The sequence below is a fragment of the Flavobacteriales bacterium genome, assembly GCA_019694795.1.
Classification (GTDB): domain Bacteria; phylum Bacteroidota; class Bacteroidia; order Flavobacteriales_D; family UBA2798; genus UBA2798.
Genome location: JAIBBF010000004.1, coordinates 1 through 57671 on the forward strand (window position 1 = coordinate 1; position 57671 = coordinate 57671).

At 39.6% G+C, this 57671-nt stretch carries 42 protein-coding genes (1 of these 42 running past the window's edge); 17 read left to right on the forward strand and 25 right to left on the reverse strand.

Annotated features, from left to right (window positions below; translation table 11 throughout):
• Positions 1-291: 291 nt before the first annotated feature.
• From K1X56_02640 to K1X56_02650, 3 genes are all read right to left on the reverse strand, one after another.
• A complete protein-coding gene (locus K1X56_02640; protein ID MBX7093592.1) occupies positions 292-1983 on the reverse strand; it encodes a sodium:solute symporter in 1692 nt (563 codons plus the stop codon).
• A gap of 102 nt (positions 1984-2085) precedes the next feature.
• Entirely contained in the window at positions 2086-4611 is a 2526-nt protein-coding gene (locus K1X56_02645; GenBank protein ID MBX7093593.1) for a PIG-L family deacetylase, read from the reverse strand.
• Between the two features lie 63 nt (positions 4612-4674).
• On the reverse strand, positions 4675-5643 hold the full coding sequence (locus K1X56_02650) for an SDR family oxidoreductase (GenBank protein ID MBX7093594.1): 969 nt from the start codon (positions 5641-5643) through the stop codon (positions 4675-4677).
• A 112-nt stretch (positions 5644-5755) separates the two neighbouring features.
• Here K1X56_02650 and K1X56_02655 point away from each other — a divergent pair, with 112 nt between their 5' ends.
• The 4 genes from K1X56_02655 to K1X56_02670 are packed head-to-tail and all read left to right on the forward strand — an operon-like array spanning position 5756 to position 11471.
• Positions 5756-7186, forward strand: coding sequence for an MFS transporter (locus K1X56_02655; GenBank protein MBX7093595.1), 1431 nt, complete (start codon positions 5756-5758; stop codon positions 7184-7186).
• Positions 7187-7244: 58 nt separating this feature from the next.
• A complete protein-coding gene (locus tag K1X56_02660; protein MBX7093596.1) occupies positions 7245-8204 on the forward strand; it encodes an ROK family protein in 960 nt (319 codons plus the stop codon).
• Positions 8201-10480 carry a family 20 glycosylhydrolase gene (locus K1X56_02665; protein MBX7093597.1) on the forward strand — a complete coding sequence of 760 codons (2280 nt, stop codon included), beginning with the start codon at positions 8201-8203 and terminating at the stop codon, positions 10478-10480. Before K1X56_02660 ends, K1X56_02665 begins: the two co-directional genes overlap by 4 nt.
• A gap of 7 nt (positions 10481-10487) precedes the next feature.
• On the forward strand, positions 10488-11471 hold the full coding sequence (locus K1X56_02670) for a N(4)-(beta-N-acetylglucosaminyl)-L-asparaginase (GenBank protein MBX7093598.1): 984 nt from the start codon (positions 10488-10490) through the stop codon (positions 11469-11471).
• On the opposite strand, the gene K1X56_02675 is transcribed toward K1X56_02670, so the two are convergent.
• The gene (locus K1X56_02675) at positions 11472-13961 is read right to left on the reverse strand and encodes a hypothetical protein (GenBank protein ID MBX7093599.1); all 2490 of its coding nucleotides are present in this window, start codon (positions 13959-13961) and stop codon (positions 11472-11474) included.
• Positions 13962-14041: 80 nt separating this feature from the next.
• Positions 14042-14779 (reverse strand): copper homeostasis protein CutC, encoded by a 738-nt coding sequence (locus tag K1X56_02680; protein ID MBX7093600.1) that lies wholly within the window; start codon positions 14777-14779, stop codon positions 14042-14044.
• A gap of 111 nt (positions 14780-14890) precedes the next feature.
• On the opposite strand from K1X56_02680, the gene K1X56_02685 reads away from it, so the two are divergent.
• On the forward strand, positions 14891-17803 hold the full coding sequence (locus K1X56_02685) for a GH92 family glycosyl hydrolase (protein MBX7093601.1): 2913 nt from the start codon (positions 14891-14893) through the stop codon (positions 17801-17803).
• A gap of 645 nt (positions 17804-18448) precedes the next feature.
• Here the strand turns inward: K1X56_02685 and K1X56_02690 are convergent.
• Positions 18449-19759, reverse strand: a complete 1311-nt coding sequence (locus K1X56_02690) for a UDP-glucose/GDP-mannose dehydrogenase family protein (protein MBX7093602.1) — start codon at positions 19757-19759, stop codon at positions 18449-18451.
• Positions 19760-19785: 26 nt separating this feature from the next.
• A complete protein-coding gene (locus tag K1X56_02695) occupies positions 19786-20916 on the reverse strand; it encodes a DegT/DnrJ/EryC1/StrS family aminotransferase (protein MBX7093603.1) in 1131 nt (376 codons plus the stop codon).
• A gap of 128 nt (positions 20917-21044) precedes the next feature.
• On the opposite strand from K1X56_02695, the gene K1X56_02700 reads away from it, so the two are divergent.
• Genes K1X56_02700 through rfaD form a run of 3 tightly spaced genes read left to right on the forward strand, consistent with a single transcriptional unit; the run spans position 21045 to position 24014 of the window.
• Positions 21045-21797, forward strand: a complete 753-nt coding sequence (locus tag K1X56_02700; GenBank protein ID MBX7093604.1) for a hypothetical protein — start codon at positions 21045-21047, stop codon at positions 21795-21797.
• An 11-nt stretch (positions 21798-21808) separates the two neighbouring features.
• Positions 21809-23020, forward strand: a complete 1212-nt coding sequence (locus tag K1X56_02705; GenBank protein MBX7093605.1) for a 3-deoxy-D-manno-octulosonic acid transferase — start codon at positions 21809-21811, stop codon at positions 23018-23020.
• A 28-nt stretch (positions 23021-23048) separates the two neighbouring features.
• Positions 23049-24014: an ADP-glyceromanno-heptose 6-epimerase gene (gene rfaD / locus K1X56_02710; GenBank protein ID MBX7093606.1), complete on the forward strand. Its 966-nt coding sequence runs from the start codon at positions 23049-23051 to the stop codon at positions 24012-24014.
• Here the strand turns inward: rfaD and K1X56_02715 are convergent.
• Positions 24011-24943: a pyridoxal-phosphate dependent enzyme gene (locus tag K1X56_02715; GenBank protein ID MBX7093607.1), complete on the reverse strand. Its 933-nt coding sequence runs from the start codon at positions 24941-24943 to the stop codon at positions 24011-24013. The genes rfaD and K1X56_02715 overlap by 4 nt on opposite strands.
• Before the next feature lie 16 nt (positions 24944-24959).
• On the opposite strand from K1X56_02715, the gene K1X56_02720 reads away from it, so the two are divergent.
• The 4 genes from K1X56_02720 (at position 24960) to K1X56_02735 (ending at position 30145) form a co-directional block, all read left to right on the forward strand.
• Entirely contained in the window at positions 24960-25976 is a 1017-nt protein-coding gene (locus K1X56_02720; GenBank protein MBX7093608.1) for an alpha/beta hydrolase, read from the forward strand.
• Positions 25977-26015: 39 nt separating this feature from the next.
• Positions 26016-27089, forward strand: a complete 1074-nt coding sequence (locus K1X56_02725; protein ID MBX7093609.1) for a tetratricopeptide repeat protein — start codon at positions 26016-26018, stop codon at positions 27087-27089.
• A gap of 35 nt (positions 27090-27124) precedes the next feature.
• A complete protein-coding gene (locus K1X56_02730; protein ID MBX7093610.1) occupies positions 27125-28339 on the forward strand; it encodes a TCR/Tet family MFS transporter in 1215 nt (404 codons plus the stop codon).
• A gap of 189 nt (positions 28340-28528) precedes the next feature.
• A complete protein-coding gene (locus tag K1X56_02735) occupies positions 28529-30145 on the forward strand; it encodes a hypothetical protein (protein MBX7093611.1) in 1617 nt (538 codons plus the stop codon).
• Positions 30146-30208: 63 nt separating this feature from the next.
• Here the strand turns inward: K1X56_02735 and K1X56_02740 are convergent, their stop codons facing one another.
• The 7 genes from K1X56_02740 to K1X56_02770 all read right to left on the reverse strand — a co-directional run bounded on the left by K1X56_02740 (position 30209) and on the right by K1X56_02770 (position 38024).
• Entirely contained in the window at positions 30209-30712 is a 504-nt protein-coding gene (locus K1X56_02740; GenBank protein ID MBX7093612.1) for a RecX family transcriptional regulator, read from the reverse strand.
• A gap of 4 nt (positions 30713-30716) precedes the next feature.
• The gene (locus K1X56_02745) at positions 30717-31349 is read right to left on the reverse strand and encodes an ABC transporter ATP-binding protein (GenBank protein ID MBX7093613.1); all 633 of its coding nucleotides are present in this window, start codon (positions 31347-31349) and stop codon (positions 30717-30719) included.
• A gap of 16 nt (positions 31350-31365) precedes the next feature.
• A complete protein-coding gene (gene lpxA, locus K1X56_02750; GenBank protein MBX7093614.1) occupies positions 31366-32142 on the reverse strand; it encodes an acyl-ACP--UDP-N-acetylglucosamine O-acyltransferase in 777 nt (258 codons plus the stop codon).
• Positions 32139-33548, reverse strand: coding sequence for a bifunctional UDP-3-O-[3-hydroxymyristoyl] N-acetylglucosamine deacetylase/3-hydroxyacyl-ACP dehydratase (locus tag K1X56_02755; protein MBX7093615.1), 1410 nt, complete (start codon positions 33546-33548; stop codon positions 32139-32141). Before K1X56_02755 ends, lpxA begins: the two co-directional genes overlap by 4 nt.
• Positions 33545-34597, reverse strand: a complete 1053-nt coding sequence (gene lpxD / locus K1X56_02760; protein MBX7093616.1) for a UDP-3-O-(3-hydroxymyristoyl)glucosamine N-acyltransferase — start codon at positions 34595-34597, stop codon at positions 33545-33547. The genes K1X56_02755 and lpxD overlap by 4 nt, the downstream gene beginning before the upstream one ends.
• A gap of 111 nt (positions 34598-34708) precedes the next feature.
• Entirely contained in the window at positions 34709-37027 is a 2319-nt protein-coding gene (locus tag K1X56_02765) for a hypothetical protein (GenBank protein ID MBX7093617.1), read from the reverse strand.
• Complete coding sequence (locus K1X56_02770) at positions 36999-38024, reverse strand: hypothetical protein (GenBank protein MBX7093618.1); 1026 nt, start codon at positions 38022-38024, stop codon at positions 36999-37001. The genes K1X56_02765 and K1X56_02770 overlap by 29 nt, the downstream gene beginning before the upstream one ends.
• Before the next feature lie 378 nt (positions 38025-38402).
• Between K1X56_02770 and K1X56_02775 the strand changes: the two genes are divergently transcribed.
• Positions 38403-38633 carry a hypothetical protein gene (locus K1X56_02775; protein ID MBX7093619.1) on the forward strand — a complete coding sequence of 77 codons (231 nt, stop codon included), beginning with the start codon at positions 38403-38405 and terminating at the stop codon, positions 38631-38633.
• Here the strand turns inward: K1X56_02775 and K1X56_02780 are convergent, their stop codons facing one another.
• A complete protein-coding gene (locus tag K1X56_02780) occupies positions 38634-39857 on the reverse strand; it encodes an HD domain-containing protein (GenBank protein MBX7093620.1) in 1224 nt (407 codons plus the stop codon). It lies immediately after the preceding gene.
• Between the two features lie 98 nt (positions 39858-39955).
• Here K1X56_02780 and K1X56_02785 point away from each other — a divergent pair, with 98 nt between their 5' ends.
• A complete protein-coding gene (locus K1X56_02785; GenBank protein ID MBX7093621.1) occupies positions 39956-41506 on the forward strand; it encodes a PglZ domain-containing protein in 1551 nt (516 codons plus the stop codon).
• Between the two features lie 60 nt (positions 41507-41566).
• Positions 41567-43408 (forward strand): T9SS type A sorting domain-containing protein, encoded by a 1842-nt coding sequence (locus tag K1X56_02790; protein MBX7093622.1) that lies wholly within the window; start codon positions 41567-41569, stop codon positions 43406-43408.
• Here K1X56_02790 and K1X56_02795 read toward each other — a convergent pair whose 3' ends face one another.
• The 7 genes from K1X56_02795 to K1X56_02825 form a co-directional block, all read right to left on the reverse strand.
• Positions 43409-45043, reverse strand: a complete 1635-nt coding sequence (locus tag K1X56_02795; GenBank protein MBX7093623.1) for an alkaline phosphatase family protein — start codon at positions 45041-45043, stop codon at positions 43409-43411.
• A gap of 65 nt (positions 45044-45108) precedes the next feature.
• On the reverse strand, positions 45109-45789 hold the full coding sequence (locus K1X56_02800; protein MBX7093624.1) for a DUF2306 domain-containing protein: 681 nt from the start codon (positions 45787-45789) through the stop codon (positions 45109-45111).
• Positions 45786-46556, reverse strand: coding sequence for a hypothetical protein (locus K1X56_02805; protein ID MBX7093625.1), 771 nt, complete (start codon positions 46554-46556; stop codon positions 45786-45788). Before K1X56_02805 ends, K1X56_02800 begins: the two co-directional genes overlap by 4 nt.
• A gap of 90 nt (positions 46557-46646) precedes the next feature.
• Entirely contained in the window at positions 46647-49193 is a 2547-nt protein-coding gene (locus K1X56_02810; protein MBX7093626.1) for an OmpA family protein, read from the reverse strand.
• 113 nt (positions 49194-49306) lie between these two features.
• Positions 49307-52042, reverse strand: coding sequence for a hypothetical protein (locus K1X56_02815; protein MBX7093627.1), 2736 nt, complete (start codon positions 52040-52042; stop codon positions 49307-49309).
• 92 nt (positions 52043-52134) lie between these two features.
• Entirely contained in the window at positions 52135-52734 is a 600-nt protein-coding gene (locus K1X56_02820) for a ribonuclease HII (GenBank protein MBX7093628.1), read from the reverse strand.
• On the reverse strand, positions 52727-53854 hold the full coding sequence (locus K1X56_02825; protein ID MBX7093629.1) for a glycosyltransferase family 4 protein: 1128 nt from the start codon (positions 53852-53854) through the stop codon (positions 52727-52729). Before K1X56_02825 ends, K1X56_02820 begins: the two co-directional genes overlap by 8 nt.
• Before the next feature lie 102 nt (positions 53855-53956).
• On the opposite strand from K1X56_02825, the gene K1X56_02830 reads away from it, so the two are divergent.
• Positions 53957-54976, forward strand: a complete 1020-nt coding sequence (locus K1X56_02830; protein ID MBX7093630.1) for a hypothetical protein — start codon at positions 53957-53959, stop codon at positions 54974-54976.
• A 6-nt stretch (positions 54977-54982) separates the two neighbouring features.
• Entirely contained in the window at positions 54983-56428 is a 1446-nt protein-coding gene (locus K1X56_02835; protein MBX7093631.1) for an O-antigen ligase family protein, read from the forward strand.
• Here K1X56_02835 and K1X56_02840 read toward each other — a convergent pair.
• Complete coding sequence (locus K1X56_02840; GenBank protein ID MBX7093632.1) at positions 56405-57646, reverse strand: PP2C family protein-serine/threonine phosphatase; 1242 nt, start codon at positions 57644-57646, stop codon at positions 56405-56407. The genes K1X56_02835 and K1X56_02840 overlap by 24 nt on opposite strands.
• A gap of 3 nt (positions 57647-57649) precedes the next feature.
• Positions 57650-57671, reverse strand: the final stretch of a protein-coding gene (locus K1X56_02845; protein MBX7093633.1) for a UDP-3-O-(3-hydroxymyristoyl)glucosamine N-acyltransferase. The gene runs 911 nt beyond the window's last position; 22 of the gene's 933 nt are visible here — the last part of the coding sequence; its start codon lies off the right edge, out of view; it ends in the stop codon at positions 57650-57652.

The following is a 57671-nucleotide window of genomic DNA, read 5'->3' on the forward strand; positions in this document are numbered from 1 at the left end:
GAGTAATTGTCATCATTATAAAACATTATTTCATTTCCGTGTGCTCTGTTGTACAGGTGATAATAATGGTTTTCAAGGATAGGATGTAGTGGTTTTGCAGGCATGGCTTTTAGGGGTAAAGTGCTTTGGGTTGGTTTGATTGGATTTAGTTTCGTTTAGGGTTTGTAGTTTGTAGCGCCAAGCCTCCGAGGCCGTCAGGCCTCGGAGGCTTGGGCGCGGTTGGCCTTGGCCGTAAAGCTATTCAAACAAAAGTTTAAACCCTTGTTTTACAATACAATAAAATCGCTGAAATTAAGATTCGGCCTTTTTACTGAGGACCGTAAATCCCTGAAGAATGATTGAAATGAAAATGACAGAGGCGCATCCAATCAGATTCATCCATAAAAAGGCAATGTTGGAATTGGTGAAAAGTGCAATCACTACAGCTTCACCCAATAATGCTGCCCAGAATACAGAATTGCCATTGACAAATTTAAAAAAGAAGGCTACGAGAAAAACTCCTAAAACAGTACCATAAAAAAGAGAACCTAAAATATTTACGGCCTCAATTAAACTTCCCATTTGATTGGCAAACATGGAGACTGCAATAGCCAGTACGCCCCAAATAACAGTGGTCCATCTCGAAATTGAAATCCAGTTTTTAGTTTCGCCGGAGGTTTGATTCGCTTTTAAAAAATCGACCACTGTGGTTGACGCCAATGCATTTAATTCCGAAGCAGTAGAACTCCATGAAGCCGAAAAAATAACCGCAATTAATAATCCGATTAAACCAATAGGTAAATAATTAATGACAAAATTTAGAAATATGTAATTGGTATCGTTTTTATCAGCAGCAGGATCTACAGTTGAAATTATCTCAATGGATTCTTTTCTTAATTCCATCATTTCTGCCTCGGTGGCTAAAATGCCTGATTTTAAGTGCTCAATTTCGGATGGAGCAGTTGATGGTGCAACTAAACGTTGAACATCTTCCGATTTATTTTTATTCAGTTCGTTATACTTCGTTTCCAATTCAGAAAACTGCGATGCATATTCCGATTGCATTACTGTTTTTACTGCAGAGGGATTAAAGAAAATGGGACGATGATGAAATTGGTAGAAAGTAAAAAGTAAAACGCCAATCAGTAAAATGAAAAATTGCATTGGAATTTTTACCATTCCATTTAATAGTAAACCAATCCTGGAAGAGCGAATGCTTTTACCTGACAAATACCGTCCAACCTGCGATTGATCGGTTCCGAAATAGGAGAGTGCAAGGAAAAACCCACCGATTACACCGCTCCATAAGTTGTATTTGTCATTTAAATTAAAGTCAGTGGTAATGATGTTCATTTTCCCAAGTGTACCTGAAATTTTTAATGCATCAGAAAAAGAAATATCATCAGGCAGCATGCTTACAATCATGTATCCGGCGATGAACATTCCAATGATAATCATGGCCATTTGTTGTAATTGTGTATAAGAAACAGCTTTGCTTCCTCCGAATACTGTGTACATAATGACAAGTCCACCCATGAATACATTGGTGAGATAAATGTTCCAACCTAATAATGCAGATAATATTACCGATGGAGCATAAATGGTAATTCCGGCTGCAAGTCCCCGTTGAACAAGAAAAATAAAAGCGGTAAGAATTCTGGTTTTTTTATCGAACCGCGATTCCAGGTATTCATATGCGGTGTACACTTTTAATTTATGAAAGATGGGAAGAAACGTTGTTGCCACTACAATCATGGCCAATGGCATCCCAAAATAATACTGTACAAAACGCATTCCGTCGGTGTAGGCCTGACCGGGTGCTGAAAGGAAAGTAATGGCACTCGCTTGTGTAGCCATCAGCGAAAACATCACGTGATACCAGGGGAGCGACTGGTCTCCCAATAAATACGAATCGATGTTTTTCTGACCTCTGCTTTTATATACACCGAACAAGATAATCGTCATTAGTGTAGAGCAGAGAACAATCCAATCTAAACTACTCATGAAAATAATTTAGTGATGTAATAATAAATACCGATTTGTATCAATAGCCAAATGAAAACGGTGGCGTAAAACCATGACCAGTTTTTAAATACAGGTGGCTTTTCATTTTCCATTTTTTACCTGATTGATAGGTTGTGCTTCTACATTTTCATTTTTGGAAATCAAATTCACAAATAATTTGATGGCTCCGGGTACACCGGCGGGAATTTCCCTGAAGAAAGATATTCCTGTGTAGATGTATTTTCCTTTTCCATATTGACAATACAAAATGGAGTTTGGATTTGCATCACTACCTGAATCTTTCATTTTTAAAGGTGTGCTGTAATTATTGTCAACCTCAGTGGGGAAATATAATCCTCTCTCCTGTATCCATCCATCAAAATCGGAATTCGTGATTAAGTTGGGGTATTTTAATAAAGGATGGTCTTTAAATAAAAATTCAACGGGACTATCTTCTTCCGTGATTCGTTCGCGGGATAATTTAAAAGGGTAAGGACCTAATTCGGTTGTCACCAATGGTGAACTGGTATTGTATTGTACTAATAGAATACCACCCTGATTAACATATTCAAACAGTACTTTATTAGCATACCGCAGATTTTTCACGGTGTTAAAAGCTCTAACTCCGGTTATAACAGCGTCGAACTTTTTATAATCGGTAGTTAGTAAATTATCTTCTTTTAAAAGGGTGACGTGATAACCAAGTTGATTTAGAACTTCTGGGATTTTATCACCTGCGCCATCGATATAGGCAATGTTTTGTGTATTTCTTTTTACATCAACAACCGAAATTCCTGCACCAGATGAACTGAACCAAACTTGTTCAGGAATATGATCATATTTTATCTGGTGAAATGAAAGATCGAACAGTTTACCTTCTACTTCAGCAACGAGCTTTAAGGTACTTGTGTTGATGTTTCCCAAATTCTGGGGTAGAATTTCGAACTCAATTATTTTGGTTTCTCCGGCCAAATCAAAATGCACACGCTTGTCTTTTTCTGTTACCTGAATTCCAACAGGAGTTTCCAGCGAGATGGTGGCGTCCAGATTGTTTTTAAAACTACGGGCACTGATTTTAATTTTTCGGCTTTGTCCTTGTAAAAAGACATAATTTTCTTCTTCAAAATTAATGGCTACCGGTGGAGCAATGAACAACGGACGGTACGTTTCTCCAAAGGAAGGATCAATGATTTTATGTTGAATGTTCTTCACAAAATCAATTTCCGATTGCTGAAATTTAAAACGAATCAGGTATTCAATTTCATGGTGCCATTCAGGTAAAAACTGTAAAGGGGTGCCGGAGTAAATTGTGTTTCGTGCAGATTCACTGTTTCGGTACCGGTGAGCATATGGATTGCTGATGGAGATGTTATTGACAGGCAATTTAATGTCGATCGACTTCCATTTGTTTTTTTCCAGGATGATGGGTTGACTCCAGTTTCCAAATGGAGTTTGTAATTCAGTTAATGAAACCGGGAACTCAGAACGGTTGATGCATTGAATTCGAATGCCAATACTATCACCATTGACAGCATAAGCCTGTGTGCTTAACACATCAAAAAACAATCCGGAGCATTCTGAAATAATTTTATCGACTTGCCTCATTTTATAGGCAATCAAATTTCGGTTAGCTAAATCGGATGTGCTGTAAACTTTATGCATTTCTGCACGAAGCTTTAACAAATCCGGAATGATTAAGGATGGCTGATAATCGTTGAATTTTTTTTCAATGGATTTTATTTTGGAAACGAATTTAGCGGTCACTTTATTTTTGCTCCAGTCTGTAATCACTCCATCCATTAAATCGTTTGTAGGGGCGTCTCCTTTAATGGTTTTAAAATATTCGAATTGTTCGCCTCTTCTGCGCTCGGTACCGAAGGCCTGACTTCTATGCTGCGACCGCGCTTCGGAGGCCGTTTCTCCATAACTTTTCCCTGTGAGTGGATCATATCCTCCTACATCAATTTTTAATTGGTCCTCCGAAGTCGTGTTTGTACTTCCGAAATTGAATGTGTTCCATAGAATGCGTTTAGCTTTCCAGGGTTGAACTACGAGTAGCTGATCTTTAAATTGGTTAGGGTCTGCAGCGAGTTCAAATGCTTCTTCTGCTAAAATAGCACTAGCAGTGTGGTGACCATGTCCTCCTTCACCTGTGGTAGGAAAGCGGCAAATGATGATGTCGGGTCTAAAATACCTGATAACGAAAACTACATCGGCAAGAATATTTTCTTTTCCCCATTTGCGAAAAGTCTCTTCCGGATTTTTCGAATAGCCGAAGTCAAATGCACGCGTAAAAAATTGTTCAGCACCATCGGTCCTGCGAGCAGCAAGTAATTCCTGCGTTCGTATAATTCCCAGTTCCTCTCCTTGTTCATTACCAATTAAATTTTGTCCACCATCACCCCGGGTGAGTGACAAATACCCTACACGGTATTTTTTTTCATTGGTGAGATAGGAAATTAAGCGTGTATTTTCATCGTCCGGATGTGCAGCGATGTACAATACAGATGCCGTTGTTTTCAATCCTGAAATCTGACTGCGTATAACAGATGCAGGTGTAAATTCAGGTTGTGCACATGCGATTACCGAAAAAACGGCCAATAAGAGGGTAAAAGAAATCTTCTTCATGGTATTGGATTCGTTCAAAAATAACGATTCCAATCCATTATTGTTTAAACAATATTCAACTGTTTATTCAAAGCGATGCTCTTTTTTAAACAAGTCTTCTTTAGAGAGGGACTTAAAATATTCATAAGTGACCTTTAAGCCTTCTGCCCGGTTCACTTTCGGCTCCCATCCGAGAATGGATTTTGCTTTGGTAATATCCGGTTTGCGTTGTTTTGGATCGTCTTTCGGAAGAGGAAGCGAAATCAATTTTTGATTAGCACCCGTTAATTTTAAAATTTCTTCTCCGAATTCGCGAATGGTAATTTCATCCGGATTTCCGATGTTCATGGGTTGAACATAATCACTCATCAATAATCTGTAAATCCCTTCCACCAAATCATCCACATAACAGAATGAACGTGTTTGCGAACCATCTCCAAACATCGTTAAATCTTCTCCGCGAAGTGCTTGTCCGATGAATGCAGGCAACACGCGTCCGTCGTTCAATCGCATGCGTGGTCCATAGGTATTAAAAATACGGATAATTCGAGTTTCCACTCCGTGATAGGTGTGGTAAGCCATCGTCATTGCTTCCATAAAGCGTTTGGCTTCATCATAAACACCACGTGGACCAACAGGATTCACATTTCCCCAGTATTCTTCGGTTTGCGGATGCACTAAAGGATCTCCATAAACTTCGGAGGTAGAAGCAACCAGTATTCTGGCTTTTTTTGCTTTGGCAAGTCCCAATAAATTATGTGTTCCCAATGAAGAAACCTTTAGCGTTTGAATTGGGATTTTTAAATAATCGATCGGAGAAGCAGGAGAAGCAAAGTGGAGAATGTAATCCAGTTCACCCGGAACATGAACAAATTTTGATACATCATGATGATAAAATTCGAAATGCTCAAGTTTGAATAGATGTTCAATGTTTCTTAAATCACCCGTGATGAGGTTATCCATACCAATCACATGGTATCCCTCTTTAATAAATCTGTCACACAAGTGTGATCCCAAAAAGCCCGCAGCTCCGGTAATAAGTACGCGTTTCATAAATCCTGAATTGGTGTAAAAATAAGCAGAATATAGTTTGATACGCTTAATTTTAAGAAAAATGCCCGGATGTCGGTTTTGTGTGTATTTTAAGGGCAGAAATAGCTTGTATATGTCGAGATCTCTCCTTACGCTGATTACGGTGTTTTTTTTCTGGGGCTTTGTTGCGGCCTCGAATGATATTTTAATTCCGGTGTTCAAAGAACATTTGAATCTCGAACAATGGCAGGCGCAATTGATTTCGTTTGCATTTTATATTGCATATACAGTTGGTTCGCTGATTTATTATCTGATTTCTGCTTCCCGAGGCAGGGATATTTTAAATGAAATCGGATATAAAAATGGAATTGCATTAGGTTTGGTCATATCTGCAGTTGGCACATTGCTCTTTGTTCCGGCAGCAAACAATGGAAGTTTTGCGTTAATGATTTCGGGTTTATTTATTGTTGGACTCGGATTCTCTCTACAACAAACTGCTGCCAATCCTCTTGCCATTAATATGGGTGATCCGGCAAAAGGATCACAGCGATTAAGTCTTGCCGGTGGAATTAATAATGTGGGCACTACCATCGGACCCGTATTGGTAAGTCTGGCTATTTTTGGTTCTGTTTCTTCCGAAAATACAACTGCCAGTATGGAAAGCATTAAAATTCCTTATCTCATTCTTGGTGCAGCTTTTATTCTCGTGGCGCTATTGTTTAAATTTTCTTCCATTCCGGATCAACTTGAAAATGATAAATCCGGCATTGAAGAGGCCAGTGTAATTGATAGCGATTCATCAGCATCACGGTCCGTGTTTTCTTATCCACAATTAAGGATGGGGATGATTGCAATTTTCTTGTACGTGGGTGTAGAAGTTTCTACTGCCGGAAATTTGTCGGATTATTTGAAACAGGAATTCGGAATGAAAACCAGTGAAGTGGCGCCGTTTATTTCATTGTTCTGGGCCAGTTTAATGATTGGGAGATGGACATCAGCTGCAGGGGCATTTGCAGGTGGAAAAGTGAAAATGATTTTAGGGTTTATTCTTCCATATCTGGCTTTCGGATTATTTCTTTTTGTCAATTTCATTGTGAACCACGATATCCGCCCCTTTTATTATTACGCATTCATTATTGCAGTTGTCATTATTGCAGATTTGTTAAGTCGCGAAAAACCTGCGCTTCAACTGCTGATTTTTTCATTACTCGGAATTGCAGCCTTAATGGTTGGCATGTTTAGTACGGGAATGATAAGTATTTACGCTTTCATTAGTGTAGGATTGTTTTGCAGCACCTTATGGCCTTGCATTTTTACGTTGGCAATTGCAGGTCTTGGTAAAAAAACAAATCAAGGTTCCGGACTGCTCATTATGATGATTATGGGTGGCGGATTAATTTCACTGCTACAAGGATATTTATCGGCCGATCATTTATTGGGAATCCGGTTTAGTTATTGGGTTGGAGTGATTTGTTTTGCTTATCTGGCATTTTATGCCCTCCGTGTGAATAACGTTTTACGCTCGCAGGGAATAACTTACAACAAAGGCCAGGAATCTCATTAATCATTTCTTGCACACCACGTGATTTCTGGTTACTTTCAGAGCAATTCTAAATCGATACATGAACAAGCTTGCCGCAGGTGTTGATATTGGAGGAACCAATACCGTTTTTGGTCTCGTCAATAAACAAGGAGAAATCGTTGAACGATCTTCCTTGCCTACTACTGATTTTCCTATGCCGGAGGATTTGGTTAGTCAAGTAGTTGAGGGCTTAAAAAAGTTGCTCGCTGCATTTCCAAATCACGAATTGTGCTGTGTTGGAATTGGTGCTCCTAATGGGAATTTTTTTACGGGTAATGTCGAGTTCGCTCCAAATCTCAATTGGTTTGGCGTAGTTCCGCTTGCTCAAATGTTTACGGATGCACTCGCTGTTCCTGCTTATGTTACCAATGATGCTAATGCAGCCGCAATGGGAGAAATGTTTTTTGGCGGTGCAAAGGGAATGAAAGATTTTCTTTTTATCACTCTGGGTACCGGACTGGGAAGTGGTATAGTAGTGAACGGACAAATGGTTTATGGTCACGATGGCTTTGCGGGTGAACTAGGTCATGTTATTGTAGAAAAAAACGGAAGAAAATGCGGTTGTGGTCGTTATGGTTGTTTAGAAACCTATTGTTCCGCTACCGGCATATTAAAAACGTACATCGAATTAAAGGTCTCCGGTTTAAATTCCAAAGAAGAGGCTTTTGCACTGGGTGATGAAAAAATTAATGCGCGGTTAATTTATGAACGTGCCTTAAAGGGAGAAAAAGAAGCCATTAAAGCATTTAGAAAAACAGGAAAAACACTGGGACTTGCCTTGGCCAACAGTGTGGTGTACACTTCACCTCAGGCCATATTTTTATTTGGCGGATTAGCGCAAGCCGGTGATTTAATTTTTGAACCGACAAGAGAAAGTTTCGAAGAAAATTTATTGAATATTTATAAAGGAAAAATCCAATTATTGCCAAGCAGACTGCCCGAAAACGACGCTGCTTTATTAGGTGCCGCATCTCTGGCATGGAAAAATATGCAACAATGAAAAATCTTATTCAGCGATTCTTTTTTTTAGTTATCACATTCTTCACCCTGAATACCATTCAGGCCCGGGAATTAAAAATTATTCCACTGCCTAATTCAGTCGAATTCGGAGAAGGGGATTGTGTCTTATCTCCATCACTCACCGTGAAGGGAAATGATGCCGCAATGCTTGATCTGTTTGCACAATGGATGAAAAAATTCGGTGGAGTTGTAATCAACACACAAATCAATCCTCAAGTAAGCACAGGAGGAAAAGAATTGTATTTAAAGCTGGATCCGCAATGGAATGATTCATCTTATCAAATCAGTGTTAAACCTGATTTTATTTTGCTACGCTCGGGAAAAGGTGGCATGGTTTCCGGAGTTTCTACCTTAACACAATTATTGCTTGGTTCTTTTTCGGGGACTTCCGTTCGGGTTCCCATTTGTGAGATTAAGGATCAACCCCGGTTCCAATGGCGTGGAATGCATTTGGATGTTGGCCGTCATTTTTTTCCGGTTAGTTTTATTAAAAAGTATCTGGATATAATGGCATTCTATAAAATGAATGTTTTCCATTGGCATTTAACCGAAGATCAGGGATGGAGAATTCAGATTAAAAAATATCCTGCCTTAACTGAAGTTGGAGCCTGGCGTAGTGGTTCTATGGTTGGACATTACAATGATCAGAAGTTTGATAATGAAAAATATGGTGGATTTTATACGCAGGAAGAAATTAAGGAGGTGGTTAAATATGCAACGGAGCGAAACATTACAGTAGTTCCGGAAATTGAAATGCCCGGTCATTCACTCGCAGCTTTAGCAGCATATCCCAATCTTTCTTGCACAGGAGGTCCCTTTAAAGTGGCTAAATCCTGGGGAGTTTTTGAAGATGTGTATTGCGCCAAAGAAGAAACCTTTTTATTTCTCGAAGATGTCCTTACAGAAGTAGTCGCCCTTTTTCCCGGACAATACATTCACATTGGTGGAGATGAATGTCCGAAAGAACGTTGGAAGAAATGTGAGAACTGCCAGAAAGTAATCCGCGATAATAATTTAAAGGATGAACATGAATTACAAAGCTATTTTATCCAGCGAATCGAAAAGTTTTTGAACGCAAAAGGAAAAAAAATAATTGGCTGGGATGAGATTTTAGAAGGCGGACTTGCACCTAATGCTGCCGTAATGAGCTGGAGAGGAACTGAAGGTGGAATTGCAGCGGCAAAACAAAAACACGCGGTGGTAATGACACCGGGTTCGCATTGTTATTTCGATCACTACCAGGGATCGCCCGCAAGCGAACCTGTAGCTATTGGAGGATATACTACATTACAAAAAGTATATGCTTACGAACCGGTTCCCGCCGAATTAAAGGAAGGTGAGAAACAATTTATTTTGGGTGCCCAGGGGAATGTCTGGACAGAATACATGAACGATGAACAACATGTTGAATACATGGTCTTGCCCCGAATGCTGGCACTTGCCGAAGTCCTTTGGCTGAATCCCGCTAAAAAGAATGAAAGTGATTTTATTCAACGATTACAACAACAATTATTCTTATTAAATAAAGCTTCTTATCATTATTCAGAGGCAGTATTTAAGGTTGAATTTAAAACGAGTGCCAATAATGGTGGATTAAAAATTGAATTATCCGGACTCTCCGGTCTCGGTAAAATTCATTATGTAATGAATCCATCACACGGTGGACAAAAATCGCTAATGGACCAGAAAGATTATTCTGCACCCATAGAAGTGAAATCGAATAGTACAATTACAGCTTGGTTGGAATTGAATGGTCAGACTAAACCAAAAACTACGCAACGAATTTGGTTTAGTAAAGCATCCGGTAAAACCGTTACGTTTAGAAAAAATCCTTCCGAACATTATTCAGGCAATGGAGGATTTACATTAGTAGATGGAATAAAAGGAGATCGTCCGAGAGTGAATTCACAATGGTTAGCATGGAGTGGGGAAGATATGGTTGCAACGATTGACCTGGGAGTTGTTGATTCAGTTAAAAATGTTCAATTGGGGTTTTTAGAGGATAAGAATAATTGGATATGGGCACCTAAATCCGTTGAAGTTTTAGTTTCAACCGATGGTAGAAATTTTAAAAGTGTATTACGAAGAGAAGTGAAAGGTAAAGATGTTGCCGCGCCTGAAATAATGATGGTTTTTAAACCTGTTAAGGCACGTTTCGTACAAGTAGTAGCAACTAATCCCGGTCTTATTCCAGTTGGAAATCCGGGAGCAGGAAAAAACAGTTGGATATTTTTCGATGAAATTTTAGTGAATTGATTCGACCATGGAAAGAAGGAAATTTATTAAAGGCGCATCTGCAGTTGTTGCCGCGGGTATTACCGGTGGACTAGACCTCCATTCTTCTGAAATGGATGTAATTGAAAAAAAGAAAGCATTGAATAAACCCATTGTTCTTTCTACCTGGAAATTCGGAATTCAGGCGAATGAAGAAGCCTGGAAAATTTTAAGCAAAGGAGGGAAATCCATCGATGCGGTAGAGAAGGGAGTAATGCTGATTGAAAGTGATCCAAATGAACGTTCTGTTGGATATGGAGGTCGACCGGATCGTGATGGTCACGTTACCCTGGATGCTTGTATTATGGATGAGAATTCAGGAATAGGAAGCGTGATTTGTCTCGAGCATATTAAAAATCCAATTTCTGTTGCACGAATGGTGATGGAAAAAACACCTCATGTTATTTTAGCTGGAGAAGGAGCTTTACAGTTTGCATTAAGTCAGGGATTCAAAAAAGAAAATTTACTTACACCCGAATCAGAAGCTGAATGGAAAAATTGGCTGAAGACATCGAAATATGAGCCGATTGTCAATATTGAAAATCATGATACCATTGGCATGATTGCTTTGGATGAACATGGGAATTTATCCGGTGCTTGTACTACTTCAGGAATGGCTTTTAAAATGCATGGCCGGGTGGGAGATTCTCCCATCATTGGAGCAGGATTATTTGTAGATAATGAAGTTGGAGCAGCAACAGCAACCGGACACGGAGAAGAGGTGGTGCGCATTGCAGGTTGTCATTTGATAGTAGAATTAATGCGGCAGGGATTATCTCCTGAGAAAGCATGTAAAACAGCAGTAGAACGCGTTTATAAAAAACAAAAACACCGTATCAAAGAAATTCAGGTTGGATTTATTGCCATTAATAAATCGGGTGAATTTGGTTCCTACTGCGTACAGGGAGGATTTAATTATGCGGTGTACGACAAAAACGGGAATCGACTGATTGATGCTGCAAGTATAGTTTGATTACTTCATTAAATAATCATTCAGGCATTGGTAGCTGAAATCCGGGACATTACTTTCATTTTTTATTTCGTCCCAATAGATTTCTGTTTCAATTCCAGGAAGCAGAAACATAAAATTTTCCGATTTGCTGTTTGAACCAGAACGGAAAAATCCGTCGACCAATACATTGCTTTTTACCAAATAAACAATGCTCCCTTTTTTGGTTTTCTTCTTCTCAATATGGAGATCAGGTTTTTTAAACTTAAAATCGCCAGGCTTGCAGAAATAATTGAGGTCTGAGAAAATTCTTTTTTCGTTGCTGTATATCTCAGTAATGAAAACGGTATTGAGCTTGTCTTGTTCTGAAAGTTGATAATTGCCTTTAAATATTATTTTGTTTTTTCCCAATGCCGGAGTTTCATTTTCATTGATTAAAACCGTATCGGACCGCAGCCATCCTTTTTCCTGATGATATAATGCGCATACAACTTTTAATGGTTGCTTACTGCTGGTGTGGTGGGATAAGGATACATAAATGGAATCCGGTTTAATTTCCGGGATTGCAACGATGTTCTGAGTCCAGTTTTTTGTGGTGTACCAAGCCGGTTTAGCTTTTATGGTTGGATATTCCAACAGACTCCAGCTGCAAACCGGTGCAGCATCATTCAATTGCCACATTAAAGCTCCGCCACATTTTTCAGGATGATTTCGGTAGGATATCCAGGCTTTTTTAGCAGCGTAACTTTGTGTGTATTGCGAAAAATAAATCCACTCATTTAAATCAGTTGGAGTTTTTAAAACCGATTCAATATATTTTTCCAACAATGAAATTCCTTTATAGGAAATAAGGGTTGGCTTTAATTGTTCTTTAACAGAATTTTCTTCCTGAAGAATGAGCTTAAGATTTTCAATGGAAGGAAAAGAGGGTAGTCCAAATTCGCTGACAAATCGTGGGATAAAATTCGCATAATCGGATATGGGTTTTTCACCATGCCAAACAGCCCAATAGTGATTATTTCCGGAGTTGGATTCCTCCGCTTTACCCCAGTTGGAAATGGGACTACTGCTGATATAGGGTGTTGAAGGATCTTTTTGCTTTAGTATTCCAGGAATTATCTGATGGAATAATAAATCGTATTCCTTTAGTAATTCTTGTTCCTGTTCATTTGTATAGTGATATTTCTCTTTCCAACCCCAGTTTTTGGAGGCAATTTCAATTTCATTATTTCCGCACCAAAGAGCCAGACAAGTATGATTTGAAATGCGGTCGATTTGCTGATGGAGTTCTGTTTTTATGGAAGGAATGATGGTACTGTCTAAGGGATAAAAAGTTCCTGCAAACATAAAATCCTCCCACAATAAAATGCCTTGTGCGTCTAAAAATTCAAGGAAATCATTGTTGGGGTAATGACCACCACCCCAAATGCGGACCATATTAATTTCTGAATTTTCCAGGTATTCCATCCATTGATGTACGTCCGAAACCGATTGGTCGGGTGAGCCAACGAGATTAACCCCCTTACAAAACACAGGTTCTCCATTTACATTGAAATAAAAAGATTGTCCAATACGATCTTTTTCCTGTATGAGGGATATCGTTTTAAAGGCTTTTTCCATTGATATGGAAATCGTTTCATCGCTGTTTGGATTTTGAATGATGATCTCGAAATAATAGAAACAATTTCCGGAACCGGTAGTACTGGAATACTGAGTTGTTCCTTTAGGATACCACAAAACAGGATTCTTAATTTCGAACGGAAAATGAAGTTGGTTAATTCCATTTTTTAAATGAATAATAGTATCCCCTCCTTCATCCGGCATTAGATAATCGCTCAAATTGAAAACCAAATTCTGGTCCAGGTAACTTTCAATTTCTAAATGGAATTGTCCTTTTATTAAGGTGGACTCAATAGATTCAGTGGTTAATTTGTATGTATTAACTTTATATGAATCATAAAAATCAATTCTCGGTAAGCTTGTAAATCCAATTTGCGGAAATGGAGGGGTAAAATCCCAACCGAAATTTTGTTGAGGGTATCTTATAAATGGCGCATATTTTTCAGAGGAAGCTTGATTGTCGGCAGGATACGTGACCTTTTTTGTTTTACTTTTGCTAATAGCATTTGGTGTAAAGGGAACGTATAAAAAACTGAGTTTGTTTTTCCCGGAACGCAGCATTTTTTTAATATCAAAGGAATAGCTGACAAATGTGTTTTCTGTTTGTCCTAATTTTTTTCCATTTAATGATACGCTGCAAAATCCGCTATTGTCGGTGATGATTAATTGCGGGTGTTGTTTGGATAATACGTTTTTGGGAAGTTCGAATTCACAATACAATTCCCAGGAATTGTTCGTGATTAACCGATAAAACTCATTGGAAAAAATACTTTGTTTGTTGGATGCAGATTGCAGGGCCTGGTAAATTTCTTTAACCAACTGATCCGGTTTCGAAATGACAATAGTTGATTTAAGTGCCTTCGATTTTAAATGCCATTTGGAAATAAGTTCCATGCTATTGCCATGAACAGATACAGAGGCATGGACGTTAAAAGTCTGAACAAGCAATGCAAGAAATAGTATGAAGTATTTTTTCATGCCTGAAGTAGATGAATCATTTTTCGGATTTCGGAGGGACTGGATTCAACGAGAACAAATTCATCTTGTTCCTGCGTTTTTCCCATGGAGATATCCGGATTTTTGTATTTCATTTTGGAATAACTGCTGGATGATGCTGAACTGTGAAATTCGTGAATTCCCGTTTGCATAAGCCATTGAATGTTTTCAGAATGAACTCCACTTCCAGCCATTATACTTATTCTTCCGTCTGATTGTTGATGAAGTTTTTTAATGATTTCTCTTCCTTCAAAAGCCGTGTTTTTACCTCCGGAACTTAATACTCTTTTAATTCCAATGGAAATAAGTTCCTCCAATGCAACAAATAAATCTGAACTCATGTCGAACGCCCGGTGAACCGTTACATCCATGGTTCCTGCAACATGGATCAATTCACGCATTCGATCCAGATCAAAATGACCTTGTTCATTCAAAATGCCAAATACCACACCTTTTACTCCTTCTTCGCGACAAATCTCTATGTCGTTTTTCATAACCTGAAATTCCGATTCTGAATAAAGAAAATCTCCGCCCCGGGGACGAATAATTGGATATACTTCAATTTTTTCATGAAGTGCAGAACGGAGGAGTCCCAACGAGGGTGTAGTTCCGCCTTCTTTGCGTCCACTGCATAATTCCACCCTGTGCGCACCTGATTCCGCCGCAATCTTCACTGACTCCAGTGAATAGCAACATATTTCCAATATCTTATTCATTGCTCTAAAATAGAGATTTTGCTTTTTAAGGCATGATTTATGCCCCGCTTTAATTATATTTGGTTAAAATAACTTGCCTTGAAATTAACATATCTAAACCGATTTTGCTGTGTGATAGCATTTTTTCTGTTCATACTGAATGGAAATGCACAGGATAAAATTGTAAAAAGTGTAAATCCATTTATTGGTACAGGTGGACATGGCCACACATTTCCCGGTGCTACGATGCCATTTGGAATGGTGCAATTAAGTCCCGATACACGCATTGACGGAAGTTGGGATGGTTGTAGCGGGTATCATTATTCCGATTCTTTAATCTATGGATTTTCACATACCCACTTAAGTGGAACCGGTGTATCGGACTACGGTGATTTAGCATTTCTTCCACTTGCGGATTTCACAATGGCGGAAGGTGAATTACACTATGAAAAATTTGCCAAATCGTTTTCACATAGTGATGAAGTCGCAGAGCCGGGATATTATCGGGTAAAAACAAAAGATCAAATCATTTCTGAATTTACCGTAACTGAACGAAGCGGATTTCATAAATATACATTTCCGAAAAAATCCAGACCGCATCTCCTTATTCAGGTAGATCACCGGGATCAGACGCTGGAATCGAAACTGGAAATGGTGGATGATCATACCATTATCGGATTTCGCAGAAGTTCGGCCTGGGCAAAAGATCAGCATGTTTATTTTTATATTCAGTTTTCCGAAAAGTGTAAGCTTGTAAAAACGCAAGCATCATTTCAATCAGGATCAAAACATGATGCTTCCTGGGTTTTGTTTTTTCCGGAGATGAAAAAGAAAAAAACGCTATTGGTAAAAATTGGTTGGTCGCAAGTTGAAGTGGGCGGAGCAAAAAATAATTTGTTGACCGAAAATCCTAACTGGAATTTTGAAGAAGTGCGTGCACAGGCTTCCGAAAGCTGGAATAAGGAATTGTCGAAAATTACCGTTAAAGGCGGAAGTGCCGATTTACGCACAGTTTTTTATACGGCTTTATATCACACCATGGTGCAACCTAATATTGCCAGTGATGCAGACGGAAAATACCGTGGCATGGATGGAAAAATTCACACGGCAGAAGGTTTTACTTATTATACTGTTTTTTCATTGTGGGACACCTTTCGTGCGGCACATCCGCTGTATGCCATTATCGATCGTAAACGCAGTACTGATTTTATTAAAACCTTTTTACAGCATTATCGGGAAGGCGGACGATTACCGGTGTGGGAATTGTCGTCGAACGAAACGGACTGCATGATTGGTTATCACTCCGTGAGTGTAATCACCGATGCCTATATGAAAGGATTGTCGGATTTTGACGTGGAGTACGCATTTAAGGCCATGGTCGCCAGTTCTTCTTATCCGAAATTTGGTATGCCTGCTTATAGTGAACAATTTTATCTGAATGTAGATGATGAGCATGAGTCGGTTTCTAAAACGCTGGAATATGCTTATGATGATTGGTGCATTGCCACCATGGCAAAAAAATTAGGTAAAGGAAAATTTGAAGACTTATACATGCGAAGAGCACAGTCGTGGAAAAATCTTTATGACGCCAAATCCGGATTTATGCGTGCACGTAAAAATGGAGCATGGATTGTTCCCTTTGATCCGAGTGAAGTCAACAACTATTACACCGAGGCAAATTCCTGGCAGTATTCATTTTTTGTACCACAGGATATTTCAGGCATGATAAAATTCAGTGGTGGTGCAGAACAGTTTGAACAGCGACTGGATCAGTTATTTTCTGCAAGTTCTTCCACAACGGGAAGAGATCAGGCGGATATTACCGGTTTAATTGGACAATATGCACACGGAAATGAGCCGAGTCACCATATGGCATTTTTGTACAACTACATTGGTAAACCATCTAAAACACAAAAAATCATTTTACGCATTCTGCAGGAGTTTTATTCGAATCAACCCGATGGTTTAATCGGGAATGAAGATTGCGGACAAATGAGTGCCTGGTTTGTATTTAATGCCATGGGATTTTATCCCGTGAGTCCCGGTATTCCTTTTTATCAGGTAGGTACACCTTTATTCGAGGAGGTTTCCATTCACCATGAGGATGGTATTGTGTTTACCATTAAAGCAGAAGGCTTATCCGATAAAAATCGATTTGTGACTTCCGTAAATAACACGGGGAATTTTAAATTATCACATGCTGATATTACACTTGGGAAGACCATCGTATTTAAAATGGGGAACGAAACTGAATTGGAAAAAACAGATCAATTAGCATCGGACTACCTTTCAAAAGCAAAAAACACGGATGATTTTTTGAAATTTCGTTTTGTAACGGCTCCGGTTTTTTCCAGTGGAAAAGAAACATTTCGCGATTCAATGAAGGTAGAAATTCTACCGTTGAATCCGGATTATAAAATTTATTATACTACCGATGGATCCTTACCAACGCATTATTCAACGAAATATTCAGGTCCTTTTACCATTCATAAATCAAGTACAATAAAAGCGATTTGTTCTTTCAATGATGAATTAAACAGTTCATGTGCCACTGCGAATTATTTAAAAATTGATCATCATTGGCGTGTTGAAATAAAAGGAAAATACAATAGTCAATATTCAGCCGGTGGTCCCGAAGCATTGGTAGACGGACTGCGTGGCGATTTAAATTGGAGAAAAGGGAGATGGCAGGGATATCAGGGACAAGATTTTGATGTGATTGTGGATTTTAAAAATGATTTAACTATTCAACAACTTGCTGTTTCCTTTTTAGAAGACACGAGAAGTTGGATTTGGCTACCCAATTATGTGGAAGCTGAATATTCGAAAGACGGTGAACATTGGGTGAAATTTGGAAGATCAGAAAATGAATCCGTTTCACAACAAGATGTTGAGCGTTTAAAAGAATTCAGAATTCAAACGGAAAATCCGGTTAACTGCAGATTCATTAAACTTCATGCGCAAAATTTCGGGAAACTTCCCGACTGGCATCCGGGAAGAGGTGGTGATGCTTTTATTTTCTTAGATGAGATACTAGTGAAATAAAAAGGATTCCCTTTGGGAACCCTTATTCTTTTCGGTTTGTTCAGATTTGAGAGGGAGGATAAACAGTGAACAACACCTTTTTTTCATGATCTAAAATTTAGAGGAATAAGAATAAATAACAGATGCACCAAATTACTGTGCTCACTGCAGCAATGGTAAACAGGTGCGGTGAAGTGAAGTTGACATCTCTTTTCATTTTTCCATGGATTGCTGTTTTAATGTTCATATTTGCAGGTAGTGTTATTTCGTTTATTATTTATTAAAGGAAGAATAGAAAAGCCCTGCCGAAGCAGGGCCTCTCCCGAACCAAAAAAAGCACTGTTCATCGCGAGGAAATCTTATTAAAAACCTGCTTGAAAATGTTGATCAGTTGGATTGAATAAGTTTCAGTTTTAATATTCTTTCAACCAAAAACACCTTGAACCAGTGGTGAAGCAAAGAACTGATTACCTAATTTCAATTCCCGTGCTCAATTTGTAATGATTTCATTTCTAATGGTGTTTTAGAATTGGATAGGTCAATTTTGGTTCAAAGCGGGATAATTTTTCCCAATTCAGGAATGGACTCGCCCCGAAGGAGTGCTAAAAAATGCTACATCAAAAAAAAGCCATCCGTTGTGGATGGCTTATCATTTTATAATAAATATCAGGGATGAACGGTTTCTCTTCCGATACTTTCATAGTAGTATCCCAGTTTTTTCATTTGCGTTAAATCATAAAGATTTCTTCCGTCGAAAATTATTTTTGATTTTAAGGAGTTGCCGATTTTATTAAAATCAGGATTTCTGAATTCCGACCATTCAGTAGCAATCAATAAGGCATCTGCACCTTGTACCGCTTCGTATTCGTCTGTACAGAATTCGACATTAGTTCCGAATATTTTTTTCACATTTTCCATCGCCTCCGGATCAAATGCTTTCACTTTTGCACCTGCTGCAAGTAAATCGGTGATCATATATAAAGAAGGAGCTTCACGAATGTCATCGGTATCCGGTTTAAATGCCAGTCCCCACAATGCAAATGTTTTTCCGGAAAGATCTTTAAAATGAGCTTTCACTTTATCAGTTAAACGGATTTTCTGACGTTCATTAACATCCATTACCGCTTTAATAATTTTAAACTCGTAGCCGGCTTCCTTCCCGGATTTCGCTAATGCCTGAACATCTTTAGGGAAACAACTTCCTCCATATCCGATTCCCGGAAACAAAAAGCGTTTTCCGATGCGTGAGTCAGATCCGATACCAATACGAACCATATCCACATCTGCACCAACCATTTCACAGAAATTGGCAATTTCATTCATGAAGGTGATTTTCGTTGCAAGAAATGAATTTGCTGCATACTTGGTTAATTCAGCAGATTTCTCATCCATAAAAATGATGGGATTTCCGGAACGTACAAATGGTTTATAGAGTTCTTCCATCAAATTTTTTGCGCGGGCAGAACTTGTTCCTACAACTACACGATCAGGTTTTAAAAAATCATCTACTGCAAATCCCTCACGTAAAAATTCAGGATTGGAAACAATATCAAAATCCACCATCGCATGTTTTACTACGGCTTCTTTTACTTTTTCTGCTGTACCAACGGGAACTGTACTTTTATCTACAATCACTTTATAATCCTTGATCATTTTCCCCAGTTGATCAGCAACACCAAGTACATAGGATAAGTCTGCAGATCCATCTTCACCCGGAGGGGTGGGAAGGGCGAGGAAAATAATTTGTGCAGGATGAATCGCTTCTTCCAGATTTGTAGTGAATTTTAAACGACCGGCTTTAATGTTGCGCTCAAATAATACATCGAGGTGTGGTTCGTAAATGGGGACAACTCCATTGCGCATTTTTTCCACTTTGTCTTTGTCGATGTCAACACAAATCACATCGTTTCCGGTTTCAGCAAAACAGGTTCCTGTAACTAATCCTACATATCCTGTTCCTACTACTGCAATTTTCATATTCTGATTTTTAGTGTATCAATTTTTTAACCGATAAATTCCAATACCGATGTGGTAATGAGTTTTAATTGTTCTTCGTCCAGTTCCGTATGCATCGGTAGCGAAATAACACAATTACACAATTGTTCTGTGATTGGAAAATCTCCTTTTTTATAGCGGGGATCGGTATAGGCTTTTTGCATATGTAACGCAATTGGATAATAAATCATCGCTGGAACACCTTTTGAACTTAAGTGTTCTCTTAATGCATTACGGTCAACGCCTTCTCCTAATTGCAAAGTGTATTGGTGAAATACATGCGTTGAATTTTTCGCTCTTGCGGGAGTTTTAATTTTAGCATTTCCCGAAAACGCCTTGTCGTAATAGGATGCTGCCTTATTTCTCGCTTGCGCATATTCATCGAGGCGACGTAATTTTATGCGGAGAATCGCTGCCTGAATGCTATCCAGTCTCGAATTTACGCCAATAGAATCGTGAACGTATTGTACGCTTTGACCATGATTGGCAATCATTCTGATTTTTGCAGCCAGATCGTCGTCATTGGTAAAAATCGCTCCTCCATCGCCAAAACAGCCGAGGTTTTTCGAGGGGAAAAAGGATGTGCATCCGATGGTTCCAATGGTACCTGCTTTTTTTCTGCTACCGTTTGCAGAAATATATTCAGCTCCTATTGCTTGTGCAGTGTCTTCCACTACATATAAATTATTTTCCTGAGCAATCTTCATAATGGCATCCATGTCGGAACATTGTCCGAATAAATGCACTGGAACAATCGCTTTTGTTTTTGGTGTAATGGCTTTTTTTACTGCTTCCGGATCAATTTGAAATGTTTCAGGATTCACATCCACCAAAACCGGTGTAAGGCGTAATAAAGCGATGACTTCTGCAGTGGCAACATAGGTGAATGAGGCAGTGATCACTTCATCTCCGGGTTGCAGACCAAGCGCCATCATGGCAATTTGTAAGGCGTCGGTTCCATTAGCGCAGGGTATGACATGTTTTACCTGCAGGTATTGCTCCAGTTCCTTTTGAAATTCTTTGACTTCCGGACCATTGATATAGGCCGAAGAGCGAATCACATTCAGCACGGCATTGTCGATTTCATTCTGAACCTTTTCGTATTGCGAAATTAGGTCCACCATCTGTATCTTTTTCATGAAGCAAAATTAGCGTTGCGAATATAGCTAAAAATGAAACGAAAGCGCTGATTTCGAATTGGTCTCTGCCTAAAGATTTTTCATCGCAAAACATACCAAAAGGCGTGATTTTCCGTTACTTTTGCCTTATGCGCAGGATCTTATTCATTGTCTTTAGCTTTTTCGGGACTCAGTCGCTTATGGCTCAGGCCAGTATAAAGGATTCCTCGATTTTCTTAACGGAAATCAAGGTCAGCTTTGCAGCGCAGTCACCATTCGGTGATATGGCAGATCGTTTTGGACTGAATTCCAACATTGGTTTGGAGGTAATGCTTAAATCGGTATCCGGATTCACGTTTAGTGCACAGGGTAGTTTTTTATTTAGCAATAAACTCAAAGAAACAAGTATCCTCGATCCACTGCGTGATGCGGACGGCAACATCGTTGATCTCAATGGCGATTTTGCGAATGTGCTCACCATGGAGCGTGGTTATACCGTAACAGGAAAAATCGGGTATTTGTGGAATGTATTGGGACCCAATCCCAATTCCGGATTTTTGTTTCAGTTAGGTGGAGGAATTTTGCAGCATAAAATCAGAATTGAAGCCAACCGGAATTATTTACCGCAATTACAGGGAGATTATATCAAGGGTTACGACCGGCTTACCAATGGATTCACATTTCAGCAATTTATCGGTTACCAATATCTGAGTAATCGCCGGTTGATTAATTTTTATTTTGGCGTGGAAGCATTTGAAGCTTTAACCCGCAATAGAAGGGTATGGAATTTCGATCAGGTGGCGGCAGATAATTCATTGCGGACAGATATTTTATTAGGACTTCGTGCAGGGTGGATATTACCCTTATATCCTCGTCCCCCCAAAGCCATTTATTTCGATTAAGACAGGTTGCAATGAAAATTCTTTACCTGCTTAGCATTTATTTTTACCGGCTCATCATACGAATTTTGTCCCCATTCCACAGCAAGGCGGCATTGTGGATTCATGGTCGCAAATCCTGGCGTGGACGATTAGAAAAAATTCCTTTTTCGGAACACCGCATTTTATTTCATTGCGCATCACTGGGTGAATTTGAAATGATTCGTCCCATTATTGAGTGGATGAAAATCAACAAACCGGATTATCAGATTTTGATTAGTTTTTTCTCTCCATCGGGTTATGAAGTCAGAAAACACTATGATAAAGCAGATGCTGTTTTTTATCTTCCTTCGGATACACCCAAAAATGCAAAGGATTTTGCCCGGATTTTAAGACCCGAAATGGTTGTTTTTGCTAAATATGAATTCTGGCATTTTCATTTAAATGCATTAAAAGCTTCCGGTGCAAAATTATTCGCGGTATCGGCAGTTTTCAGAACGAATCATCGTTTTTTTAAGTGGTATGGTTCGATGTTTAGAAACGACCTTAGATTATTTGATTCTATTTTTGTTCAGGATACTCCATCACAGCATTTATTGAAATCGATCGGAATCGAATCGGTGCTTGCAGGCGACACTCGTTTTGATCGCGTTTATGCCAATGCCGAAACATCGAAACCAATTGTTCCCATTGAAAACTGGATTAATCACCGTCGCGTTATTGTTGCGGGAAGTTCCTGGCCCCAGGAGGAACAACGAATGGTGGAAGCAATGAAACAAATCGATAATGAAAACCTGTGCTGGATTATTGTTCCGCATGATGTTTCAGAAGCGCACATTTCCGAATTGCAGGCTTCCATTCCGGTAAGCAGTGTACGTTTTACCCGATGGAAAAATGAAAACACCGCGGTGATGATTATTGATAATGTGGGAATGTTAATGTCGGTATACCGTTACGCACATTTGGCCATTGTAGGCGGAGGATTCAGCGGGAAACTGCATAATATTCTGGAACCAGCCGCATTTGGTATTCCGGTTTTATTTGGACCCAAACACGATCGTTTTCGCGAAGCGGATGAAATGATTAAGGCCGGAGCGGCATACGAGTTTGATGGAGATTTGAAGGAGCAATTAAGTCGTTTTATTTCCGATGAAACCTTATTGGAGCAAAGCGGAAGAGCGGCTAAGGAATTTGTTATGCAGCATTTGGGTGCAACAGATCGGGTAGTGAATGGAATTTTCGGTTAATTTTGAGTTGCATTAAAAAGAAATAAAAATGATTGTTGTAACGGGAGCTGCCGGATTTATTGGTTCGGTTTTAATCGGGAAATTAAATGCTGAGGGCTACAAAGATGTTGTGGCAGTGGATGATTTTTCGAATGAAGAAAAAAATAAAAACCTGGCAGGTAAATCCATTTCTTCCAGCGTTCATCGTCAGGATTTTTTCTCCTGGATCGATGAGCATCACCGGGAGATTGAATTTATTTTTCACATTGGAGCCCGCACCGATACAACGGAATTCAACAAAGCAATTTTCGATGAATTGAATGTGAATTATTCAAAGTCGGTATGGAATAAATGTGTTGAATACGGAATTGCATTAGTCTACGCTTCTTCGGCCGCTACTTACGGATTAGGTGAATATGGTTATAAGGATGAGCATGATTTGTGTTTTAAATTAAAACCATTAAATCCGTATGGTGATTCAAAAAATGATTTTGATAAGTGGGCATTGCTGCAAGAGAAAAAACCATATTTCTGGGCGGGACTCAAATTTTTTAATGTGTACGGACCCAATGAATTTCATAAGGGAAGAATGGCTTCTGTAATTTTTCATTCGTTCAAGCAAATTTCCGCCAGTGGTAAAATGAAATTATTCCGTTCGCATAATCCTGAATTTAAAGATGGCGAACAATTGCGCGATTTTATTTATGTAAAAGATCTGGTAAATGTTTGTTTGTTTTTGATGCATCATCGCAAGGATAGTGGAATTTATAACTTAGGTTCCGGTAAAGCACGCACATTTTTGGATCTTACAAAAAACACATTCAGAGCAATGGGACGCGAACCGCAAATAGAATTTGTAGATACTCCGGCTGATATTCGCGATAAATACCAATACTTCACCGAAGCAGATATGTCCAAATTAAAATCAATTGGATATTCAACCCCGTTTCAATCCTTGGAAGAAGGTGTAGAAGATTACGTGAAAAATTATTTACTGACGGGTAATTATTATTAAGAATTAATTCCCTGATTGCCCTGCACTCCTCCTGAATGATAAACAACAATGGTGGAGCCTGCTTTAAATTTTCCTTCCTGAATCATTTGAATCAGGCCGTACATCATCTTGGCGGTGTAAACAAAATCCAGTTGTATTCCTGTTTCCATCAAAAAGGAATTCATAAAAGCTAATAACTCTTTATTATAACGGGCAAATCCTCCGAAATGAAAACGTGTTTCCAGTTGAACCTGTTGCATGATATCACTTGCCCATTCTTTGTCCATTAAGGTCCATGCTAATTTTTTTTCAATCTCATCCCTTAAATATTCGCCGCCCTTTACAGCCGGAAAGCCAATGATGGTTTGATGATCCTTCAACGCCATGCTGAGTCCGGTTATAGTGGTCCCGGAACCAACAGCAACACAGAAATAATCGAAATCCATTTCTATTTCCTGAATGATTTCTCCGCAACCGTTAATGCCATAATAATTTGCTCCTCCTTCCGGAAAGATATATATATCTCCAAAGCGATCATGCAGCGATTCCAAATAATACATTTCCTCTTTCAAGTCATAATCACTTCGTGAAACGGGAACAATGTTCATTCCGTTTTGAATGGCATGATGTAATGTAGGATTGTTTAAATCCGCTTCCTCTCCTCGAATGATTCCTATCGATGGAATTCCTGCTAAATCGCAGGCTTTTGCGGTGGCCGCGATGTGATTGCTGAATGGTCCGCCAAACGTCAGGATTTTTTCTTTTTTCAATACCTGTGCCTGGGCGAGATTGTATTTAAGTTTTCTAAACTTATTTCCTGCTATTTCCGGATGAATTAAATCATCCCGTTTTATAAATACACGGATATTTGTATTTTTCAACACAGAAAGATTTAACGCCGTTAAAGGCGTAGGCAATTGAAGAGATGCGTAAAGTCGATCTGTTTGCATATTCAAAAATAACACAATGAAATACATTCCCCGTTTACTCCGCAGAATTTTTTATGTTCTGTTTTGGGCAGTTTGGTTATTGGTGTTATTACCCTATTTTTTTCCGCTGCATTTTCCATTGCAGAATTTCAACCAGCTTCCATTTAAAGAAAGTCGCTATTTGAATTACCATCACACACAAGTGCATTATCGGATTTTCCCTGCTAAGGCGGATACAACGTTGAGCCCTGTTTTTCTTATCCATGGATTTTCCGGATCAACAGCAAGCTGGCGGTATGTCATTCCGGAATTAAACCAATCGGGCAGATCGGTTGTCGCCATCGATTTACCACCGTTTGGATATTCCGATAAACGCGTTTCTGCCAATCTTGCTGATTCGGCATGGGTGAATATGATAAGGGATGTAATGGATACATCACAACGTGAATTGAATTTAAAGGAGAACCAGAAGTGGATTATTGCAGGGCATAGCATGGGGGGAATGGTTATTGGTGCATTCGCTTCGGCCTATCCGGAAAAGGTGAAAGGAATGATCTATGTGGATGGGACTTCACCTGAAAGCGACGGAATAAAAAATAATTCCATGCTGCTTACCAGTGCATATCTCAGGTTAGGATTTCTTCATCGCTGGGCCGATGTGATGATGGAAAAAGTGATTTTCTCTGAAAAGCGTTTTAACGAATTATTATCCTCGGCTTATCTCCGGGAAGTGAGTGAAGAAGAAGTAAAAATATATATGGATCCTTTTCATTTTAGAGGAAGTGCTTCGGCGGTATTGCGGTTTGCATCACAAAGTGGATATGCAAAAGTGGATTGGAAGATATTGGAAACAATTCCCAAATGTTTGGTATGGGGAAGGGAAGATCAGTGGATTCCCGTTTCAGGTGCTGAAAAATTTTTAAACGATCACCTGGGTATTATTGGGAGGTTTATAGAGGGGGCAGGACATTGTCCGATGGAAACCCATCCTGAACAATTCAATCAAATGCTTCTGAATGATTTTATTCCCATTCTTGATCCGGCGGGGGATTGATTTTTTTACGATATTGTATTTCTAATCCAAAACCAGAATATGAGAATTCTATTTTTCATCCTGTTTGTCGTAAGTACTCAAATCGGATTTTCACAGTCCAACAAAGAAAAAGCGAAACTAAAAGCGCAAGATGCAATTCGCTTGGTAGATAATGGACAGTTTGCCCTTGGGATTAAAATGCTGGAAGAAGCCATGAAGCTGGATCCGGATAATATCGATTATCCCTATGAAATAGCCTATGCCAAATATGCTTCCAAAGATTATGAAGGAGCGGTAAAAATATTGGAAAAGGTAAAAAAGAAAAAAGATGCTACGGACCAGTTTTACCAGTTACTTGGAAATTCATACGATATGCTCGGGAAAAGTGATAAAGCACTTAAAACCTATGCCGATGGTATGAAACGATTTCCAAAATCAGGGAAATTGTATTTGGAAACCGGAATCGTATATCTTAATCGCGAAGATTATGATAATGCCATTAAATCATTTGAAGATGGAGTAAAAACCGATCCGACCTATTCTTCAAACTATTATTGGTTAGCCAGAATGTTTCTGAATTCATCTGAAGAAGTATGGGGAATGATTTACGGGGAATTGTTTATAAATCTCGAACGCAATACTAAGCGGACAACCGATATTTCCAAATTGCTCTATAAAACCTATTTAGATAAAATTAAAATTGAAAACGATACTACCTATAAAATCGGATTTGGATCAAATATTACCATCAACATGGATCAACTAAAAGATCCAGACAATTTTAAATTGCCATTTCCAATGATGGTATATTCTCCTGTTATGTCCCTTGCCGTAGTTGGTGAAAAATCCATCGATATTCATTCTTTAGATCGCATCAGAAAACGATTCAATGAACTTTTTTATGAAATGGGACATGATAAAAATTATCCCAATGTGCTTTTCGATTATCAACGCGAAATGATACAGGCGGGTCATATGGAAGCGTATAATCATTGGTTATTACTAGCTGGAGATGAAGCCGGTTTTACAGAATGGAAAGATGCCAATCAGGCCAAATGGGGTAAATTTGTTGAGTGGTATAACAATAATAGTATTCCCATTAATGAGGACTACTACTTTTTGCGCAATAAATAATTTTCTACCTCTATCTTAATTCTACACCCAGCATCATGCGCCCGGTATTTTTTATTTTTTTAACGGTATTAATCGACAGTATTGGTATTGGAATTATTTTTCCGGTATCTGCTACCATAGTTTCAGAAGTTACCGGGCAACCCATCGAAAATGCTGCCACAGAAGGCGGAATGCTGATGTTTACCTATGCCCTGATGCAATTTATTTTTGCACCGGTGTTAGGCGGACTCAGCGATCGTTATGGTCGACGTCCCGTTTTATTGTTATCCTTGTTTGGGTTAGGACTCGATTATTTAATTCTGTTTTATGCACCTACCTATACCTGGTTAATTATCGGACGATTAATTGCCGGTATGTGCGGAGGTAGTTTTACAACTGCATTTGCCTATATAGCAGATATCACTCCCGCCGAAAAAAGAGCGCAATCTTTCGGAATTATGGGAGCAGCTTTTGGATTAGGGTTTATTATCGGACCATTTATTGGTGGATTATTTTCCGACATTTCATCGCGTGCACCGTTTATGGCCGCAGCAGTTTTATCGCTTTTAAATTTTCTGTACGGATTATTTATTTTACCTGAATCCCTTGTAAAAGAAAACCGAAGATCATTCGATATTAAACGTGCAAATCCATTTGGTGCATTTGTACATTTAAATAAAATGAAGTCAGTTCGTGTTTTGGTTTTGGTCATGTTTATGTTGTACCTGGCCGGACAAGTGATGCCTGTAATCTGGACCTTCTACACAAAATATTTATTTACCTGGACCGATAAACAAGTAGGGTATTCCCTCGCTTTTGTTGGATTAATGGTGGCAATTGTACAAGGAGGATTAATCCGGATAGCCCAGCAGAAATTGGGACAAATTCCGTCGGTATTAATTGGTTTCATTTTGTATTTCTCCGGCTTAATGCTCTTTGCGTTTGCCAATCAGGAATGGATGATGTACGCATTTACTGCGGTGTATGCGTTAGGGGGAATTGGTCCGCCAACCATCCAAAGTTTAATCAGTTCGCAAATTCCCGCCAATGAGCAAGGAGAAATTCAGGGAGTACTCACAAGCTTAACTTCATTGGCAACCATATTATCACCCTTGCTGATGTCGGGATTATTCACCGCTTTCACAGGTAAAGATGCTATTTATGAATTCCCCGGAGTTTCATTCTTTGCTTCAGCAATTATTATTTTGTTGGCCGGATTGATTTTTTTATCACAAATCGGAAGAATCAAGTCTTCTTCGCCCTCAAAATAATATTTTGCAATAATTCATGGATTGCCGTATAATATTCGGTTTCTATTCCTGTTTAACCTATTATCTTTGTTTTTGAAACAATAGAAGATTTGGTTCGTTATAAGAGCAAATATCTTCTATGAATTGACCCTTACGCTTTGTTTTACTGTTTTATCAGTAGGTATTGTTTCATGAAAAACTAAAGCGGGTATGATTCGTTTCCTGATTTTTTGTTTGGTTTTGCCTTTATCAGCATTTGCTGTAAAAAAGGAATCCGGTTTAATGCTATATGCGGGCGATCCGGTTACGGAAGTATTTACGTTACACCGTGAAAGCGTTTCGCAACTTTATGTTTTGCGATTACATGAAAGTGGTGCGGCAGAATTAAATAAATATACCGCCGGGAAAAGCCCAAAATTTAAACAAGTAAATGGGACTTATTCCAAGCGTAAACGCTCCATTCGTTTTTCCTGGAAGAATAATACCGAGTCGCGGTTGTTTCCTGCAAAATTTTATATCGGTAAACGCGGACTCTATTCCGATTTATATTCTGCCATTACAGATAAAGATCCTATGGTGATTAAAAATGAGGATTTCTCCTATAGAAAACCGGTTTTTATTCATCCTGAAAATGGAAAATTAATAGCTGATAAGGATTTTGTAAAAAGTTTAAATGCGAGAGATCTTTCTCTGGTCCTGACGGATGGGTTGGAAAGTGATGCAGAAAAGATCAGAGAGATTTCTCGCTTTATGGTAAATCAATTTCAATTTGCGGAGAGTGGGGGGCAGTCTCAATTTAAACTGGCTTTAAATCAAAACGATCCTAAATTGAATAGTGAAGGATTTGCAACAAGTTTAGTGGAGATGGGAACAGCTGCAGGTCTGGATGTGCGCAAGCGTGAATCGGAAATTTCCTATTCATTGGCCGAAATGTTGTGTGGAATAAAACATGTGCATTATTTTAATTCTGTAGTGGTTGATGGCGAAGAAAAAATTTTGGATCTCGCCTTTATCCGGAAGAGTGGAACGGATCTGAATTCGGTTTTTTATCTGAAAGATCCTTCTGTGGTGGAGAATCTCTTATTTCAGCAAGAGGTAAATAACCTACAGGTTGTTCCTGTTATTCAGTCCGCAGACCCTGCCTTTTCCAGAACAACGTTGAATCGTGCTGTTTTGAATGGAGATTCAAAAATACACTTTGCACCAATGGGGGAAGTTCGCGATGGATCTGAAATTTCGGTTTATTGGATGGATTTGTCGGCCATGGATATTGCAATTGGTAATGAGAAAGCCATAAAAGTCAATTCAAAACCAAAAGCATTTTTTACTTCTGCCATTACCGAAACACAGGAAATCGAAATTCCGCTCGATGGGAAAACGAATGGAGTGATGCTGGTTGAGTCGGAAGGAATACAATGGCATTATTTGGTGTTGAATGGCGATAAAAAAGATTTTTATTCGTTCCACTTCAATCGCGGATCAGGAATGAATCTGGTAAAAAATGCACGCGCTCTGGTTTCCGGAATTTTATTGGGAGATCTTGCTTTGGTCAACCAGTTTATTGCTAATACCACGCATAGCAAACCCTACGTAATTACAAAACCGGCCATGGAAGAATTGAAAAATTCATTAAAAGGTTGGGAAGGAGAAATTGAAGGAATAGAACGTGTCGACCATCAACCGGATTTAATTCCCGAAGGCGAAGATCATGTTTATCGTGTGAAATTAAGAGGCGAGGTCGATTTGATTTATGCGGGTGACGGAGAATCGGGTTATAGTTTATTATCCATTCGTTCACCGATTATTAAATCTGATAAAAAGAAATAAAGATAACAAGCAACAGGAGGGGAGATCCGCGAGCGACCGGTTTTTGGAGGAGGTAGTCCGGTCCTATGCGGGTCTCTCTTGTTCTGTAATTAACTTCACGGCATACCAGCATAAATCGCTTTCATAGCCTCTGCTCATTAACCAGGCAACGACTTTTTTCTGACGGATGTAGATTTGTTCGCCTTTAACAGATTTCCATCGCTTTCTGCTTAATTCCAAAAGCGTTTTTTCGTATTCCTCTCCATCAATTTGCTGAATCGCTTTTTTGGTGCAGTATTCCGATATTTTTTTTGATTTGAGTCCCAGCAGAATTTTATTTTTCCCCCACTTTTTAATTCTGAATTTTCCGCTGACAAATGCCTCTGCAAAGCGTTCTTCGTTTAAATAGTTTTCATTGATTAATTGCGAAATGATTTGCTCAACATCTTGTTGATGCAGTCCATAATCGTATAATTTATCGCGGGTTTCCTGGTGACACCTTTCCTGGTAGGCGCAGTAATTCCTGATTCGGATAGCTGCTTGTTCGGGCGTGAGTCTGATTTTTTTCCGACCTTCTTCTTCGAACATGGAATCAGGAAATTTTTCTTTTATAATTTTCGATGTTCATGATTTCATCACACAAGAACATTTCATCATCATCGCTATTGCTCGATACAAAAATTAATCGCTTTCCACTGTGTTCACGAAGCAGATTCTTATACCATTCCTTGGCATTGCGGTCCAGATTTGTGCAAGGCTCATCCAATAATAAAAGTGGAGTGTCGGCTAAAATGGCCAATGCTAGCTTAACACGTTGACGCATCCCCGATGAATAATTTTTTAGTGCTTTATTTTTGATGTTGCTTAATTCCAGAAGCTCGATAAATGATTTTTTATCTATTCCCTTTTTCATGGGCTTTAAGCTACTCTGGAAAGCAAAGAGTTCTTCTGCCGTGTATTCATCGTATAATTCCAGGAAGGGAGAAGCGAAGGAGAGTTGCTTAAAAATGTTTTCGGATGGGATAATGGTGTTTTCCGATTCGTAAATGATTTTTCCTTCTGAGGGAATTAAAAATCCGGAAATAAGTTGTACAAAAGTTGATTTTCCGGATCCGTTTCCGCCAATGATTCCATAACATTTTTCATGTTGGAATGTCGTATCAACATTTCTGAAAATCCATTCTTTGTTGAATCTTCTTCCTATGTTTTCGAGTTGGATAGTCAAAATTCAGGGATTGCAATCAGGAAATTCCGCGCATAATTCCTTTTGTTGATGCCTTGATGAAATCAACAATCTGGTCTTTTTCCGGAGAGGCGGGTAATTCAAATTCCACAATTTTCAATGCCGAAGAAACATTGCTGTTCTGAACGTAAATCACACGGTATATATCTTCAATCAATGCAATCTGTGCATCAGAAAATCCTCTGCGGCGGAGTCCAACCGAATTTACACCAATGAAACTGATAGGTTCGCGTGCAGCTTTTACAAATGGAGGAACGTTTTTTCTCACCATAGTGCCACCTCCGATAAATGAATGAGCGCCTATGTGGATGAATTGTTGCACGGCAGCCATTCCTTCGATGATCGCGTAGTCGTCAACGGTAACGTGACCACTTAATCCGACACTGTTGGCAATAATGACGTGATTTCCTACGATGCAATCATGGGCCACATGAACGTAGGCCATCAATAAGCAATTCGATCCCACCACTGTTTTCATTTTGTCTTTCGTACCACGGTGGATGGTAACGTATTCGCGAATTACGGTGTTGTCGCCCACTTCGGTAGTGGTGTATTCGCCGGCGTATTTTAAATCTTGTGAGTCGGGACCAATAATCGCTCCCGGAAATATTTTCACGTTATTACCGATTCGCGATGCGGGGAAAATGACTACGTTCGGACCAATCCAGCAATTTTCTCCAATGATAACATCATCGTAAATGGTTGCAAATGGTTCTACAACGGTTCCCTTTCCGATTTTTGCGTTGGGATGAATATTGGGTCCTGGAGTACTCATAGATTTTTTTCTTTCACGATCTGAGCCATCATTTCTGCTTCACTGGCAACTTGTCCGTTTACATACGCAGTTCCCTGCATGTGCACAATTCCCCGGCGTATTGGGGTTAATAATTTTAAATCAAATACCACCGAATCTCCCGGAATTACTTTGCGTTTGAATTTTACGCTGTCGATTTTCATGAAATAGGTCAACCAGTTTTCCGGATCGGGTACGGTGCTCAATGCAAATATTCCTCCACACTGGGCCATTGCTTCAACTTGCAAAACACCCGGCATTACCGGATTTCCGGGGAAGTGTCCCTGAAAATAAGGTTCGTTTAACGTGACGTTTTTTACACCAACAATTCCGTCTTCCGACATCGACATGATTTTATCTACCAATAAAAACGGATAACGATGTGGCAGCATTTTGCTGATGTGGTTGATATCGAATAAAGGTTCTTTGGTTAAATCGAAATGCTTCACGATGCCCGATTTTTTTTCGGCACGCATGATGTCTTTAATGATTTTTCCGAATGAAACATTACCACTGTGTCCTGGACGAGCAGCGAGAATGTGTCCTTTAATCGGCTTTCCTACCAATGCAAGATCGCCAACGATATCCAGTAATTTATGTCGCGCCGGTTCGTTTTGGAATTTCATTTTGGTGTTGTTTAATACACCGATTCCTTTAATCTGAACCTGTAAATCTTCTTTGCCGAGTAATTGAGCTAGTTCTTTTAATTCTTTATCACTTACCTCTTCGCGTTCTACCAGTACGATGGCATTATCCGGATCACCACCTTTAATCAATCCTCTTCTTGCAAGCTGTTCTAATTCGCCAAGAAAAACAAAAGTGCGGCAGGAGGCAATTTGTTCTTTGAATTCGGCAATGTTGTACATGGTGGCATGTTGCGTACCAAGCACTGGTGAATTATAATCGACCATTACCGTTAAACGAAAATCATCGGCAGGCACAGCTAACATTTCAATACCTTTTTCAAGATCTTCCCAGGGTAAATTTTCTTTGAATTCGAAATAATCGCGCTCTGCGTTTTGCTCCTGGTATCCCACCGATTCAATAGCGTCGACAAAGGGACGAGAGGATCCGTCCATAATCGGAATTTCAGGTCCGTCGATTTGGATTAGTGCGTTATCGACTTGCATTCCGTATAGTGCAGCCAGTAAATGTTCGGTGGTGTGAACACGCACTCCGTTTTGTTCAAGTGTTGTTCCCCGTTCGGTTGAAATCACCAAATCAGCATCTGCTTTGATGATGGGTTTTCCATCTACATCGATGCGCTGAAATTTATATCCGTGATTTTCTGCAGCGGGCAAAATAGTAACATTCACTTTTGCACCAGTGTGAAGTCCGATTCCACTAAGCGATACCGAAGATTTAAGGGTGCGCTGTAATTCTTTCATTGATTGGGGTCTTGTTTGAGTGCTTTTAATTCCTTGGCTAAATTACTGATTTGTTCTTTCAATTGAGGGAGCGAACGGAAAAGGACATAGGACCGTTTATAGTCGCCAATGGAGAATGCCGGTGAGCCCTGTACGATGGAGTCCGGTGTGTCGATGTTCTGTCCGATCCCCGACTGCGCCGCGATTTTTACACCGTCGGCGATTTTGAGGTGACCAATAATTCCGACTTGTCCGCCGACCATCATATTTTTCCCCAGTTTGGTGCTTCCAGCAACACCGGTTTGAGCAGCGATCACTGTATTTTCACCAATATCCACATTGTGCGCTATCTGAATGAGATTATCAATTTTAACACCCTTGCGGATGTAGGTAGATCCCAATGTAGCACGGTCGATGGAAACATTCGATCCGATTTCTACCAGATCTTCCACCACAACATTCCCGATTTGCGGAACTTTTGCATAGTTGTTTTCACTGTTGGGTGCAAATCCAAATCCATCGGCTCCAATAACGGTCGAAGCGTGGACCGTAACCTGATTTCCGATTTTGCAATCGTGATAAATTTTTACTCCCGCGTAAATGGTGGTGTTATCACCAATGGTGACATTATCTCCCAGCCAACATTGCGGATAAATTTTAGTTCCTTTTCCGATTTTTACATTCTTACCCACATACGCAAATGCTCCAATGTAAACATCTTCACCAAGGGTGGCCGTTGGATCGATAAAAGAAGGTTGTTCAATCCCTTTTTTATCACCACGCACCTGATTGTAAACTTCAAGCAGTTTTGCAAAACAGGAATAGGGCTCATCTACGCGAATGAGGGTTAACTGCGAAGGCAATTCCTTCTCTGCGGTAAAATCGCGCGCTACAATGGCGATGCTTGCACCGGTGGTATAAATGTAATCGGTGTATTTCGGATTGGCCAGGAAGGTAAGGGTCCCGGGTTGGCCCTCCTCAATCTTGGAAAGATTGCTGACAGCCGCTGAGGGATCACCATCGATGGTTCCGTTTAGAATTCCTGCAATTTGCTGGGCGGTAAACTCCATACTATCGTCTTGAAAATGAGCATTAACCGAAAAATGATCGGCAACAGGAAGTAAAAATAGAAATTAAGACGATAGTTTACCTCAGGATTAACCCTTTTTTTCCTTTAAAAATCAGGGAATCCACTGACTGAAATTTTTCCAATAGGCTTCCCTTCCCCAGCATGAGCTGTAAAGTGACTGTGCAAAGGCTGAATTTTCGTGATGTTTTCGGATCACATTTACCCACTTCGATTTTTGATAATAAAAAGAATCTTCTGTTTCGCCACCTCTGTGATAGTGCTGAAAATACCACTTGTTTTTTTCGCAGCGCGCCAGCATAAACGCAGCAAATGCTTTTTCTTCTTTTTGTGGACTCAGCAAATAGTATAATTGAAAAAGCGAATCAGCTTCGCGGCAGGTGTAATAGTTGATGCCAAAGGAATTGTTTTCCATTAATTCATAATTCGACCAGCTCATTTTATTCATTATCCATGAATTTCCATAATAGGTGGTGTTAAAAGCATAGGCTGCTTTTCGTTTTAATGCTCTAAGAATTTTTGTACTGTCGGTCGAATGCATATCCTTTTCAATACGCAATAATTCGCGGGCGATTTTTGGTTTGCTGAGCGGATGTTTCAAATTTCTTGAACGATGCATGTCGCCCGGAACTACCCGAAAGGGATCGGAGGCTAAATAATAGCTGTAGTTTTCGTTTTTCCAATAAGGTTTTGGTATTTCTTTCCAGGTATTAAGGGCCGATTGGTATTTGCCATAGCGCATCATCAGGCTTCCCGTATAATCGAGCATGATCATTCGTTCAACCGGATTTCTTCTCACTTCTTCCAATAGAAAATTTAATCCTTTGTCGCTCGTATTCTTCGATTGCAATAACAATAACATGTTTTTGGCAGTTTCTTCAGTGCCTTCTGCCATTAAATATCTTTTTCCATAATCACCCCATGCAGGTGTCCATTCCGAAATCGGATAATAAAGTGAAAAATTGCATAACCTGTTAAGTGTTAATGCAGCATGCGCTTTCATTCCCTTGTGGTGAAATATGTAAAACTGCCAGGCCAGAATACGGTCTTTTATAAATGAACTCTGACCTAATTCCAAATGATGATTGATATAATCAATAATCATCACTGCTTTATTTAAACCCTCATTTGCACCGGCGTTTTTCGTTAGCGAGTTGGTCATCCACAAAGTAATTTGCATTTGCAAAAACAACGGATTATCGCTGTTGTTGGAATAGAATTGATTTTCTTCGAAGGTAAATTCTGTTTTTCCTGCTAAAGCTTCAGTGTGAATTAAGGCGAGTTTCCAGTAATCGGAAGAATTTTTTCGTTGAATTTTAATCAGCAGATTCAAAAATTGAGTTAATTCTTCACGAATTAATTTCTTCTCAAGTTCAGGATCTCCTTTTTTCTCTACGTAGTAGTAATTAGTCCGACTTTCCGATCCGAAGGAAGGGAAACCTGAAATTTTTTCCGTGAAAATCAAGTCCTCATATTTCGCAATTTCTCTGTAAAACAAAAACTCCGTCATGGGTGAGTGAATATCAAATGCGGCAATTTGTACCAGTAAATCGGTGCACAGGCGCGGACTTTTTGCTGCCATTAAACATCGGATATTAAATTTATCTACTGGATTGATGGTTTTTTGTAATAATTCCGAGAGTTCTTCCTGCGAAGATTTTTCTAATACAGCAATTCGTTTGTCGGCAGAATGCACAAATACTTCACTGAAAAGCAGATGAGCTTCTTCGGTTTTTCCAAGTGATAAATAATGACAAGCGCTATAATATTTAGCCCAATAATCGATAATACTTGTTGCCGTTTTTCCTTTAAAAAAATGCTCATAAATCATAATGGTTTTTTCAGGGTTGCCCATGTAAAAGGCTTCTTTTATGACCAGAAATGCATAGCGTTTTTTTAGATTCTCATCCGGCATAGCGTCCATCTGTACAATCCGCGGTAAATTTCCATTCGCTTCAAAATCATCTCGAATATCTTCTTCCCAGGGATCCATGTAAATGGAATAAATTACCTCGGTCGACTTCGCTGCGCGGAAATATTCAAGGTATTCGGGTCGTTGATTTAACCACTTTAAAAATGTATTGTCAGAATAACGTTGGTTGAATTCCGATTCCCGGTCGAAGGCAGAGGGATCACTCTGGTATATGATAAAATCGATGTCTTTTTTTTCAGCTCCTGATAATTTTTGCCACTCCTCAATATTCAGATTTCTGTCGTGTTCAATACCGAACGAGTTGCTCCGGTCCTGATAATATTCCGAAGTAAAACTTAGTCCGTAAAACTCTTTGTGGTAGGCATTAAACGGACTAAATAATCCAAACCGGTATTCTTCCAGCGTAGGCCACCATCCGCATGCCTGAACAAGGGAATGGAATAATACAAAATTACTGAATAAAAAGATTTTGAATTTCATGGAAATAGTGACTTGAATAATTTTTATAATTCATGGCTTGTAAATCGAAAAAAATCACCTGCGATTCCGGAAATTGCTTAGCGAGTTCAGCCGCAGCTTTTTTTAAGGTAGAAGGATTTACCGTTTCATAGCGAATGGTATTCCCAATTCTGTATTCGGGAATATGTTCATTGCCAAAATTGTTTTCAATTTTGTATTCGTTGGTATTAATTGGAACCAGGTTGCCATTGTTGATCATTTTCTCCATTTCTTCACCGCGGATTAATCCGAAAAATTCTTCCTGATCATATTCTACACCCTGACTATAGATCGGCAAGGCGATGTCGAGTGGAATGGGATATTCCTCATTGGTATTCAAATACAAACTCCCTTCTTCGTGATCGAGAATATGATTTTTGGTTCCGGATTTTCGCAGATCACTCATGTTGTAATACATCAGCACGCCTTTATCTACTGGAGGAATTCCGGATTTTTCGGGGTATTTATATTGGTAAAGGCGTATGGTGGAGCTGAGCTTTAGTCCGGGATTGAGTTTCCGTATTTCTTTTAGAAAATAGAAATATTTATCACGGGTTGAGTTGTTCCAGTCGCAATCGAATTGCAATTCACGCAGTGGACTTTGTGATTGCCGATGATGCATTCGGATGATTTTTGCATAGGTTTTTTCTGCGTATTCGCCCATCTTTTCCGCTTGCGTATTGTCAAGGGCATTGTTGTCGATATAAACAACCGGTACAATTTCGAGCGTGGAAGGGAATTTTTGAGATTGCCGTAAGCGTCCCGTCGGTTCCAGTTCCCGCCAGTAATAGGAGCTGTTGTCCAAATCGAAAAAGCGCACATAGAGTTTTTCTACCTGATTTTCTGCCAGCAGGATGGAGTCCTGTTCACTAAATTCAAAATTGGTTTTCCAATAATAAAAAGAGGGATGAATCTCACTTGTTTTTCCCTTGCAGGAATACAACATCAGAGAAATCAAAATCAGGCAGCTGTATTTCATGGACTAAAAATAATTCCGGCATTTAAAGGGGAGTTCTCCATTTGATTAAACGCAGTCATTCATCTAGTTTTCGTAAAGTAACCGTAGGGTATGCATTTACGTAGAAGGAGTATGACCTCTTTTTCCGTTTTTACCGAAAAACAATATTTCCGCCAGTGGTGGATTATTGGATTAATGACTTTTATCAACGCCTTATTCGCTTATGGAGCAGTATCCCAATTGATTTTTGATGTCCCTTTTGGAAATCATCCGATGAATGATACGGGACTCCTGGTTTTACTTATTTTCCTGGGTATTTTTAATTATTTCTTTTTTACGATGCGACTGGAAACAAAGGTAGATGCCGAAGGAATTTCTGTGAAGTACTTTCCTTTATTGATCAAACCTCGTTTCTATAGCTGGAAGGAAATAAAAACGATTGAAATAAGGCAATATCGTCCCCTTGCCGAATACGGAGGCTGGGGATTGAGGGGATGGCGAAAAAATCAGGCTTTAAATGTGAGTGGAAATATCGGAATCCAGCTTGTGTTTATAAATGAGCATAAGCTTTTAATCGGTACTCAAAAACCGGATGAACTCAGGGACGTTTTAATGGCGCTGAAAAAATAATCAGCGTACTACCGCCAATACATGTTTTTTAACCGGCTTGGCCAGGGCAGAAATATTGAGGTTGTCCGAAGATTCAGCAATATCGTTCAGTTGACCATTTTTAAACAGCAGGTAAATTTTATCGCTTTTGGGGTTGTAGGCGTTGTTGGTTATTGAGGACGAAACAACAAAATATCCGGCTTCCTGTTCACTAAAGTGAAATCGTTTCATCACCAGTGATTTTTGTTCCTGAATTTGCTCCTTACTAATGCTTGTTTTTTCCAACCGAATTCTGAATAATTTCCGATTGATAAAATCTGTACAGAGTTTTTTCAGAATACGGTCGTCGCAATGCATCCAGGCTTTAATAGCGCTCATGATGTCATAATCATCCAAACTGGCAAAGGTATCCAGCAAGTTTTGATCCATGTCGAAATCGATACGGTTAAAGCGGTTATAGAGGAAGGTTTCCAGTGCAGGTGAGCACCAGAGTTTTTTCTTTTTCATCGCCAGTTCTTTGGCGCGTTTAAGAATATTAATCAACATTAATTCCGCCGCCACAACGGTTTTATGCAGATAAACCTGCCAGTACATAAGGCGACGAGCAACGATAAATTTCTCAATGGAATAAATACCTTTTTCTTCCACCACAAGTTGATCTTTGTGTACGTCGAGCATTTTTATGATCCGTTCACTTCCAACCACTCCCTCTGAAACTCCGGTATAAAAACTATCGCGGTTTAAGTAATCGAGACGATCCATATCCAATTGCGAACTCACCAATTGGTGCAGGAATTTCTTTTTATAGGTGTTGTTGAATATTTTAATGGTAAGGTCCAGTTTGCCTTTGAATTCCACATTCAATCGTTCCATGAAGAGCAGTGATATTTCTTCATGATGTACTTCTTCTACAATGGTGTTTTCTAAAGCATGGGAGAATGGACCATGTCCTATATCATGCAATAAAATAGCTGCGGTTACCGCTTCTGCTTCTTCGTCGCTAATGCTGTTTCCCTTGGAACGTAAAGTTTCAATAGCCTGGGTCATGAGATGCATGGCACCCATTGCGTGGTGAAAACGGGTATGCAGTGCACCGGGATAAACCATGTGCGACATTCCCAATTGTTTTATCCGGCGCAAGCGCTGAAAGTAGGGGTGATCGATGATGTCCAGACACAAATCGTAAGGAATGGTAACAAAACCATAAACGGGATCGTTGAATATTTTTTTCTTGTTATGTGCCATAGCAAAAGGGAAAATCAAATATATACAGAATCACTCAACAATAAATCATCCGGAGATGCGTATTTGATAGTATATTTACCAATCGTAATCGGATAAAAATGGAAAAGGTCGAAATTTTATGGGCTGATGATGAAATTGACATGTTAAAGCCACATGTGATGTTTCTGGAACAAAAGGGCTATGCCGTCACTACGGTGAACAATGGGGCAGAGGCGGTGGAACAATCGCGCAAAAAGAATTTCGATATTATTTTCCTTGATGAAAACATGCCGGGTTTAACAGGATTGGAAACCCTTGAGCGAATTAAAGCGCTTCATCCGAATGTTCCCGTGGTAATGATCACCAAAAGTGAGGAGGAGTCCATTATGGAAAGTGCCATTGGTGGAAAAATATCCGATTACCTCATTAAACCGGTCAACCCGAATCAGATTTTATTATCCATCAAGAAAAATCTCGATTCGAAGCGTTTGGTGACAGAAAAAACCAGCATGAATTATCAGCAGGAGTTTCGCAATATCGGAATAGAATTGGGGAACCTGAAATCGGTGGATGAATGGAAAAGTATGTTTCGTCGTTTGGTGTATTGGGATCTTGAATTAGAAAAGGTAAGTGACCCCGGTTTACATCAGATTCTTCAAATGCAAAAAGTGGAAGCCAATAATTTGTTTTCACGTTTTGTGGCCGATCGCTATTTCGAATGGGTGAACGGGAAATCTTCCGATGTACCGTTAATGTCGCACAACCTGCTCAAGAAAAAATGTTTGTCCGACATCGAAAAAGAACCCGTATTCTTAATTGTTATTGATAATCTTCGTTTCGATCAGTGGAAAGCGATTCGTCCCTTTTTAATGGAGTTTTTCACCGAATCGGAAGAGGATTTGTATTTCTCTATTCTTCCAACGGCTACCCAATATGCACGTAATGCATTGTTCGCGGGATTAATGCCTTCTGAAATCCAGAAAAAATATCCGAGTATGTGGATGAACGATGATGATGAGGGTGGAAAAAATAATTTCGAAAAGGAATTTCTGGAAGGACAATTAAAAATGCTGGGGAAAAACGTTAAGTTTTCCTATAATAAAATCACTAACCTGAATGCAGGGAAAAAAGTGGTGGACCAATTCAATAATTTATTGGGGAATCAGCTCAATGTGGTGGTGTACAATTTCGTCGATATGCTTTCGCATGCAAGAACGGATATGGAAGTCATTCGTGAACTCGCCGATAACGAAATTTCCTATCGCTCCATTACCAGAAGCTGGTTCGAGCATTCTCCATTGTTCGAACTGATGCGAAAAATAGGGGAGAAAAAAATTAAAATGGTTATTACCACCGATCACGGTACGGTGCATGTACAGGAACCGAGCAAAATTGTTGGCGACCGCAACACGAATACCAACCTCCGTTATAAACAAGGCAAGAATTTAAATTATAATTCGAAAGACGTATTCGAAGTAAAAAATCCGGCGGATGCATTTTTGCCAAAACTGAATGTAAGTACCACTTATGTTTTCGCTAAAGAGTATAAGTTTTTCGTTTACCCGAATAACTACAATCACTTTGTGAATTTTTATCAGGGAACTTTCCAGCATGGCGGAATTTCATTGGAGGAAATGATAATCCCGTGTATTACATTGATTCCCAAATAGTTTTAGGGTTTGCATGGCTTGGTATTATGGATTAATTTAGCCTGACTATTTTTATCCCTAATGAAGTCGGTAGTTTTATTCTTTGCAGTTACGTTTTGCTCGCCATTGTTAGTTGCGCAAACGGGTCCCGGTGGTATCGGGAATACCAGCAGCAATGCACTCTGGTTGCGTGCGGATGCCGGAACCAGTACCACCACCAATGCAGCAGCAGTTAGTTCCTGGGGCGATGGTTCCGGGAACGCGAATGATGTATCTCAATCCACCGCTGCACAACAACCCACTTACCGGACCAATATCATGAATGGTTATCCTTCCATTCTGTTTGATAATAACAGCACCTCAGGCCAAAACGATTTTTTCTCCGGAGCCGATAACAGTACACTTGATAATACCAACGGGCTAACCATATTTACAGTTACTCGTCCGAATAGCAATTCCGGTAATGCGCGAAGCATTGTGGCAAAACGGACAAACGTTGGCGTGAATCAGGCCTACATGTTTTTCTATTATACCGGTAATTATATGTGGACCGATATTATCAGTAATGATAATCGCTTTTCCACTAATCCAACAGCCTTTACTTCCGGAAATAATTATTTGCACACGTTGTTGTACGACGGAACATTATCGGCACCCAATCGTTCGAAAGTCTATTTAGCTTCTTCCTTATTAGTTACCGCAACAGAATCCGGATCTACCATTCCCGATTATGCATCACCGCTAATTGTAGGAGCAACACACGTGGGTGATAATCGTGCATTCGACGGATACATATCTGAGATCATTATTTTTCGTGTGGCGCTTACCGAAACACAACGAATCATTGTAGATAATTACTTGTCGGCAAAATACAATATCGCTCTATCAGCAAATGATTATTACAGCATGGATACACCGGCTAATGGTAATTATGATCATGAAGTGGCGGGAATAGGCAGAAGATTACCTACTGAATATGTCGACGATGCACAGGGAACATCCTTCGTGCGCATTTCGAATCCTTCGGCATTGAGCAATAATGAGTATTTATTATGGGGACATGATAATGGTTCTATCGTAAATAACAATACCAGTGATGTAGACGGCACCATCATTCAATCGCGTTTAAACCGGATTTGGAGAGTGGATGAAACAGGTGATGTAGGAACTGTTACGCTTGCCTTTGATGTATCTACTTTTACTTCGGTGGTAGGTACTGACTTGCGTTTGTTGATCGACCGTGACGGAGATGGTTTTTTTGATAATGATATCACTCCACAAACGGGATCATTTTCCTCTGGTGTTGTAACATTCACCAATGTCGATTTTCAAGCGGGCGATCGTTTTACATTGGGTTCGGTTAATGCATTGCAAACTCCATTGCCTGTGGAAATGCTTTATTTCGATGTGGAACGTGAGAAAGAGTTTGTTCGTTTAAACTGGACCACTGCCTCCGAAACAAATAATGATTTTTTTGAGTTGCAAAAAAGTACTGATGCACAGCATTGGGAAGTTTTTGGACAAGTACCGGGATCCGGTCATTCCAATATCGTTCGCAATTATACATCACTGGATGTTCATCCTGCAGAAGGAATAAATTATTACCGTTTACGTCAGCAAGATTTCAATGGCGCATCTGAATTTTCACAGGTTCGTGCCATTCAATTTGAAAACGATACACAAGATGGCCTGCTTCTATATCCCAATCCGGGATCCGGCAATGTCACATTATGTGGCACCAATAATTCGGAAATCTCGGGAAGTTTAAATGTGTATACGGTAGATGGAAAATTAATTTATTCTACCAGTGCTAACAGAATAAACAAACTGGATATTACCATTTCCGAATGGGAATCCGGAACTTACCTTTTTATCTTTAGTCAGGATCAAAAGTCAAGTCAATTCCTCTTCATCAAAGAATAATTACTTAATGAGGCAGGGGATGAGTTTACCGGTGCTTCCATTGGTATAAGGAATTCCCGCCATCATACAAACAGTTGGAGCAATATCAGTGATCATTACCGACTCCATATGATCTCTCACTGCAATTTCCGAACCGTACCATAGGAGAGGAACATGGGTATCATAGGAATAAGGAGAACCATGCGTTGTTCCTTTCGGACCGTAATCTGCCCATGCCGGAAGCATATTGATGATCACATCTCCACTTCTTAATTCGTTAAAACCACATTGAATTAAACGTTTTATGCCAATGGTGTATTCCGTATAAAGCAGATTGTGCCGTGTTAATACATTGGCCACTCCGGGAATGGTTCTTAAAAATTCGGCGGCTTTAATTTCTATGGCTTCGCGTTCAATTTTATTTTTTTTCAGAAGTTCCAGATTAAAAAATACTTGTCCGTTGGCAATTGCTTTAACAAAGCGTTCCGATGGATCATTCAATGGAAATTCTTCCAGTAAATAATTATTTAATTCATTGGTCAGATTATTCAATGTTAAATATCCGGAAGGAATCTTATTATCTTTTAAATGATTCGGAACATCCACGGCTGCGTGATCGGCTGTGAGGAATAAAATAAAATTATCTTTTCCGATATTTTTTTCCAGATAACTGAGTATTTCAGCAATCTCCAGATCGAGACGCAAATAACAGTCTTCGGTTTCAATGCTTTTTGGTCCGAAATAATGTCCGATATAATCAGGAGAAGAAAAGCTGACACATAATAAATCGGTGACATCATCCTTGCCCAATTGTTCTCCTTCTATAGCGGCAAACATCATTTCTTTGGTGATTGTATTTCCAAATGGAGTTGTTTTAATGATGCCTTTATTTCCATTATAGGCTTTTAAAATTTCAGGTAGTTGATGAGGGAATACAGGTTTGGTTTCGCCATTTAAAATGCTTTCGTAATTGTTATCGTCGGGCAAACTTTCTATGTATTGCTCAATGGGAAGCAGGGTGGTCCAATTTTGAGACAAAAAATAATCGGTTCTCTTTTTATTATTGTAATCGCTCAGCCATTTTGGTAAGTCGTTTCTATAATAAGTACTGGTAATAAAATTTCCTGTTTCATCATCAAACCAATAAGCCGCATCAGCAGCATGTCCGGCCGGCAGAATAGCTCCGCGGTCTTTTAATGCAATTCCGATTACTTTCGATTTGCCTAAACTCGAAATTTTTAATTCATCGCCTATGGTGCTGCTTAGCATTCTGCGGGGCGACATTTGTCCGGCATTATTTTGGGTTCCAACTGAACTTACACTTTTATCTTCCGCACAATACACCATTCCGCCTTCATTCCTGTCGAACCAGTCATTGGCAATAATCCCATGAACTGCAGGTGTAGTTCCGGTATAAATTGAGGCATGTCCCGGTCCGGTATAGGTTGGAACGTAATTGTAATTGGTGTTTTTACAATTGGTGCCTTTGTTCATGAGTTTGACAAATCCATTGGCTGAATATTTCGATTGAAAGCGTTCAAGGTAGTCGTATCGCATTTGGTCTACCACAATTCCAACGATCAGTTTCGGTTGCTTTTTTTGTGCAAATGAAAATCCGCATAAAAGGGAAAGAAGAACAGAAAAATAAATTCTCATGGCGATTAATTGTATGGTGCAAATATCGTTAATTATTTGCTGGGGAGTGTTTTCTGACTGTTAAATCAGTTTTTGTTTTTAAGCTCGGCTCTTCGCTTTAGCAAGTTTTTGATAATTCCTCTTCTGATAAGAATTTCTGCCAGAATAAGATTGGGCACCCAGCTCATCCAGGAAACAATGATGTATTTATCTACGGGTTTCCAGCCAAAATGATAATGATTGATTACCAATAAATACAAACGAAGGGTAATGGCAGAAAAGGTGAGTGCATAGCTGCGGAGTAAAAATTCGCCATGCGCGAGGTAATCTTTTTTTATCACATAGTACCAGGCCATAGCCGTGAATATGATCCATAGGGGAGTGAGCATCATGAAACTCATTTGTGCGGGTGGACCTCCATTGGCATGAATTCCCATTACAAATCCACCCGGACCACTAAAAAAAAGGAGTACGATGATATAGATGTATCCCATCACTTTATGTGTACCGGGAAAGCGTGATAAAATAGTGGATGAAAACTGAGTTGCACCTGCGATTAATACCAATACACTGGTGAAAACATGAATATAGAAACCTGTTCTCCAATAGGAAATATGGTAAACATTCAATTTAGTTTTTAGAAATGGAATATCCGCATTTCGTTCCATGGAGAAATATGGAAGCGAAATCATAAACATTATCACACTAAATGTAATAATGGCAAGAATGATTACTGTTTTTGTCCCTATGCGAAGGTAATTTCTCACCAGTAACCGTATGGGTAAAATTCTGCAACACTTCCATCTTTCACCATTTCCATTCCCATATCTTCATCCATCGTAATTTTCAAATGGAATTGCGATTTTTTCAGGCGTTTGTGTTTGCTGAATTCTACGGTTATGGATCCATCCTCTTCCTGAATATAGCTGCCGGTTAAGTCAACAATTTCATATTCCGGATCATGATTCTCCATGTAGTAGGAACCGTGAAATGTAACCGTTGAGTTCGCTTTGATGCTTAATGTTCCGTTAATTTCTTCGAGGTGACCCGACCAGTCGCCTTTAAATCCTTCATTGATCGGTCGCTTCTCTGTGCGCTTAAGGGTAAACTCTTTAATACTGGCTTTATCCGGATTGTTCGGAATCCATTTTCCACTCAATGAAAAATCAGTTGTGTCGATGTCGAATTCAAATTTACCATCGAATTCATCATTCCCTGGTTCATTGAGCATAAAGTGATAGAGATTCCCTTTTTGCTCAATGCTCCCTTTGATGTTTCGCTTGTTACCACGAACAATATTAAATCCTGAAGCATTTTTACCCTGCGCATAATTGATTTGTAATATCAGGGTCGATTTACCAAAATCCCCAATATACATTCCGGTTAAACGCTCTGTATCGAAATAAGCCTTTTTTACATTTTCTTTTTTTTCTCCTTGGTTTGAGTCCGTTTCCGGATTATCGTTATTTCCTCCGCAGGAAAAAAGTAGGGAGAGGAGAACAGCAGGTAGAATAATATTCAGATTCTTTTTCATAGTCGTTTACTGGTTCTTAAAAATAGTAAAAAGAGCCAAAAAGAAAAAGCCCCGCACTTGCGGGGCTTTTTAAGTGTATGAAGTGATTTATTATTCGACAATAGTCATTTCTACGCGACGGTTTTTCTGACGTCCCTCTTCGGTGTCGTTTGGTGCAATCGGACGGTCCGGACCAAAATACTTCACATCGAAACGTGTGGCTTGAACTCCTTTTGAAACGAGGTATTTCTTCACCGCTTCTGCACGTTTCTTGGAAAGGTTGAGGTTTTTCTCGCGATTACCAACGTTGTCGGTATGACCTTCAATTTTCAATTTCCAACCCGGATATTTTTTCATCAGTGCTGCAAGCTCTTCTAACGATGGAAGCGATTCAGCTTTAATGATGTCTTTACCGGTAGCAAACTCCAGATTATCGAAGGCTTTTTTCACAACGGCAGCTTCTTCTGCAGTTAATTCAACCGGAGCAGCTTCCTGCGGGAACATAAAGTACTGACCCTTTTTATTGGCCACTTTACCACGGAGATTCGGACCTGTAATGTAAACTTCAGTAATCGTATCAACTGCAGTTCCCAATAAGCGGAATTTATAGGTTTTCTTATCGATGTCCTTCGTGAAATTGAATTTACCATCTTCCACATTTACTTCTTCCAACATGGCATTGGCAGAATTCAACATTTGAAGTTTTTTCTCCGGACAACCAAAGTTTCTGATCGGACCAGGAATCGCAACACATTTGTCGTCGATATCGCGTACACCATCACCATCGGTGTCGGGACAACCATTAAATTCAGTTAAACCTGGAGTGGTCGGACAATCATCTTTCGGATCAGGAATTCCATCACCATCGGTGTCAGGACAACCTTTGAATGCAAGAACCCCAGGAACCTCAGGACACTCATCTTCTTTATCGATGATTTTATCTCCGTCTTTATCCGGACATCCATTAAACTCGAGTGTACCTGCATCATCCGGACAGTTGTCTTTGCTATCGATGATTTTGTCGCCATCTCTATCCGGACATCCGTTGAATTCTGGTAATCCCGGTTCATCCGGACATGCATCTTTCGAATCTTGAATATGGTCACCATCACGGTCTGCACAACCAGCGAATTCCCATACACCTTTTTCACCTTCACATTTATCTTTTTTATCAGATACTTTATCTCCGTCTTTATCTTTTGGTTTTCCGTACGGAATAGGAATTTTCATCACCACGTGAAAGTCTGCTCCATAGGTATCTTTTTTACCATTTCCGTCTCCTTTGATGTATTGCATAATCGGAGCAAGGTTGGTAGTTCCAAACGTTAATGGTCCGAGACGTAAACCGGTACCAATTGCAAAATTCCCCATCATGTTATAACTCACCGGAACAAAAACACCGAACCAGCGATGATCGTAACGCGGAGTAATACTGAATGTGGTAATGTCGTGAACTTTGTTTTCGTTTTTCTTGAATTGGAATGCGAAATAAGTGGTGTGATTGATGTAGAAATCTTTCCAGATGTTATAATCGATTTGAGCAGAAATGGCTGTTGGAAGATTCATTGTAAATGTTTCTTTGCCATCAGATAATTGTCCAAACCGGTTAATCAAAGTATCATCGAATGATTGCACGGGAGGCAAGGAATCGAATTTCATTGCGCTAACATTCCACAGATTTGAGTTCGTTTGGAAGTCGTTCGACAATGTTCCTTTTTTGTATTTAATACCACCGAGGTCGATGATCGACAAACCGGCTCTCAATTTGTATTTATTCAGGTCTCTTCTTCCTAAATTGGTTTCTCCATCCATGTCGTATTTGTATTCGGCATGATTTGGTCTCCATTCGTAAACAGCACCTAAATCCAATCCAACAGAAAAATTCGATACCCATTTGTATTTTACTTTTTCTTGTTCAAATTCGAAATTGGTAGAGTGACCGTATCCAACTCTTCCGTTGCTGGTGATTTGAATGGTGTCTGAATTTAATGCCTGAAATGTTACATTATCCATGTACATATAAGCAGCACCTAATCCTTGCAATAATTTTACTCTACCTGCCACTTTCAGGAAATGTTCACCGTTATCGATGACTACTCTTCCGTAAGTAACACCATATTCTGCCCAACTCATCGCTTGTAAGGATAAATTATTGCTTGAGTGGAGTAAATTCCATAGAGAAGGATAATCAAGTCCGTTGTACGATAAACGCGCAAGTTCTTTACTTACTCCATCAATGTTCATCATTGTTCTGACTCTCCACGTAAATGCCAAAGCAGATTTTCTGTTGAGTTGAAACATGAAAGAGGGAAGCTGTATTTGCGTGCTGAAATAAACTGCTTTCGGAATATCGGTATAACGCTCGTTGAGATAATTTTGCTGAAATGCAGTGTCATTAAAATTGACCATATCAGGTTTAAACAGCGTTCCGTTATTGAGCAATGCTCCCGGTTTTAAACCGATGTAATTGTTGTAAGCAGATACATTGAATCCAAATAGAGAAACATCAGTTTTTAATCGGTTATCAATCACCGAGGCGGGCTGAAGATCTAAACCGGAAACACCGGCATAATTGGAGTTAGAAAATCCCAAAAAATCCTGTGCAATGGAAATCCCGGAACTCCCTAAAATCAATGCAAGGGCAAGTAATTTTTTCATAATCGCGTATTAGAGATGGAGCCAAAATAACAATAATCCTTCATTCACAAGGTGAAATTCCTTTGAACAGGAGTTATTTTTGGATTAAATCCTCAATAAAACAGTTGAATCTCTCAATTGAAAGAATAGCAAATTATCCTTCTGGAACCAGTTCCGGTTACAATTTCAAAGTTACCGTCGTTGTTAATGTCGCTCACTATGAACGAAGTAGTTCCTTTGAGTGGGAATTTAGGATGCATGGTTCCGTCGCCCATCAGCAAATAAATTTCACCGATTGCTTTCGAAATTAATCCCGTTCTCACCGAACCGTCGGGCATTTTAAAACTCATCAGTAACGGGTTCACTTCATCGGCAAATGAATAACGGCCCAATACTTTTCCATTCCATTCTACAAATTCTACTTTGTTGGAATCGAGCAGAATAATGTCTTCTTTTCCGTCTTCATTCAGGTCTTCGATGCGGAATAAGTGTTTTGGACTCCTCGCTGTACTTTTTGCTGTGTCTGCATTACCATTGAAGTACCTTCTGTAAATTTTTCCGGTCGAATCCGAATAAATGATACTCGTGCTTTCAATGGTAGAACCCTGACGAATCAATACTTGATTTTGAGAGAGATTTTCAAGGTCGAAATTTAAATTGTAACGCGTTTTCCCTTTGCGGTCAACAATATGTATGTCGCCGTGTATATCCGTAATAAAGAGATAATCTTTGTTTTCGCAGCGGAAAAATGCAGGTGCCTGGCGAATGGTGGATTGGGTTCCTTCAAATTCCCATCCGGTAATTATTTTTCCTTCCTTGTCCACATTCACAATCTTATTTCCAAGCGGAATAAGAATGCGGTAATTTTGATTGGATTCATAATCGAAAACGCCGATTTCTCCGCTTACGTCGCCATTAAGCCGAACAGGGAATCCGCTCATGTAATTGCCTTTTAAATCGATAAGGTGGAGTTGATTACTGGTACAGAATAGTAATTGTAATTTTCCATTACCGAAAAAGTCAATCTGACGAATATCTCCTCTGATTTTTTCTTCCAATGCTTTTTTCCAAAGGACTTCCCCTTTACTTGAAATCAGATAAATCGTGTAATTGTCGTCCTGAACAAATAAATCTTTTTGTCCACTCATGTGATCGCGAACCGGTACGGGACTACTGCTAACCGTTGTATCCAATGCAAGTTCCCATAATGATTTGGAATCCTGTTTACCGCCGGGATTAAATTTTAAAAACACATTGTTGTAAAACAAATGGTGATTGGCATTGCTTAACTGCCAGGCAAAGGCATCGAATTTTTTCATTAATCCTTCTTGTTCTGAAAAGGACAAGGCATGTTTCGGAGAAAGAATTGAACTTAAAATTTTTCCAATTCGTGAAGGATTTGCATATACAGTAATGTTGGCTTTATCAGATAAATTTTCTGATACAAAATTGTAATAAGTGATGTTTTTGGCCAGACTTTTTTCTGTAGAAATATCTTTCAGGTAACGTTGAATGGCCGGTAATGAATTGGCAAAAATCATGTAGTCTTCCACCCGCATGTACCAGGGACGATCAATGCCGGAAAATACATCACCAAGCAACATGGAAAATAAATCATCCGCATTCAATCTCCGCACTTCCATTCCTCCGTCCAATTGTGCCTTATTATTGCTGCTGTCGAGTTTAATACTTAATTCATTTAACTCTTCGAGCGGATCAGAAATCTCATTGATTTTTATAGCTAAAAATAAATCGCCCTGCAAGGAGTCGTTGTTATCCGTTCCATCCGAAAACAACACAATTTCATTCCCTACCCAGGAGAGAAGCTGACGTTTTAAATTCACATCGAAGTCGGAATTAAACTGATTAATTTCTTTTTGATGTTGATTTAAAGTGCCTTTAATTTTCAATCGGTTTTCGATGGCGGTATAAAAACTTTCTCCATCGTTAATTCCTAACCAAAGAAATCCCGCAGTGTTTTCGGGAAGTATTTTGGAGGATTGAAAATCTTGTGCTTGTTGATGCTCGAAGAGGGAGAGAAATCCGCCACTGGAATCGGCAAAGGTGAAACCATTAAGTGAAAATGTAGAAGAACTGAAATTGAGATCCAGCGCTGAGAATTTTCCATAAGGTTGTAGTTCCTGCCAGGAATTTTTTAAATCCGACGCCAGCCAGGAATTTACCAGCGAGGAGAAATTCTGATGGTGAATATAAAAATTGGCTTTGGCGGTTAAGTCGGATGTTTCTGCCACATTTTTCCAGCCATCTTCCATTTGAATTTTTTTACCGCTTTCAAGATGAGCCACTACTTCCTCAATCAAAGATCCGGAAGAAGCGATGCTGATAAAATCATCCTTTAACAAGAGGTGTAAAACTTCATTTCCGATTTTTATTTTCCGAATGGATTCTGCCTGAAATTTCCGCTCTTCTGTTACACTTTTTGTTCCTGTACACTGATCAATCAAATTCAGAATTTCTTCGTCGGACTTATTCCCTTTTCGGAGCGAAATTAAATAATCAGCTCCGGCGTTACCTGCGGGATGCAGCGAAATGATCAGTGATTTATCGGCAATCCATGAAGCAAATTCAGGATTATTTAAAAACAGTGAATCAATTTTTTTTCCGGTACTATGAATTTTTGTGAAAGGTTGAACTGCACGTAAATCATCCCACATTAAATTTCCTTCAACCAGCGATTTCCATAGTTCAAGCGGATGTTCACTCTGAATAATTACTGCAGCAGAGCAGGGCACAGCGTCCATCGGATCCGCCTTAGGGTGCGAAATCCGGTTAAATAAGCGGAAACCCAGCCATATCGTAACAATGGCGAGTAAGGATAAAAGTATGCTGTTTACTATTTTTCTGTTCATGAGAATAGGGGATGATCAAAAATAAAAGGCTATTCCCAATGGAATGGACGGAAAAGAAACGGAGTATAAACAAAATGATGTTAGCAGGAGACTTAAATATCGAGACTCAACTGCGGTGGTAATAAGGTGAAGCTTTTCCGGTGATGTATGCATGAGCCGAAACGCTCAATGGCTTTGCGGTGACTCGCCGTTGGGTATCCTTTATTTTGATTCCAGTGGTACAGCGGAAATTCTTCATGCAATTTTTCCATTAGCATATCCCGTTCTGTTTTAGCCAGAATGGAAGCGGCAGCAATGGATAAATATTTGGCATCTCCTCCAATAATGCAATGATGCTCAATTCCCGGATAGGGCGTAAATCGGTTTCCGTCGATCAGTAATAATTCAGGCTTTTGTTTTAATTGGTCAATGGCCTTGTGCATGGCCAGAAAAGAAGCTTTGAGAATATTAATCTGGTCGATTTCTTTCGGACTACAACTCCCAATGGCCCATGCCGTGGCTTTTTCCATGATTTCCCAACGAAGTTCCAGTCTGATTTTTTCATTCAGCTGTTTGGAGTCGTTCAATAATTTATGCTTGAATCCAGGAGGTAAAATCACAGCAGCAGCAACCACTGGTCCCGCAAGGCATCCTCTTCCTGCCTCGTCGCAACCTGCTTCAATTCGATCGTTGGTATAGTTCGATTTAAGCATGTAACACCTGTTCTATACTGTTCCACAATCCTTTTGCTGACGCATCCCAGGAATATTTTTTACTCTGTTCAAGTCCGCGGTCAATCAGCCTTCTTCTTAATTCGGAATCGGTCGACATCCGTATCATCGCTTCTGTAATGGCTTCAACCGAAAAGGGATCGCAATACAGTGCGGCATCTCCTCCGATTTCGGGTAAACAACTCGTGTTGGCGGCGATAACCGGAACACCACATTTCATACTTTCTGCCAATGGTAATCCGAAGCCTTCGAATACGCTGACAAAAACCATCGATCGCGCTGCCTGTAATGCACAATTTAAATCCTTTACAGGGAGATGTCCCGTAAAATGCACTTTGTCCTGATGCTTCATCTGGCTGAATGCTTCCGAAATTTCTTTGTTCCAAAAATATTTTTCTCCAACAATCACCAGGTGTTCTTCTCCTTTTTCGCTGCTGCAAAAGGCATCAAATGCCTTAAACAAACGGGCCAGATTTTTGCGTGGGTGAAGTGCTCCGATAAAAATAAAATAGGGGGCACCTCCGGTGATGGTATTTCGATAGCGGATAATTTCCGTTTCCGGAATGGCAGTTAGTGCTTCATTGATTCCATTGTACACCACATCAATTTTATCGGGAGCAATGTGATATTGTTCAATGATGTCCTTTTTCGAAAATTCACTCACCGTTACAATCCGCTTCGCCTTTCGTGCAAAACGGGGGAAATAGTGACGATAATACTTCCTCACCAGAAAACTCAGGTCCTTCGGATAATGCTCAAAATTGAGATCATGGATTACAGCTAGAGAAGGAACATGGCTTCGTAGGGACAGATATCCGTCGGGAGAAACAAATACATCCGCTTTATATTTCTTCAACGCAGAAGCTACCGACCATTCGAACCACCAATAGAAAAGGAAAGGGTGACGAGCAGGCGGACCAATCACCACCGGTGTGATGTTATCGGAAAAGATGAATTTTTTATCGTAGGCCCGGTCGAAAAGAAAAATAAACTCATGTTCCGGATGTGCAGTAGTGATTCTTCGCAGTGTTTCATAGGAATACCAGCCAAAACCCTCCATTTTTCCGGGGAGCAAAAAGCGGGCGTTAACTGCGATTCTCATTGGTGCGAAGATAAAGGAAATGATGGATTTAATATCAATTCCGCTTTAAGGCAATAAAAACCGCCTTTTTCCGTATTTTTGGCGCCTTAAATGCTATAACTAATGGATTCCTCTACCCCTAAAAGTAATTTTAGCTCTGATTCTTTGCTTATTCTGATCTGGAACTGGAGATGGAAAATTGCTATCGTTTGTGCTGCTACTGTTGTTGTTTCTTCGGTGGTTGCGCTGATGATCCGCGAAAAGTATAAATCCACCGCAGTGATCTTCCCGGCTAAATCCAATTCGGTGGTTACCGGTAAAATGTTAAACCCATCACAGGGTGTGCTTCAGTTTGGGGAAGAAGAGGAAGCAGAACAAATGCTTCAAATTTTAAATTCAGCCGAAATCCGCAACCGGATCATTACGAAGTACGATCTCATGAAGCATTATGATATCGATACAAGTTCCAAATACAAATACACAACACTGATCAAGGAATATGAAGAAAATGTAAAATGTTCGCGTACGCGTTACGGATCGGTTACCATTGATGTGCTCGATTATGACCCTGATACTGCTGCTCTAATTGCAAATGATATTGCCAGTTTGCTGGATTCTGCCAAAAATAAAATGCTTCACGAACGTGGTGGCGAGGCTTTTCGCATTATTGAGAAAGAATATCTGGCTTTAAAAGCAGATGTGGACCAACTCAATGATACCCTTACCAAATTAGGTGAAATGGGTGTTATCGGAAGTTCTGCGGGTGTTGCGGCATTGTATGAAGGACAAGCCAACGCTATCCAGTCGCGCAACGAAACAGCTGTGCGCAAAATGGAAGAACAAATTAACCTGAATAAAAAATACGGCGCTGCTTATTCGTCCTTCCTCGAACAACGGGAATTGAAAAATATGCGTCTCGATGAAATGGAAGGGACGTATCTCCAGGCGCGGACCGATGCATTTGCTACCATTTCTCACCACTTTGAATCGGAACCCGCTGCACCGGCAGAAAAAAAATCGTATCCCATTCGCTGGTTGATTGTTTTCATTTCTACGGTTTCATCGTTTTTCTTCATGGTGTTTTTTATAATCGCTATGGAGAAGCTGAAAGAAATTCGAGTGCAGGCAGCTGCGCGTAAGTGATTTATTTTGACGCTCCGTCTCCAGAATATATTGTTTTTTTCACTGAGTGCATTGTTCGTAGCAGCGCACCTGGTAATGACATATTCCGGTTTTCCATTTCTGGCTTTTCTTCCTTTTGGATTACTCGTTGCATTGCTGGCATTGTATCGCCTCGATGTTATTCTTGGAATGGTGGTGGCGTTTACACCGCTTTCAATAAATATCAATGAATTTGATATTGTCGATTTCGGACTTTACCTTCCAACCGAACCCTTGTTGTTTGGTGTTTTGATTTTGTTCGTCAGTAAACAAATTTTAGACGGTGGTTATCCTTTAAAACTTCTCACGCATCCCGTTTCGTTAATTGTTATTATTCATTTATGCTGGTTGTTTATTACGGCGGTCACCAGTGAAGATATCCTGGTCTCCATGAAATTTTTACTCATGCGACTTTGGTTTGTTGTGCCTTTGTTCTTTTTTGGATTAACCATTTTGTCTGATGAATCCACCATTAAAAAAATGTTGTGGTTATATATGATTTCATTGGTTGTTGTTGTGCTGTACACATTGGTCAATCACGCCATGCATGGTTTCGAAGAAAAACCCGCACACTGGGTGATGTCGCCATTTTACAAAGACCATACTTCCTATGGTGCATTAGTGGCCATGTATATTCCTGTAGCTGTCGGATTGTATTTTAATAAAAGTTACACGCCAATATTCCGCTCCATTATTTTGTTTTTGGCCTTAATACTTTTAGTTGGAGTTATTTTTAGTTACACCCGTGCCGCATGGGTGAGTTTAATCGGAGCCTTAGGATTATACTTTGTATTGTTGTTTAAAATTCGCTTTTCTACCATTGTGTTTACCATGGTTCTTGGTGCATTTGTATTTTTTGCGTTTTACGATCAAATCATGATGGATCTCGAACGTAACAAGGTGGAATCGTCGGATAGCATCGCTGAACACGCAACTTCCATTTCAAATATTTCTTCCGATGCATCCAATCTCGAACGGATAAACCGATGGAACTGCGCGATTCGTATGTGGCAGGAACGTCCGGTTTTTGGTTGGGGACCTGGCACCTATCAGTTTTATTATGCCTCCTTTCAGCATTCTTCCGAGCTCACCATTATCTCTACCAATTTTGGTGATTTAGGAAATGCACACAGCGAATATTTGGGTCCACTCGCGGAACAGGGATTTCTGGGAATGATCATTATGGTGGCATTTGTATTGGCCATTTTATTGACCGGAATTAATTTATATCAGCAGCTTCCCGAAGGAGAAACACGATTGCTGGTAGTGGTGATGTTACTCGGTTTAGTGACATATTTCATTCACGGAATTCTAAATAATTACCTCGATACCGATAAAGCATCCGTTCCGGTTTGGGGATTTAGTGCTGCCATTGTGGCGGTTGACATGAAACGGAGATTGCAGGGGAAATTAATTGATCCGGATCGACAATAAAGCAGTGTCGTCGGTAAATCCGCTTTTACCTCTGTAGCGGTCCACCTCATTATAAATATCCTCATTTAACTGCGCCACTTTTTGATGTGAACCATGTTTCTGAATCACTTTAGAAAAACGTTCCATTGAAAAAGCTTCGCCTTGTTCGTTTTCAATTTCAACTAATCCATCCGTATAACAAACAATAACCGATTTTGGCGTAATGAAAATTTCTTCATCCTCAATTTTCGGGAGATGATCAATCATACCTAAACCGGGACAACCCGCATTGAGGTATTTAATGTTTTTTCCGTCGAATAAAACAGGGGGATTATGTCCCGCATTGATGTATTTCAATTTGCGGCTGATCTGGTTATAGCGACCAATAAAAAACGTAATAAATTTTTCGCCTTTTGCACTGCGAACAACACTCGTGTTTAATTCTTCAATCAGTCGGTTTAAAGGGAAATCGGTGTATTTAATAATGGCGCGGAAATTGGCCTGGAAATTCGACATCAGCAAAGCAGCGCCAACACCTTTACCCGAAACATCGGCCATGCAAAACACGAATTCATCTTCATTTAATTTTATAAAATCATAATAATCGCCACCCACGGCCTGATGTGCGAAATATTTTGCTGATACATCCACAAAGTGATTGTGCGGTAAATCATCCGGCAATAGCATGGATTGCATTTGCGATGCCAATTCTAATTCCTTACGGATACGTGCCTGTTGAATGGCTTCTTTGGCCATGCGTTTGTTTTCGATGGCTACCACAATAATATTGGTCAGCGTTTGAACGAAAGGCATGTGCTTGATGGTAGGCGAAATTTTCAGTTCATCTTCATTCAAATCGCCAATCAGCAGATAGGCAAGTGGATTTGATTTATGAAAAACCGGAATTACCACATCAAAGGTATTGAGCGATTTTTTCGAAGAAGATTCAATTACGGTGATGTCTTTAATCTTCATCAGATCTTTGGTGACATCAATATCCTTTACCGATCCCTTTACGCCGTATTTCAACATCAGTTTCCATTCGCCATCCAACGTAAACAACATGGCTTTTTGAATTCCGAGTTGTTCGCGCAATACGTAATTGTAAATCGCCAGTAAATTTTCTACTGAACTGTTCGAATTAATGGCAGCAGTAATTTCAAGCAATTGACTTAGCTTGAAATCTTTCATATTTAATTTTTCCTGAAGCTTATTCAGCTTTAAACTGCCATCGCTCATGATTTATCCTTTCAGTTTTCCGATA

Coding starts and splice junctions, on each gene's coding strand:
- K1X56_02660 (MBX7093596.1), top strand. CDS start 7,245: ATGAACAAGCTTGCCGCAGGTGTTGATATTGGAGGAACCAATACCGTT.
- K1X56_02670 (MBX7093598.1), top strand. CDS start 10,488: ATGGAAAGAAGGAAATTTATTAAAGGCGCATCTGCAGTTGTTGCCGCG.
- K1X56_02725 (MBX7093609.1), top strand. CDS start 26,016: ATGAGAATTCTATTTTTCATCCTGTTTGTCGTAAGTACTCAAATCGGA.
- K1X56_02680 (MBX7093600.1), bottom strand. CDS start 14,779: ATGAATAAGATATTGGAAATATGTTGCTATTCACTGGAGTCAGTGAAG.
- K1X56_02735 (MBX7093611.1), top strand. CDS start 28,529: ATGATTCGTTTCCTGATTTTTTGTTTGGTTTTGCCTTTATCAGCATTT.
- K1X56_02720 (MBX7093608.1), top strand. CDS start 24,960: ATGAAATACATTCCCCGTTTACTCCGCAGAATTTTTTATGTTCTGTTT.
- rfaD (MBX7093606.1), top strand. CDS start 23,049: ATGATTGTTGTAACGGGAGCTGCCGGATTTATTGGTTCGGTTTTAATC.
- K1X56_02650 (MBX7093594.1), bottom strand. CDS start 5,643: ATGAAACGCGTACTTATTACCGGAGCTGCGGGCTTTTTGGGATCACAC.
- K1X56_02655 (MBX7093595.1), top strand. CDS start 5,756: ATGTCGAGATCTCTCCTTACGCTGATTACGGTGTTTTTTTTCTGGGGC.
- K1X56_02755 (MBX7093615.1), bottom strand. CDS start 33,548: ATGAAAGAATTACAGCGCACCCTTAAATCTTCGGTATCGCTTAGTGGA.
- K1X56_02715 (MBX7093607.1), bottom strand. CDS start 24,943: ATGCAAACAGATCGACTTTACGCATCTCTTCAATTGCCTACGCCTTTA.
- K1X56_02765 (MBX7093617.1), bottom strand. CDS start 37,027: ATGAAATTCAAAATCTTTTTATTCAGTAATTTTGTATTATTCCATTCC.
- K1X56_02770 (MBX7093618.1), bottom strand. CDS start 38,024: ATGAAATACAGCTGCCTGATTTTGATTTCTCTGATGTTGTATTCCTGC.
- K1X56_02810 (MBX7093626.1), bottom strand. CDS start 49,193: ATGAAAAAATTACTTGCCCTTGCATTGATTTTAGGGAGTTCCGGGATT.
- K1X56_02840 (MBX7093632.1), bottom strand. CDS start 57,646: ATGAGCGATGGCAGTTTAAAGCTGAATAAGCTTCAGGAAAAATTAAAT.
- K1X56_02805 (MBX7093625.1), bottom strand. CDS start 46,556: ATGAAAAAGAATCTGAATATTATTCTACCTGCTGTTCTCCTCTCCCTA.
- K1X56_02825 (MBX7093629.1), bottom strand. CDS start 53,854: ATGAGAATCGCAGTTAACGCCCGCTTTTTGCTCCCCGGAAAAATGGAG.
- lpxA (MBX7093614.1), bottom strand. CDS start 32,142: ATGAGTACTCCAGGACCCAATATTCATCCCAACGCAAAAATCGGAAAG.
- K1X56_02740 (MBX7093612.1), bottom strand. CDS start 30,712: ATGTTCGAAGAAGAAGGTCGGAAAAAAATCAGACTCACGCCCGAACAA.
- K1X56_02695 (MBX7093603.1), bottom strand. CDS start 20,916: ATGAAAAAGATACAGATGGTGGACCTAATTTCGCAATACGAAAAGGTT.
- K1X56_02690 (MBX7093602.1), bottom strand. CDS start 19,759: ATGAAAATTGCAGTAGTAGGAACAGGATATGTAGGATTAGTTACAGGA.
- K1X56_02675 (MBX7093599.1), bottom strand. CDS start 13,961: ATGGAACTTATTTCCAAATGGCATTTAAAATCGAAGGCACTTAAATCA.
- K1X56_02780 (MBX7093620.1), bottom strand. CDS start 39,857: ATGGCACATAACAAGAAAAAAATATTCAACGATCCCGTTTATGGTTTT.
- K1X56_02790 (MBX7093622.1), top strand. CDS start 41,567: ATGAAGTCGGTAGTTTTATTCTTTGCAGTTACGTTTTGCTCGCCATTG.
- K1X56_02830 (MBX7093630.1), top strand. CDS start 53,957: ATGGATTCCTCTACCCCTAAAAGTAATTTTAGCTCTGATTCTTTGCTT.
- K1X56_02700 (MBX7093604.1), top strand. CDS start 21,045: ATGCGCAGGATCTTATTCATTGTCTTTAGCTTTTTCGGGACTCAGTCG.
- K1X56_02820 (MBX7093628.1), bottom strand. CDS start 52,734: ATGCTTAAATCGAACTATACCAACGATCGAATTGAAGCAGGTTGCGAC.
- K1X56_02815 (MBX7093627.1), bottom strand. CDS start 52,042: ATGAACAGAAAAATAGTAAACAGCATACTTTTATCCTTACTCGCCATT.
- K1X56_02785 (MBX7093621.1), top strand. CDS start 39,956: ATGGAAAAGGTCGAAATTTTATGGGCTGATGATGAAATTGACATGTTA.
- K1X56_02705 (MBX7093605.1), top strand. CDS start 21,809: ATGAAAATTCTTTACCTGCTTAGCATTTATTTTTACCGGCTCATCATA.
- K1X56_02730 (MBX7093610.1), top strand. CDS start 27,125: ATGCGCCCGGTATTTTTTATTTTTTTAACGGTATTAATCGACAGTATT.
- K1X56_02665 (MBX7093597.1), top strand. CDS start 8,201: ATGAAAAATCTTATTCAGCGATTCTTTTTTTTAGTTATCACATTCTTC.
- lpxD (MBX7093616.1), bottom strand. CDS start 34,597: ATGGAGTTTACCGCCCAGCAAATTGCAGGAATTCTAAACGGAACCATC.
- K1X56_02645 (MBX7093593.1), bottom strand. CDS start 4,611: ATGAAGAAGATTTCTTTTACCCTCTTATTGGCCGTTTTTTCGGTAATC.
- K1X56_02795 (MBX7093623.1), bottom strand. CDS start 45,043: ATGAGAATTTATTTTTCTGTTCTTCTTTCCCTTTTATGCGGATTTTCA.
- K1X56_02640 (MBX7093592.1), bottom strand. CDS start 1,983: ATGAGTAGTTTAGATTGGATTGTTCTCTGCTCTACACTAATGACGATT.